At 61.9% G+C, this 57671-nt stretch carries 53 protein-coding genes (1 of these 53 only partly in view); 32 read left to right on the top strand and 21 right to left on the bottom strand.

Annotated features, from left to right (window positions below; all coding sequences use genetic code 11):
- On the bottom strand, positions 1-441 hold the full coding sequence (locus A477_RS0111495) for a PLD nuclease N-terminal domain-containing protein (protein ID WP_017199140.1): 441 nt from the start codon (positions 439-441) through the stop codon (positions 1-3).
- An 87-nt stretch (positions 442-528) separates the two neighbouring features.
- Here A477_RS0111495 and A477_RS0111490 point away from each other — a divergent pair, with 87 nt between their 5' ends.
- Positions 529-840, top strand: a complete 312-nt coding sequence (locus tag A477_RS0111490) for a DUF4229 domain-containing protein (protein ID WP_017199139.1) — start codon at positions 529-531, stop codon at positions 838-840.
- Between the two features lie 61 nt (positions 841-901).
- On the opposite strand, the gene A477_RS0111485 is transcribed toward A477_RS0111490, so the two are convergent.
- The 5 genes from A477_RS0111485 to A477_RS0111465 all read right to left on the bottom strand — a co-directional run bounded on the left by A477_RS0111485 (position 902) and on the right by A477_RS0111465 (position 5256).
- The gene (locus A477_RS0111485) at positions 902-1783 is read right to left on the bottom strand and encodes a 1,4-dihydroxy-2-naphthoate polyprenyltransferase (protein ID WP_017199138.1); all 882 of its coding nucleotides are present in this window, start codon (positions 1781-1783) and stop codon (positions 902-904) included.
- Positions 1784-1844: 61 nt separating this feature from the next.
- Positions 1845-2984: an AMP-binding protein gene (locus A477_RS0111480; RefSeq protein ID WP_017199137.1), complete on the bottom strand. Its 1140-nt coding sequence runs from the start codon at positions 2982-2984 to the stop codon at positions 1845-1847.
- A gap of 6 nt (positions 2985-2990) precedes the next feature.
- Positions 2991-3941 (bottom strand): 1,4-dihydroxy-2-naphthoyl-CoA synthase, encoded by a 951-nt coding sequence (locus A477_RS0111475; protein WP_017199136.1) that lies wholly within the window; start codon positions 3939-3941, stop codon positions 2991-2993.
- A gap of 21 nt (positions 3942-3962) precedes the next feature.
- Complete coding sequence (locus tag A477_RS0111470) at positions 3963-4400, bottom strand: VOC family protein (RefSeq protein WP_017199135.1); 438 nt, start codon at positions 4398-4400, stop codon at positions 3963-3965.
- 127 nt (positions 4401-4527) lie between these two features.
- Entirely contained in the window at positions 4528-5256 is a 729-nt protein-coding gene (locus A477_RS0111465) for a CPBP family intramembrane glutamic endopeptidase (protein ID WP_017199134.1), read from the bottom strand.
- A gap of 51 nt (positions 5257-5307) precedes the next feature.
- Here A477_RS0111465 and A477_RS0111460 point away from each other — a divergent pair, with 51 nt between their 5' ends.
- Genes A477_RS0111460 through A477_RS0111450 form a run of 3 tightly spaced genes read left to right on the top strand, consistent with a single transcriptional unit; the run spans position 5308 to position 7849 of the window.
- Positions 5308-6252: a metal ABC transporter substrate-binding protein gene (locus A477_RS0111460; protein ID WP_017199133.1), complete on the top strand. Its 945-nt coding sequence runs from the start codon at positions 5308-5310 to the stop codon at positions 6250-6252.
- Entirely contained in the window at positions 6249-6983 is a 735-nt protein-coding gene (locus A477_RS0111455) for a metal ABC transporter ATP-binding protein (protein ID WP_017199132.1), read from the top strand. The genes A477_RS0111460 and A477_RS0111455 overlap by 4 nt, the downstream gene beginning before the upstream one ends.
- A gap of 2 nt (positions 6984-6985) precedes the next feature.
- Positions 6986-7849: a metal ABC transporter permease gene (locus A477_RS0111450; RefSeq protein ID WP_017199131.1), complete on the top strand. Its 864-nt coding sequence runs from the start codon at positions 6986-6988 to the stop codon at positions 7847-7849.
- A gap of 6 nt (positions 7850-7855) precedes the next feature.
- On the opposite strand, the gene A477_RS0111445 is transcribed toward A477_RS0111450, so the two are convergent.
- Positions 7856-8731: a DUF4097 family beta strand repeat-containing protein gene (locus A477_RS0111445; RefSeq protein ID WP_044568740.1), complete on the bottom strand. Its 876-nt coding sequence runs from the start codon at positions 8729-8731 to the stop codon at positions 7856-7858.
- Positions 8719-9231, bottom strand: coding sequence for a hypothetical protein (locus A477_RS0111440; protein ID WP_017199129.1), 513 nt, complete (start codon positions 9229-9231; stop codon positions 8719-8721). The genes A477_RS0111445 and A477_RS0111440 overlap by 13 nt, the downstream gene beginning before the upstream one ends.
- A gap of 201 nt (positions 9232-9432) precedes the next feature.
- Here A477_RS0111440 and A477_RS0111435 point away from each other — a divergent pair, with 201 nt between their 5' ends.
- From A477_RS0111435 to A477_RS0111380, 12 genes are all read left to right on the top strand, one after another.
- Positions 9433-11115, top strand: coding sequence for an ABC-F family ATP-binding cassette domain-containing protein (locus A477_RS0111435; protein ID WP_017199128.1), 1683 nt, complete (start codon positions 9433-9435; stop codon positions 11113-11115).
- 149 nt (positions 11116-11264) lie between these two features.
- Positions 11265-11612 carry a hypothetical protein gene (locus A477_RS0111430; RefSeq protein WP_026005546.1) on the top strand — a complete coding sequence of 116 codons (348 nt, stop codon included), beginning with the start codon at positions 11265-11267 and terminating at the stop codon, positions 11610-11612.
- Positions 11612-14080 carry a nitrite reductase large subunit NirB gene (nirB, locus tag A477_RS0111425; protein WP_017199126.1) on the top strand — a complete coding sequence of 823 codons (2469 nt, stop codon included), beginning with the start codon at positions 11612-11614 and terminating at the stop codon, positions 14078-14080. Before A477_RS0111430 ends, nirB begins: the two co-directional genes overlap by 1 nt.
- Positions 14077-14418, top strand: coding sequence for a Rieske (2Fe-2S) protein (locus A477_RS0111420; RefSeq protein WP_017199125.1), 342 nt, complete (start codon positions 14077-14079; stop codon positions 14416-14418). The genes nirB and A477_RS0111420 overlap by 4 nt, the downstream gene beginning before the upstream one ends.
- Positions 14419-14633: 215 nt before the next feature.
- Complete coding sequence (locus A477_RS0111415) at positions 14634-16097, top strand: amino acid permease (RefSeq protein ID WP_017199124.1); 1464 nt, start codon at positions 14634-14636, stop codon at positions 16095-16097.
- Between the two features lie 395 nt (positions 16098-16492).
- Positions 16493-16951: an SRPBCC family protein gene (locus A477_RS0111410; RefSeq protein ID WP_017199123.1), complete on the top strand. Its 459-nt coding sequence runs from the start codon at positions 16493-16495 to the stop codon at positions 16949-16951.
- Positions 16951-17607, top strand: coding sequence for a pentapeptide repeat-containing protein (locus tag A477_RS0111405; protein ID WP_017199122.1), 657 nt, complete (start codon positions 16951-16953; stop codon positions 17605-17607). Before A477_RS0111410 ends, A477_RS0111405 begins: the two co-directional genes overlap by 1 nt.
- Positions 17608-17748: 141 nt before the next feature.
- Positions 17749-18975: a thiolase family protein gene (locus tag A477_RS0111400; protein ID WP_017199121.1), complete on the top strand. Its 1227-nt coding sequence runs from the start codon at positions 17749-17751 to the stop codon at positions 18973-18975.
- Positions 18975-19778 carry an enoyl-CoA hydratase/isomerase family protein gene (locus A477_RS0111395; protein ID WP_017199120.1) on the top strand — a complete coding sequence of 268 codons (804 nt, stop codon included), beginning with the start codon at positions 18975-18977 and terminating at the stop codon, positions 19776-19778. Before A477_RS0111400 ends, A477_RS0111395 begins: the two co-directional genes overlap by 1 nt.
- Positions 19775-20638: a 3-hydroxyacyl-CoA dehydrogenase family protein gene (locus A477_RS0111390; protein WP_017199119.1), complete on the top strand. Its 864-nt coding sequence runs from the start codon at positions 19775-19777 to the stop codon at positions 20636-20638. The genes A477_RS0111395 and A477_RS0111390 overlap by 4 nt, the downstream gene beginning before the upstream one ends.
- A 26-nt stretch (positions 20639-20664) precedes the next feature.
- Positions 20665-21261, top strand: coding sequence for a GNAT family N-acetyltransferase (locus A477_RS0111385; protein ID WP_017199118.1), 597 nt, complete (start codon positions 20665-20667; stop codon positions 21259-21261).
- 200 nt (positions 21262-21461) lie between these two features.
- Positions 21462-22346, top strand: coding sequence for an SGNH/GDSL hydrolase family protein (locus A477_RS0111380; RefSeq protein WP_026005545.1), 885 nt, complete (start codon positions 21462-21464; stop codon positions 22344-22346).
- Positions 22347-22437: 91 nt separating this feature from the next.
- On the opposite strand, the gene A477_RS0111375 is transcribed toward A477_RS0111380, so the two are convergent.
- The 6 genes from A477_RS0111375 to A477_RS0111350 form a co-directional block, all read right to left on the bottom strand.
- Positions 22438-23577, bottom strand: coding sequence for a Gfo/Idh/MocA family protein (locus tag A477_RS0111375; RefSeq protein ID WP_017199116.1), 1140 nt, complete (start codon positions 23575-23577; stop codon positions 22438-22440).
- Positions 23574-24347 carry a ThuA domain-containing protein gene (locus tag A477_RS0111370; protein ID WP_017199115.1) on the bottom strand — a complete coding sequence of 258 codons (774 nt, stop codon included), beginning with the start codon at positions 24345-24347 and terminating at the stop codon, positions 23574-23576. Before A477_RS0111370 ends, A477_RS0111375 begins: the two co-directional genes overlap by 4 nt.
- A gap of 31 nt (positions 24348-24378) precedes the next feature.
- A complete protein-coding gene (locus A477_RS0111365) occupies positions 24379-25236 on the bottom strand; it encodes a carbohydrate ABC transporter permease (RefSeq protein ID WP_017199114.1) in 858 nt (285 codons plus the stop codon).
- Positions 25237-25243: 7 nt separating this feature from the next.
- On the bottom strand, positions 25244-26233 hold the full coding sequence (locus A477_RS0111360; RefSeq protein ID WP_017199113.1) for a carbohydrate ABC transporter permease: 990 nt from the start codon (positions 26231-26233) through the stop codon (positions 25244-25246).
- Between the two features lie 10 nt (positions 26234-26243).
- Positions 26244-27479 carry a sugar ABC transporter substrate-binding protein gene (locus A477_RS0111355; protein WP_017199112.1) on the bottom strand — a complete coding sequence of 412 codons (1236 nt, stop codon included), beginning with the start codon at positions 27477-27479 and terminating at the stop codon, positions 26244-26246.
- Between the two features lie 100 nt (positions 27480-27579).
- Positions 27580-28602 carry a LacI family DNA-binding transcriptional regulator gene (locus A477_RS0111350; RefSeq protein ID WP_017199111.1) on the bottom strand — a complete coding sequence of 341 codons (1023 nt, stop codon included), beginning with the start codon at positions 28600-28602 and terminating at the stop codon, positions 27580-27582.
- Between the two features lie 143 nt (positions 28603-28745).
- On the opposite strand from A477_RS0111350, the gene A477_RS0111345 reads away from it, so the two are divergent.
- From A477_RS0111345 to paaZ, 5 genes are all read left to right on the top strand, one after another.
- The gene (locus A477_RS0111345; RefSeq protein WP_017199110.1) at positions 28746-29480 is read left to right on the top strand and encodes a tyrosine-protein phosphatase; all 735 of its coding nucleotides are present in this window, start codon (positions 28746-28748) and stop codon (positions 29478-29480) included.
- Between the two features lie 26 nt (positions 29481-29506).
- Entirely contained in the window at positions 29507-30490 is a 984-nt protein-coding gene (locus tag A477_RS0111340) for a glycosyltransferase family 2 protein (protein WP_017199109.1), read from the top strand.
- Between the two features lie 1114 nt (positions 30491-31604).
- Entirely contained in the window at positions 31605-32810 is a 1206-nt protein-coding gene (locus tag A477_RS23735; RefSeq protein WP_237715787.1) for an S-layer homology domain-containing protein, read from the top strand.
- Positions 32811-32976: 166 nt separating this feature from the next.
- Positions 32977-34890, top strand: a complete 1914-nt coding sequence (locus A477_RS0111330; protein ID WP_026005543.1) for an S-layer homology domain-containing protein — start codon at positions 32977-32979, stop codon at positions 34888-34890.
- Positions 34891-35106: 216 nt separating this feature from the next.
- Positions 35107-37206, top strand: coding sequence for a phenylacetic acid degradation bifunctional protein PaaZ (paaZ, locus tag A477_RS0111325; protein ID WP_017199106.1), 2100 nt, complete (start codon positions 35107-35109; stop codon positions 37204-37206).
- 336 nt (positions 37207-37542) lie between these two features.
- Here paaZ and A477_RS0111320 read toward each other — a convergent pair whose 3' ends face one another.
- Genes A477_RS0111320 through A477_RS0111310 form a run of 3 tightly spaced genes read right to left on the bottom strand, consistent with a single transcriptional unit; the run spans position 37543 to position 40016 of the window.
- Positions 37543-38145, bottom strand: a complete 603-nt coding sequence (locus A477_RS0111320) for a TetR/AcrR family transcriptional regulator (RefSeq protein ID WP_014922600.1) — start codon at positions 38143-38145, stop codon at positions 37543-37545.
- 37 nt (positions 38146-38182) lie between these two features.
- Positions 38183-39532, bottom strand: coding sequence for a phenylacetate--CoA ligase PaaK (gene paaK / locus A477_RS0111315; RefSeq protein ID WP_017199105.1), 1350 nt, complete (start codon positions 39530-39532; stop codon positions 38183-38185).
- Positions 39533-39539: 7 nt separating this feature from the next.
- Complete coding sequence (locus tag A477_RS0111310; protein ID WP_017199104.1) at positions 39540-40016, bottom strand: hotdog fold thioesterase; 477 nt, start codon at positions 40014-40016, stop codon at positions 39540-39542.
- Between the two features lie 108 nt (positions 40017-40124).
- Here A477_RS0111310 and A477_RS0111305 point away from each other — a divergent pair, with 108 nt between their 5' ends.
- Entirely contained in the window at positions 40125-40703 is a 579-nt protein-coding gene (locus A477_RS0111305) for a GNAT family N-acetyltransferase (protein WP_017199103.1), read from the top strand.
- Here A477_RS0111305 and A477_RS0111300 read toward each other — a convergent pair.
- Both A477_RS0111300 and A477_RS0111295 read right to left on the bottom strand, forming a co-directional pair.
- Entirely contained in the window at positions 40696-42249 is a 1554-nt protein-coding gene (locus tag A477_RS0111300) for a putative bifunctional diguanylate cyclase/phosphodiesterase (RefSeq protein ID WP_017199102.1), read from the bottom strand. The genes A477_RS0111305 and A477_RS0111300 overlap by 8 nt on opposite strands.
- 2 nt (positions 42250-42251) lie before the next feature.
- Entirely contained in the window at positions 42252-43298 is a 1047-nt protein-coding gene (locus A477_RS0111295) for a hypothetical protein (RefSeq protein WP_017199101.1), read from the bottom strand.
- Positions 43299-43405: 107 nt separating this feature from the next.
- On the opposite strand from A477_RS0111295, the gene A477_RS23505 reads away from it, so the two are divergent.
- A complete protein-coding gene (locus A477_RS23505; protein ID WP_017199100.1) occupies positions 43406-43576 on the top strand; it encodes a hypothetical protein in 171 nt (56 codons plus the stop codon).
- Positions 43577-43764: 188 nt separating this feature from the next.
- On the opposite strand, the gene A477_RS0111285 is transcribed toward A477_RS23505, so the two are convergent.
- Positions 43765-45408 (bottom strand): ATP-binding protein, encoded by a 1644-nt coding sequence (locus A477_RS0111285; RefSeq protein WP_017199099.1) that lies wholly within the window; start codon positions 45406-45408, stop codon positions 43765-43767.
- A gap of 220 nt (positions 45409-45628) precedes the next feature.
- On the opposite strand from A477_RS0111285, the gene A477_RS0111280 reads away from it, so the two are divergent.
- Positions 45629-46012, top strand: coding sequence for a DUF7793 family protein (locus A477_RS0111280; RefSeq protein ID WP_017199098.1), 384 nt, complete (start codon positions 45629-45631; stop codon positions 46010-46012).
- A 19-nt stretch (positions 46013-46031) separates the two neighbouring features.
- Positions 46032-46841 (top strand): class I SAM-dependent methyltransferase, encoded by an 810-nt coding sequence (locus A477_RS0111275; RefSeq protein ID WP_017199097.1) that lies wholly within the window; start codon positions 46032-46034, stop codon positions 46839-46841.
- Here A477_RS0111275 and A477_RS0111270 read toward each other — a convergent pair whose 3' ends face one another.
- A complete protein-coding gene (locus A477_RS0111270) occupies positions 46842-49061 on the bottom strand; it encodes a S9 family peptidase (RefSeq protein WP_017199096.1) in 2220 nt (739 codons plus the stop codon).
- A 192-nt stretch (positions 49062-49253) separates the two neighbouring features.
- Here A477_RS0111270 and A477_RS0111265 point away from each other — a divergent pair, with 192 nt between their 5' ends.
- The 7 genes from A477_RS0111265 to A477_RS0111235 all read left to right on the top strand — a co-directional run.
- Positions 49254-50051 (top strand): glycosyltransferase, encoded by a 798-nt coding sequence (locus A477_RS0111265; protein WP_017199095.1) that lies wholly within the window; start codon positions 49254-49256, stop codon positions 50049-50051.
- 17 nt (positions 50052-50068) lie between these two features.
- Positions 50069-51493, top strand: coding sequence for a glycosyltransferase family 4 protein (locus A477_RS0111260; protein WP_044568757.1), 1425 nt, complete (start codon positions 50069-50071; stop codon positions 51491-51493).
- A gap of 40 nt (positions 51494-51533) precedes the next feature.
- Complete coding sequence (locus A477_RS0111255) at positions 51534-53120, top strand: lipopolysaccharide biosynthesis protein (RefSeq protein ID WP_017199093.1); 1587 nt, start codon at positions 51534-51536, stop codon at positions 53118-53120.
- Positions 53121-53176: 56 nt separating this feature from the next.
- A complete protein-coding gene (locus A477_RS0111250; protein WP_237715785.1) occupies positions 53177-54262 on the top strand; it encodes a glycosyltransferase family 4 protein in 1086 nt (361 codons plus the stop codon).
- Positions 54263-55069 carry a PIG-L deacetylase family protein gene (locus A477_RS0111245; protein ID WP_157367081.1) on the top strand — a complete coding sequence of 269 codons (807 nt, stop codon included), beginning with the start codon at positions 54263-54265 and terminating at the stop codon, positions 55067-55069. It begins immediately after the preceding gene.
- A gap of 215 nt (positions 55070-55284) precedes the next feature.
- Positions 55285-56649 (top strand): ArnT family glycosyltransferase, encoded by a 1365-nt coding sequence (locus A477_RS0111240; RefSeq protein ID WP_237715784.1) that lies wholly within the window; start codon positions 55285-55287, stop codon positions 56647-56649.
- A gap of 35 nt (positions 56650-56684) precedes the next feature.
- Positions 56685-57671, top strand: partial view of a hypothetical protein gene (locus A477_RS0111235; RefSeq protein WP_020372817.1) — the 5' portion only. 309 nt of this gene lie beyond the right edge of the window; the window shows 987 of its 1296 coding nt (coding positions 1-987); the start codon lies at positions 56685-56687; the stop codon falls past the right edge of the window.

Here is a 57671-nt window from a genome sequence, read left to right as displayed (position 1 = left end):
CTACTTCAGCTCGTCCGTGTCATGGGGATCCGGCTCGCTGCGCTTGGCGTCGCCGGGGTTGAAACCGTTGTTTTTGGCGTCGCCGCTGCCATCCTCTGGCTTGTGGCTGGTATCTCGTTCCTTGGCATCATGGTCTGCCTTGAGCTTCTTCAGGCGATCCTCTTCAGCCTGGTTACGGCGGCGGGTTTCGAGGTTGCGCAGGAATTCGGGATCGTCGTCCGGGGCTGTGGGCTGTCGGCGTACGGGCTTGGCAGTGGGCTTGCCGTAGGGCCGGCCGAAGATGAACCAGAGGATTGCTCCCAACAGCGGCAGGAGGATCATCACAATGATCCACGCGGGTTTGGAGATCCCACGTGTTTGGTTGCCGTCCGTGCGGATGACATCCACCAGGGCATAGACGAAGATGACCAGAACTATAACGACGCCTACAACCCGGAGCATGCACCAAGTCTAGTCGCCTGAAGCCAATCACTGGACGCCCTGTTCCGGCTGTGATCAGAGTGCAACCATCCGGGCGGCTAAACTTGGATGGTGGCTTTCCTGAAGTATTCCCTCATCCGTCTGGTGCTGTTCGTGCCATTGTTCGTGCTGTTCGCCTTTTTGGGGGTGGGCTGGATCCTTGCCGTGGTCTTCGCCGGGCTGATTGCCTTCGCTATCAGCTACCTGTTCTTCCAGAAACAGCGCGACGCCGCCACGGCAGCCATGCGCGAGCGTTTCTCCGGGCGGGCGAAGCCCATCCGTACTGCCGGTGAGGTTGAAGACGCCGCCGTCGAGGACGGCTTGGTGGAGAAGAACCCGGACATCGCCGTGAACAACGACAAACGCCCGGGCACTGCCTAGAACTTTTGTGTAAAGCTAACGCCCCCAAGAAAACTTCTTAGGGGCGTTACTTGTATGGAACTTAGAAGCCGCGGCTCAGGATGAGTCCCAGCGAGAACAACAGGCTGTAGCCGAGGTTGATCATGCCGGTCTGCTTGAGAACCGGGATGAGGCTCTTGCGCTTCTTGCCGTTCACCATGAGCCAGGCCGGCATCAGGCAGGCCGGAATCAGCAGCAGCACGATCAGCATCCACGGCTTGGTGGGTGCCAGGACGATCACGAGCAGGATGGCCACAGCCAGCATCAGGACGTAGCTTTCGCGGGCATGCCGGTCACCCAGGCGGACTGCCAAGGTCCGCTTTCCAGCGGCCGCATCCGTGGGAATGTCCCTGACGTTGTTGGCCATTAGCAGTGCACAGGCGATGAGTCCGGTACCGATCGCCCCGATGACCGCGGCGAGGCTGACCTGCCCGGCCTGGGTGTAGGTGGTTCCAAGGGTGGCCACGAGTCCGAAGAATACGAAAACAAAGACGTCGCCCAAGCCCAGGTAGCCGTAAGGGTTCTTGCCGCCGGTGTAGCCCCAAGCCGCCAGGATGCACCCGATACCTACCAGGATCAGCCACCATGCCTGGGTCATGATCACCAGGATGAGGCCGCAAACCATCGCCGCCCCGAACAGGGCAAAGGCAGCCCACTTCACCTGCTCCGGCTTCGCGGCTCCTGAACCAACCAAACGGAGGGGGCCCACGCGGTCCTCATCCGTGCCGCGAATGCCATCGGAGTAGTCGTTGGCGTAGTTCACGCCAATTTGAAGCAGGAGAGCCACCAATGCTGCCAGGATCGCGTTCGGCAGCCGGAAAGCGTGGAGCTCGTACGCCGCTGCCGAACCGATGAGGACCGGCGCGATGGCCGCGGGCAGTGTGCGGAGCCGGGCTCCTTGAATCCATTGTGCAGCTGTCGCCACGTGTAGTACCTCGTGTATTTCGCGGTTGATCTTAGTCAGGGGGGCGGAGGGAAGAACTTGTCTATTGTCCCTGATGCAGCTCGGAAAGCCGGTCAATCATGGCCATACGGTCCGGCTTTCCGTTGGGAAGCATCGGCAATTCATTATCGGCAAACACTGTTTTGGGAGCCAGGACGCCTAGTACTTCCTCCCTGCGGGCTGTGAAGCCCTCAAGGCCAGCGGGCGACGGATCAGTCACGGCAACGTAAGCCGCCACAGCTTGGCCCCATTCCCGCGACGGGACTCCGGCCACGAAAGCCGCGGTGACGCCGTCGAGCTCTTCCAGCTTGCCTTGGATGTAAGCGGCGGAGGCCTTGACGCCTCCGGTGATGATCACGTCATCGGCGCGCCCCAGTACGGTGAGCTTGCCGTCGTTGGACAGCTCGCCAAGATCGCCGGTGATGTACCAGCGCACGCCGTCCTCCTCGAAGAATGCCGCCTTCGAGGCGCGGGCGGCGTCCAGGTAGCCCGCTGCCACTGTGTCGCCACCAAGCAGGATGCGGCCTTCCAGTTCGCCTTCACCGATGCGGACCTCGACGCCGTCCAACGGCTCGCCGTCGTAAACGCACCCGCCGCATGTCTCGGCCGAGCCGTAAGTGGTCACCACCTTAAGCCCCTCGGCGTGGGCGGCGGCGAGGAGTTCAGCGGATGCGGGAGCGCCGCCCAGCAGGATCGCGTTGAAGCGGCGCAGCACGGCCAGGGTTTCCGGCGCAGGGGAGTCGAGGAGCCGTTGCAGTTGCGTGGGCACCAGGGAAGTAAACCGGATCTTGTCGGTCAGTTCCTCGGCGGCGGCCGTGAAGGCCTCGGGCGTGAAGCCATTCGACTGGTCCATGACCCACGGGCGCGTGCCTGCGTAGAGCGAGCGGACCAGCACCTGCACTCCGGCCACATACTGCAGCGGGAGCGCCAGCAACCACTGACCTTCGCCGCGCAAGGCCACGGCAGTGGAAACAGAGGAAGCGGCCAGGGCGTCGATGGTCAGTACGGTTGCCTTGGGCGTGCCCGTGGAACCGGAGGTGCGGACCAGCACGGCTGCCTCTTCGACGCCGGTCTCCACCGGAACAGCCCGTGGCTCGCCGTTTTCATCCACCACTATTTCGACGGCGGGGCCCTCGCCATGGAGGGCGGCCATCAGGGCTTTCAAAATGGGATCGATGTTCACGAGGTCCTAGAAGTAGTAGGGGAAGCTGGACCAGTCGGGGTCGCGCTTTTGTAGGAACGCCTCTTTGCCCTCCACGGCTTCGTCTGTCATGTACGCGAGACGGGTGGCTTCACCGGCGAAGACCTGCTGGCCGGCCAAGCCGTCGTCGGCCAGGTTGAAAGCGAACTTGAGCATGCGGATGGCCTGCGGTGACTGGCGGGCGATGTCCGCCGCGTACTCCAAAGCAACTTCCTCGAGGCGGGAGTGGTCAACGGCCTCATTCACGGCGCCCATCCTGACCATGTCCTCCGCGGAATACTCGCGGGCCAGGAAGAAGATCTCCCGCGCGGCTTTCTGCCCGATCTGGCGGGCCAACAGCGCCGAGCCGTAACCGGCGTCGAAACTTCCCACGGTTGCGTCCGTCTGCTTGAACTTGCCGTGCTCGCGCGAGGCGATGGTGAGGTCGCTGACTACGTGCAGCGAGTGGCCGCCCCCGGCCGCCCAACCGTTGACGACCGCGATGACCACCTTGGGCATGGTCCGCATGAGCCGCTGGACTTCCAGGATATGGAGGCGTCCGGCGCGGGCGGGGTCGATGGTTTCCTGTGTATCCCCGTCGGCGTAGCGGTAGCCGTCCCTGCCACGAATCCGCTGGTCGCCGCCGGAGCAGAACGAGTGTCCGCCGTCCTTCTCTGAAGGTCCGTTACCTGTGAGGAGGACTGTGGCGACGTCCGGCGTCATGCGGGCGTGATCCATGGCCCGGTAGAGCTCGTCCACGGTACCCGGGCGGAACGCGTTGCGGACCTCGGGCCGGTTGAAGGCGATGCGGACCGTGGGGAGGTCCTTGACTGTGCCGTCCGTTGAACGCTCAACCTGCCGGTGGTAGGTCATGTCCTTGAAGTCGTCGAAGCCGGAAACTGTGCGCCAGCGTGAGGGGTCAAAGACGTCGGAAACCTTGGCAGGGAGTTGGTTGTTCACAGTCCGAGTCTAGTAATGGCCTTAGCTGATGCAGAACTCGTTGCCCTCGGGGTCGGCCATGGTGTGCCATTCGTGGGGTCCCTGGTTGGCGGTCCACAGGTGCTTGGCGCCGCGCGCTTCGAGCTGTTTCCGCACGTCATCCTTGTCCCGGTCGTCCAGACGGACGTCCCAGTGCACCCTGTTCTTGACAGACTTTTCGTTGGGATCCGTTTGGAACAGGATTCGCCGTCCGGTCTTGGGGTCCGTGTCTTCGGCGGGTACGATCGCGCAGCCCTCCGCCCACACCAGCTTGCCGTTGTGCGTAATGGTCTGGTCTTCGGTGGCGTAGCCCTGTTCGATCATGGACCGGATGAACGCCTCGTCCTGCGGCTCGACGTTCCACTCGAGGGTCTCAGCCCACCAATCGGCGAGGTCGTGCGGCTTCTTGCAATCGACTACTACCTGGATGTTCAGTGTCATGCTCTACAAGGTATTCCGACGGCGGGTGGCTGGGTAGGGAGTTGCGGTCAACTTCCGTCCGGGTTGCCCAATTGAGCCGCAGATCAGGCCGTTTTCCAGGGCGGCTGAGTACCACCGGAAGTGCGACCTAGCTGGGGAGCAGTTCGGGCGGTACCGCATAGATCAGGACCACGGCCATGAGGTTCTTGGCGGCGTGGACAAAGTAGGAGAACATCAGGTTCTTGCCCGTCCAGACGTAAACGGCCACCAGCACCACGGCCATCCCCAGATATGGAGCCAGCGCAGACAAGGCGAGCCCTTCGCGGCCCACTACATGGATGGACGAGAACACCACCACGGAAATCACGCAGCAAACCCAGATGTTCAGGTACTGCGACAACTTGCCGATCAGGAGGTGCCGAAAGAGATATTCCTCCACGAACGGGCCCAGGATGACCAGCAATGGCACCATCAGCCACGCCGGCACCTGTTGCAGCATGCCTTGGATGCCCAGTTGGTTCTCGGAGCTTTGGGCGGTCCCGAACGCCGCCACCAGAATGGCTGTAAGAATCAGCATTACCACCAAGGCCAAAGGGATCATGCCCAGCGTGAACCACGGTCGGGTCCCCAGGATTTTGAGATCGCGGCCCACGACGCGCCAAGCGGACGCCACTGCAAATATTCCGACGCCGGCATAGAAGATCGCGTTGACGGCATAGGACGCTGTGGCCGGGTCGGTGAACAGCTGAAGCATCAGCCGGTTGAGCGTCTGGCCAGCCAGCAGGAAGTAGGCGGTAAAGCCCACATAGGCTGTAACGGCGATGGCATCCAGGGCAGTGAATCTGTACAAAGGTGCCTTGGTGGAAAGAGTGCCCATGTGACCAGCCTAGCTTTGCTGCGAGGGCCATGCTTAGCTACACTTTTCGGTATGCCTAACTTTTCGTTTCGGCGCGCCAAAGATGTCCGCCGTTTCGCTGCTGTCCTGACCGCGATCGCCCTTGCCTTTGGAGCCTCCGCCTGTGGCGGGAACTCCTCTGCGGGAGAAGATGACAAGCCCGTGGTCCTCACCACTTTCACGGTTCTGGCCGACATCGCCAGGAATGTTGCCGGAGACAAGCTACGCGTCGAGTCCATCACCAAAGCCGGAGCTGAGATCCACGGCTATGAGCCAACCCCGGGTGACATTCGGAAAGCTGCCCAAGCCGATCTCATCCTGGACAACGGACTCAATCTCGAAGCCTGGTTTGCCCAGTTCGTGGAAGACCTCGATGTGCCGCACGCCGTCGTCAGTGATGGTGTGGACGTCATGCCCATCGCCGAGGATTCCTACCAAGGCAAGCCGAACCCGCACGCGTGGATGTCGCCCAAGAACGTCCAGATCTACGCCAACAACATGGCCAAGGCGTTCGCCAAGCTGGATCCTTCCCACGCTGCCGGGTTTGAGGCCAACGCGAAGGCTTATAACGCCCAGCTCCAAACTGTGCAGGATGAGATGGTGTCCAAGCTGTCCGTACTCTCGGAGAAGCAGAGGGCGTTGGTCACCTGTGAAGGCGCATTCTCCTATCTGGCCCGCGATGCCGGCCTCAAAGAGGTCTACATCTGGGCCGTGAACGCTGAACAGCAGGCCACGCCACAGCAGATTACGCGGGCCATCGAATTCGTCAAGGACAACCAGGTTCCGGCGGTGTTCTGTGAATCCACAGTTTCTGACGCCCCGATGCAACAGGTAGTGGGTGCCACCGATGCCAAGTTCGGCGGGACGCTCTACGTCGATTCCCTTTCCGAAGCGGATGGCCCCGTCCCCACCTACCTTGACCTCATGCGTCACGACGCCAAAGTCATCACCACTGCACTCACCGGAGGGACGCCATGAGCACTCCCGCGATCGCTGTTGAGAACGTCACCGTCCATTACGGCGAGGTCCTGGCCTTGGACTCTGCGTCCCTGAGCTTGGAACACTCGCGGATCTGCGGGCTGGTGGGCATGAACGGCTCGGGCAAGTCCACCTTGTTCAAGGTCATCATGGGCATGGTGAAGCCCGATTCCGGCAGGGTGCTCATCAACGGCGAACCCCCGGTAAAGATGCGCAAGGACGCCGGCATCGGTTACGTCCCCCAAAGCGAAGACGTTGATTGGGCCTTCCCCTTGTCCGTCCGGGACGTGGTGATGATGGGCCGCTACGGGCATTTGGGATTGACGCGCCGGCCCCGCAAAGCCGACCGGGACGCCGTCGAGCATGCCTTGGAACGCGTGGAGCTGAGCGAGTACGCCGACCGGCAAATCGGACAGTTGTCCGGGGGGCAAAAGAAGCGGGCCTTCGTGGCCCGGGGTATCGCCCAAGGGGCCACCATGATGCTGCTGGACGAGCCGTTCGCGGGCGTGGACAAGCGCTCGGAAGCCACCATCACCAGGCTCCTCCGTGAGCTGGCGGAGGACGGCGCCACCATCCTCATCTCCACCCATGACCTCCATGCCCTGCCCCAACTGTGCGATGAAGCAGTGTTGCTGATGCGGAAGGTGCTGATGCATGGAAGCCCGGACACCGTGCTCCAGCCGGAGAACCTGGCCATGGCTTTTGGCCTCGATGTCATGAACAGGGGTTAGCCATGGAATTCCTGCTGGAGCCCCTCAGCTACGACTTCATGGTCCGTGCCCTGGCAACGACTGCCATCGCTGCCGTCGTCTGTGCTGTTCTGAGCTGCTGGCTGGTCCTCATCGGCTGGTCCCTCATGGGCGATGCCGTTTCGCATGCGGTGCTTCCCGGCGTCGTCCTCGCGTACATTGTGGGTGCGCCGTTCGCGCTGGGCGCGTTGGTATTCGCGCTGATCGCGGTGACATTGATTGGGGTAGTCCGCAATACAAGCCGGGTGAAGGAAGACGCTGCGATCGGCATCGTGTTCACCTCGCTCTTTGCGCTGGGCTTGGTGCTGATCTCTGTGACTCCGAGCCAGACTGACCTCAACCACATCATTTTCGGAAACCTGCTGGGCGTCAGTGTCCCTGACCTTATCCAGGTGGTGGTTTTGGGCGTCGTGGCCTTTGCGATCCTGATCCTCAAGCGCCGCGACCTCACGCTCTACGCCTTTGACCCTACGCACGCCCACGCCATCGGCCTGTCACCCAAAAGGCTCGGGGCCCTGCTCCTTGGGCTTCTGGCGCTGACATCGGTGGTGGCCCTGCAGACCGTAGGTGTGGTGCTGGTGGTGGCCATGCTGATCATTCCAGGTGCCACGGCGTACCTGCTGACCGACCGCTTCTCCCGGATGATGGTCATTGCCCCTGTGATCTCTGTGGTGTGCTCCGTGGCCGGGATCTACCTCAGCTACTACCTGGACACGGCGTCGGGAGCCATGGTGGTCCTCACCCAAGGCGTGGTGTTCGGCGCCGTGTATCTGTTCAGTCCGAGGCAGGGACTGATCGGCACGCGACTCGCCAAGGCCCGACGGAAGCGGGCCGTCGCCACCGTGTAGCCATGGCTATTGGGCACTGACGGGCGACCGGGTCACTGCGATGTCGCCATAAGCGTTGCGGGCGCGGATCTCCACCTTGTCCGTAGTGTCGCCCGGTCCCGTGGTGGCTTGAAGGGCGTTGCGAACGCGCCCGTACTTCGTGCTGAGATCAAGCCAGGCGGCTGTGCCTTCACGCACGCCGACGGCCAGTGTGCCGGCAGCGGTTTGGACAGTAAGGCTGCCGGCGGCCACTTCGCCCACGGTAATGTCACCGCTGGACGTCTTGACTGTAGTGGAAAGGCCGGCATGCCCCAGCGAGATGTCGCCATTGGCTGCGCTGACGCTGAGTTCACCGGAAGCGTGCCCGATGTACGTACTGCCGTTGCCGTTCTTTACGGTGGCAAGTCCGTCGATGTCACGGATGCGGATTTTGCCTGAGCCGGTCTTTATCCTGGACCGGCCCGACGCGCGCTCCACCGTGATGTCGCCCATGTCGGTATGCGCCCGCAGCTCGCCGCAGTGATCGATGTTTATGTGGCCCAAGTCGGTCCGTAGGTCAGCACTGCCGAATTCGCCGTCGCAGCGGAGGTCTCCCATTGCGGACTTCAGCTCCAGGCTGCTGCCAATGGGAACCTCCAGTGTGATCTCCACCGCGCCGCCGTCGCTGAACCAGCTGTGGCGGAACCCGGGGTGAAGCCTGACCTGCAAGCGGCCGTCCGAATAGTCCACAGTGGTTTGCTCGGCCATCCTGACGTCCAGGCTTCGCTTTTCCTTGCGGGGCCGTACATTGACCACGGTGTCTTTGCCGTCACGGGCAGTTGCCCGGATGTCGGCACGTACGGAAACGTCAACGACGACGGCGATCGGCTGGGGTGTCTGGAAGGTTGCCACTAGCGTGCCCATCCCGTGAAGTTTTGCTCGCCCGGTTCACCGCGCGTACCACGGTTGCTTGAGGAGCGTCCGTTGAGGGCGTCGGCGACTACCCGGACCAACCAGGAGTTCACGGACAGGCCGTCGTGGCTTGCTGCTGCTTCGACCTGTTGCTTGAGCTGATCCGGAAGGCGGAGCGTGGTCCGTGAAGTACTGGCGCCGTCGAAGTCTTCCGACGCTATGTTGCCCCGTATTGACTGTTCGATCATTGCTTCGAAGTCGCTGTCGCCGTGCGGGTTGCTGACCACGAACTCGGGGTCGCGGCCTCGGAGCCTGACCTCCACGGAGCCGGGCGCCAACTCCAGGGTGATGTCGTTGGCGGCGTCGGAAAGGGCCTCGAGGAGGACCAGTCGCACTGTGGATTCGAGCGCCGCGGTGAGCCGCTCACTGATGGCCCGCGCTTCCGGGCCGCCAGCCTCGGCTACGGTTTCCAGCTGCTGCTTGAGGGTGGCGACGTACGGGTTTAACTGCATGACACCATTGTGACGCCACTGTGGTGTCATATCAAGGGTTTAGGGGCATTATTGGTGTCAGCTTTGGTGTCACGCCTTGACGGAACTTCTGTTGCCGGGCACTCTGGAGCGATGAAGTCTTGAGCGCAGCCCCTCTTCCCGGCTGCATCCCCAGTACCCACACGGCTTTCTGCCACCCATTGCGGACCTGCGAGGATTCTCTTGACTGACCACCTTCACCTTTCCGGCGTTTCCCACGGCTACGGGGACCGCGAACTTCTCCACGCCGTTGACCTCGCCATCCACCACGGCGAACACGTGGCAATCGTCGGCGAAAACGGAGCCGGCAAATCCACCCTGCTCCGGCTTATGGCCGGCGTTGAAACGCCTGACGACGGCACAGCAGGTTTATCCGGCAACCCCGGCTACCGTGTGGGATACCTCGCGCAAACGCATGGTTTCTCCGAGTCCCTGACCGTGGGAGATGCCATAGACACTTCCTTGTCTTCCCTGCGTTCCTTGGAGGCGCGCATCCTGGAACTGGAATCCGGCCTTGCCGACGCTGATTCTGAGGAACTCGAGCTCTACGGAAGCCTGCAAACCGAATACCAACTCCGTGAGGGCTACGCCGCCGAGTCCCGGGTGGAAGCAGCGCTGGACAAGTTGGGGCTGGGAGGCTTGGACCGCCGTCGAACGCTTGGATCTTTGTCCGGAGGCGAGCAGGAGCGGGTAGCGCTCGCCTGCCTGCTGGCCGATCCAGCCGAAGCGTTGCTCCTGGATGAGCCCACCAACCATCTGGATGCGAGTGGTACTGCTTGGCTCGAGTCGCGGTTGGCTGCGCACCGTGGAACGGTGGTGGTGGTTTCACATGACCGTGTCCTGCTGCGGAAGGTCGCCACCACCATTCTTGAGGTGGACGCTGACCGGCGGTCCGTGAACCGCTACGGGAATGGTTACGAAGGCTACCTCCGGGAGAAGGCCGCCGAACGCGCGCGGTGGATCCAGCAGTACGAAGAATGGCTGGACGCCATGGCCGCCGAACGACTCCAAGCCGCCACAGTGGCTGATGGCATGGGCTACGCCCGCAAACGCGACAACGACAAAATGGGTTTCGACTTCAAAGCGGGGACGTGGCAGCGGGCGGCGGCCAGCAAGGTCCGCAATGCCCAGGAAAGGCTCCGCAGGCTAGAGGACAATCCGGTGGACCGGCCGCCCGTGCCGCTCAAACTTGCAGCACCGCTGGGCGTTACAGCCTTGGCGGCGTCCGAACCTGCGCTTGAAGCTCACGGCATCAGCGCCCCCGGCCGACTCCGGCCCACCCACCTCAGGGTGGAAGCCGGACAAAAACTGCTCATCACCGGTCCAAACGGTGCGGGCAAATCCACGCTGTTGTCGATCCTTGCCGGGACGCTGGAGCCAACCACCGGGTCTGTCACGGTGAACGGCAGGGTGGGTTATCTGCAACAGGAACTGGAAGTGCCCGTGCGGCCAGGGCTGCGCTTGCTTCCTGCGTTCGCTGCGGGGCTGGGTGGGAACATCGACGAACATGCGGAGGGCTTGCTGCGGCTGGGGCTGTTCCGGCCTGCTGAGTTCCATGTCCCCGTCGGGAGTCTTTCAGCCGGCCAGCAGCGTAGGCTCGCCCTTGCCCGGCTTCTTCTGGGCCGCTACGACACCATGGTCGTGGACGAGCCCACCAACCACTTGGCGCCGGTGCTGGTGGAGCAGTTGGAGGCAGCGCTCGCCTCATTCGAGGGGACCTTGGTGATCGTGAGCCACGACCGTGCAGTGGGCGATTGGTTTGACCGCTGCGCACGCGCCGATGTCGCCGTCGAACACCGCCGCGGTCCGGTCGGCACGGGCGGGCATTGGGTCAGGTACGGGATGCAGGGCGGCGAATTGCTGTAGCTCGGGCCGCTACCCTGCCGGATAAGGCGCCCTGGTGAGGCGCCTGCAAAGCGATCGTTACTGCCTGTCATGCAGGCCGAAACACGGCGGCAGGCGTATTGAAACACGGGCGGAGCACCATGGAAGGAAGCCGGCCGAAAGGAACTTCCGTGATCTCCAAGAACCTCTTCCTCCAAGGCATCTACGCGTTCGAAGGCATCGGCATGGAAAAGCCGGTCCCCTTGCACAGCGAGCTGGCCCACTTTGTCCCGGACGGCGTCGTAAACCAGACGCTGTACTTCCGCGGCGGGAATTCCTGTCCTGAGCTCATCACCGTGGTCCTCATGCGCGACGGCGTTCCCATGCGCTACTTCCCCATCGGAGCCAAAAGCGACGTCCACGTTCCGCTGAGGGTAGTGGAGGACATTGAAGGGGGCTCCATGATTGAACTGTTCATCGTGGCACCTGCCGGCGTCAGGGGTTCCGTTGTGGTGGACCTTGGGATGGTGGAGCACTGATGCGCCGGCGGCTGGTGGTCATCGGCAACGGAATGGCTGGAGCCCGGGCCGTGGAGGAAATCCTGGCCAGAGGCGGCTCTGAGCTCTTCGACATCACCATGTTTGGCGACGAACCCTATGGGAATTACAACCGGATCATGCTTAGCCATGTCCTGTCCGGTGAGGAGAGCGATGCGGACATCTTCCTCAACGCTCTTCCTTGGTACCAGCAGAACAACATCACCCTGCATGCGGGTGCCCGGGTGGACCGCATCGACAAGTTCAGCAAGCACGTCTTTGCCGCGGACGGACGCGTGGAGCCCTATGACGACCTAATCATCGCAACCGGCAGCCGCTCGCACTTGCCGCCCATGGAAGGTGCCTATGCCCCCAGTGGTGCTATCAGGCACGGTGTCTTCACGTTCAGGACGTTGGACGATACCCGGAAGATGATTCAGTTCGCCCGCAACGAGCACCATAGCCGGGCAGTGGTGATCGGCGGCGGCCTGCTCGGGCTGGAAGCCGCCCACGGCTTGCAGGCCAACGGAATGGACGTTGCGGTGGTCCACTCCGGCGGGCATCTGATGAACTCGCAATTGGGGCCCGACGGCGGTGCAATACTGCGCCGGAGCGTCGAGGCGCTGGGCATCGAGGTGCACACCGGAAGCCGGACCACGGCCATCCTTGGTACGGAGCGAATCACCGGAGTGAGCCTTCGCGATCAACGCGAGCTCGACTGCGACATGGTGGTGGTTACCGCAGGCATCAGACCCAACGTGGATGTCGCCGTCGTGAGTGGCCTGGCCGTGGAGCGGGGCATCGTGGTGGACGACCACCTGCGCGTCATGGATGAAGACCATATCTTCGCCGTAGGGGAGTGCGTACAGCACCGCGGCGAGGTGTACGGACTTGTGGCGCCATTGTGGGAGCAGGCCGCCGTGCTGGCTGATCAGGTCACGGGGGTGGATCGTTCATCAGTGTATCTGGGCTCCCGGACCGCCACCAAACTGAAGGTGGCCGGCGTCGATGTTGCGTCCATGGGGCTTGCCGGTCCGGAGCGGGAGACGGATGAACATATCGTGTTCTCGGAACCCGGCCGGGGCGTGTTCAAGTCGATTGTCATCCGCGACAACAAAATGGTGGGCGCCACGTTGTTGGGGGACAGCCGGAAGGTGGCCTACCTGACCCAGGCTTTTGATGAGGGCTTGCCCCTCCCGGAGGAGCGGCTCTCGCTGATGTTCGATCTCGGCTCACCGGGTGAAGAGGAGAGCGTGGCCGAACTGGCTGACAACGCGCAGGTCTGCAACTGCAACGGGGTTTCCAAAGGGGCCCTTGTCGCTGCGGTGCATAGTGGCTGCACTTCCGTATCGGCGGCCATGGACGCCACACGGGCCGGAAAAGGCTGCGGTTCGTGCAAGCTCATGGTCAGCCAGGTGGTGGAATGGGCCGCGGGTGGGACTGTGGAGGAAGATCCGGCAGCGAGCTATTACGTACCCGGAATTCCGCTGGATAAGGCCGCTTTGATGGCTGAGATCCGGGCGCGGGGTTTACGTTCCGTTTCCCAGGTGTTCGCGGCGCTCGCGCCTGGCGGCCTCGAGGACGCTAAATCCAAGATGGCCCTTGCGTCCCTCCTGAAAATGATGCTGGCGGATCAGTACGTTGACGAACGCGACGCCCGTTTCATCAACGACCGCGTGCACGCCAACATCCAGCGAGACGGCACGTTCTCCGTAGTCCCGCAGATGAAAGGCGGAGTGACGTCGGTCCAACAGCTCCGGAGGATTGCCGACGTCGCCGAGAAACACAGTATTCCCATGATCAAGCTGACGGGCGGGCAACGCATCGACCTGCTGGGGGTGCCCAAGGAGAACCTTCCCCAGGTCTGGGCTGATCTGGACATGCCGTCCGGATACGCCTACGGCAAGAGCTTTAGGACCGTCAAGACCTGTGTTGGCAAGGACTACTGCCGGTTTGGAACTGGTGACTCAACCGGCCTGGGCATTGGATTGGAGTCCCGTTTCCAGGGAATTGAGGCACCGGCCAAGCTGAAACTCGCGGTCTCGGGCTGTCCGCGCAACTGTGCGGAGTCGCTGGTCAAGGATGTCGGCGTAGTTGCGGTGGAAGGTGGCCGATGGGAGATCTATGTGGGCGGAGCGGCCGGTGCCCACATCCGCAAGGGAGATCTGTTAGTCACGGTGGATACACCCGAAGAGGTTACCCTCCTGGCAGGCCGGTTTATGCAGTACTACCGGGAGAACGCCAACTGGTTGGAACGAACCTACGCTTTTGTGCCCCGGGTAGGCATCGAACACCTTCGGAGGGTCATTTTGGACGACTCAGAGGGTATCGCCGACCGGTTGGACGCAGCCATGCAAGCTTCGGTGGATGCCTATGCCGATCCTTGGAGCGAACGCCATGATCCACTCACGCCCGGGCAGTTCCGGACCTCCCTGCCGTTGACCGTGCTGCCGCAGGTGCCTGTCCGATGAGCACGCTGTCCGCGCCCGCCGTCGAATCGAACGTTCAACGCGTCTTGGGACCAATTGACCAAATTCCGTTCGGGGAGGGCAGGGCCTTTGGAGTGGACGGCGAGCAGGTGGCGGTGTTCAGGTTACGGGACGGATCGTTGCGGGCAGTCTCGGGTGTCTGCCCGCATAAGGGCGGTCCGATCGCCGACGGCACCATCGACAACGACATGGTCATCTGTCCCCTTCACCAGCACGCCTTCGAGCTGGACAGCGGATGTTCCACTACAGGCACCAAGCCCTTGAGCTCTTACGAGGTCTTCGCAGATGAGGCCGGGAACATCGTGCTGAAACGGCCGTGAGAGGCGCTTTTCCACGGCCCCTTGTTGCCTGCGTCACGGGCATTGGCGTTAATCCCGTAAGATAGACGGGTTGCGCGAAGCTTCGGCGTTCTGCGTTCTTTGTCACACTTCGGGCCCTCTAACGGGGAAAAGCTCGAATTATGTGTGCCAAAGTCGCCCATGTTCCGGCATGGGTGTAACACCTACAGCAACACCCCAACCCACAAGGAACAGCTGTGCCGCAAAGTACTCCCACAGATCTCCAGAGCTCCAAGGCCTCATCCGTAGCCTCGGACTCCAACCTCAGCGCCGAGGGATATCAGAAGACCCTGAGCCGCCGCCACGTCACCATGATCGCCATGGGTGGCGCAATCGGCGTCGGCCTGTTCATGGGCGCCGGTGGCCGTCTGGCCTCCACCGGCCCTGTCCTGATCTTCTCCTACGCCATTGCCGGCGTCATCGCTTACCTGCTGATGCGCGCCCTCGGCGAACTCATCATGTACCGCCAGACCTCCGGCTCCTTCGTGAGCTACGCCGGTGAAATGTTCGGCAAGAAGGGCGCCTTCCTTTCCGGGTGGATGTACTTCATCAACTGGGCCATGACAGGCATCGCTGAGCTCATCGCGATCGGCCTGTACTTCCAGTTCTTCTTCCCCAACGTGCCCATTGAACTCTCCGCCATCGCAGCGTTGGTGCTGCTGGTGGCCGTGAACCTGTTCAGCGTCAAAGCGTTCGGTGAGTTCGAATTCTGGGCATCCTGCCTCAAGGTCGCGGCCATCGTGATCTTCCTGGCCGTTGGCACGTTCATGGTTGTCACCAACGCCAAGGTGGGCGACGGCAACGCGTCCGTCGCAAACCTGTTCCACGAAGACGGCGGCATGTTCCCCAAGGGCGGCCTGGTGATGATCCTGGTCCTCAACGCCGTGATCTTCGCCTACAACGCAATTGAGCTTGTCGGTATCACTGCTGGTGAGATGGAGAACCCGGAACGCGAAGTTCCCAAGGCGATCCGCGCCGTCGTGGTCCGTATTGTGGTCTTCTACGTCGGTTCGGTGACCCTGCTCGCGATGCTGCTGCCGTCCGACCAGTACGTGGCCGGCACCTCGCCGTTCGTTACCGTGTTCGGCCAGATGGGGCTCGGCTGGATGGGCGACGTCATGAACATGATCGTCATCACCGCCGCACTGTCCTCCTGCAACTCGGGCCTGTACTCGATCGGCCGAATCTTCCGCACCATGGCCAACAACGGCCACGCCCCGCAGTGGCTCACCAAGATGTCCACACGCCACGTGCCGTACGCGGCCATCCTGGCGATCGGTGGCGTCTACCTCGTGGGTATCCTGCTCAACATCTGGCTGGGTGGCTCGCACGCGTTCGACCTCGCGCTGAACACTGCATCCATCGGCGTGATCTTCACGTGGGGCTCAATCTTCGCAAGCCAGATCGCCCTTCGGAAGAAGCGCGGAAACGTCTCCAGCCTGCCGATGCCCGGTTCGCCGTGGACCAGCTGGGTGGGTCTCATCGCCCTGCTGGCCATCACCGTGTTGATCGGCTTCGACTCCATAACCGACAAGGAAACAGGCGAGGTCTTCCTGCTTGGCCTGTGGACCCTCGCGACCATTCCGTTCTTCGCCCTGGTGCTGTGGCTCGGATGGCAGAAGGTCAAGAACAACGAGCCCAAGAGCGAGCTGTTCAGCTAAGGCTCACGCTTCAACGCTTCAACGTCCGACGGCGCGTGCCTCCTTTTGGGGGCGCGCGCCGTTCACGTTGTGGGGCCTGCTTTGCGCGTTATGTTGGGGGTGAGTCGTGCTGAGTGGGCCTCGCAACGAGTGCCCCTCCCGTTGTGGGGCCTGGTTTGCGCGTTATGTTGGGGGTGAGTCGTGCTGAGTGGGCCTCGCAACGAGTGCCCCTCCCGTTGTGGGGCCTGCTTTGCGCGTTAAGTTGGGGGTGAGTCGTGCAGAGTGGGCCTCGCAACGAGTGCCCCTCCCGTTGTGGGGCCTGGTTTGCGCGTTATGTGGGGGGTGAGTCGAGCAGAGTGGGCCTCGCAACGACCAGCCCGGTTGGGAGTGTCGGGGGTCGGGTCTAGGCTCGATGTATGGAACACACCACCACCCTGACGCAGCACGTCAACGCAAGCCCGGAGAAGGTTTGGGCCGTTATCTCGGACATTCCCGGCTCGGCCGGCACGCTCTCCGGCATCGACTCAATCCAGATGCTCAGCGAGGGTCCTTATGGTGAAGGTACCCGCTGGAAGGAAACCCGGACCATGATGGGTAAGCAGGAGACTGTTGAGATGTGGGTTTCCGAGACCGACCCTCCGCAGAGCACCACGGTCAAGGCGCACCAGGGCGGCGCGGACTACACCACCCGCTTCACCTTGAACGAGCGCGACGGCGGCACAGATCTGACGCTGAACTTCGGCGCCGAGATGGTCAAACCCTCGCTCATCAGCAAGGTGGGCATGGCCCTGTTCGGGAAGATCGGGATGAACATGACCCGCAAGGCCCTCAGCAAGGACCTGGCTGAGATCGCCGCCAAAGCGGAATCGCTCTGATGGGGGCAGCGAAGGTTGCGGCACCTAAGATTTCGCCTGTGCGGTTGGACGAGTTGCGTGACGACGACGCCCCGGACTTCCAGCGTGGCGAACGGTACGACGGCGTCAGGCTCACCCGGGTTTCTGCCGACGGAGAGGAACTGAGCGGCGCGGATTTCATGGAATGTGAGCTGAATGGTGTCTCCTTCAATGAAACGCAACTGCGGGGTGCAACCTTCCGCGAGTGCATCTTTTCCGAGCCCTATGCCCCGGTCTTCATGGCGGCCAGGACTTCCTGGCAGGACGTGGAGATTACCAATCCAAGGTGGGGGTCTGCCGAACTTTATGAGGGCAACTGGCGCTCCGTCCGTATCGACGGCGGCAAGCTGGACTATGTGAACCTGCGCGGCTCCAAGCTCATGGACATCCAGATCTCCGACTGCATCATCAACGAGCTCGACCTCGGGGCCTGCACCGGAACGCGGTTGGCACTGAAGAACTGCACTATCGGCACGTTGGATGTCACAGGTGCCAAGCTGAAGGACGTGGATCTGCGCACCTCGGATTTCCGCGGAATCAATGGTCTGGCAGGGCTCGCAGGAGTGGTGATCGACGACTATCAGCTGAGCCTCATGGCGCCGCTGCTGGCCGGCCACTTGGGGATCCGGGTGGTCTGATCCGGGCTGGGGCCGGTCTCCGCTGGTCCGTAACTGAGGACTCAGCTGTTGACCGGCCCGCTGGGCCGTGTAATCTTTATAGAACGAACGGTCGGTATATTATTCCGAGCCGGTCCCTTTCACTTCGCGAAGGATGTTCTCATGGTCGAGGCTTTTCTTGTTGGCGGCGCGCGCACGCCTGTAGGTCGCTACGGTGGGGCATTGTCCTCCGTCCGCCCGGACGATCTCGCAGCATTGGTGGTCCGGGAAGCGGTGGCACGTGCCGGCGTCGACCCTGACTCCATAGATGAGGTAATTCTCGGCAATGCCAACGGCGCGGGCGAGGAAAACCGGAACGTGGCCCGCATGGCCACCCTTCTGGCCGGACTTCCCCTCCACATCCCCGGCATCACAGTGAACCGCCTGTGCGCCTCGGGCCTCAGCGCGATCATCATGGCCAGCCAGATGATCAAGTCCGGAGCCGCCGACATCGTGGTCGCTGGTGGCGTTGAGTCCATGAGCCGGGCACCTTGGGTGCAGGAGAAGCCGACTACGGCGTTCGCCAAGCCCGGCCAAATCTTCGATACGTCCATCGGCTGGCGCTTCGCCAATCCGCTTTTCACCAAGGGCGAGCTTTCCCGCGACGGCAAAATGACCTACTCCATGCCCGAAACGGCGGAAGAAGTGGGCCGCGTGGACAACATCTCCCGCGAGGATGCTGACGCCTTTGCTGTCCGCTCCCACGAGCTTGCGCTGGCTGCCATCGCCGGTGGCCGGTTCAAGGACGAGATTGTCCCCGTCACCGTGAAGACCCGAAAGTCGGAGACCGTGGTGGACACTGATGAGGGCCCCCGAGAAGGCACCACCATGGACGTTTTGGCCGGTTTGCGGCCCGTCGTCCCTGGAGGTTCCGTGGTCACCGCCGGCAACTCATCAACGCTCAACGACGGCGCCTCGGCCATCATCGTCGCTTCTGAGGCCGCCATCAAAAAGTTTGGCCTGACGCCCCGCGCCCGTATCATCGACGGCGCTTCGGCTGGATGCGAACCGGAAATCATGGGCATCGGCCCGGTCCCCGCCACCCAAAAGGTTCTGGCACGTTCCGGCCTCACAGTGGATCAACTGGGCGCAGTAGAACTCAACGAAGCCTTCGCTACCCAATCGTTGGCAAGCATGCGACGCCTCGGACTAAACCCGGACATAGTGAATAACGACGGCGGCGCCATCAGTTTGGGGCACCCGCTGGGTTCCAGCGGTTCGCGTATTGCGATCACGCTGCTGGGCCGCATGGAGCGCGAACTCGCCTCCACCACTGGACCGAAGCTTGGCCTGGCAACCATGTGCATCGGCGTTGGGCAAGGTACCGCGATGCTGCTGGAAGGCGTGTAATGGCCCTGAACCCGGACGACTTCACCACTCTCCTCCTGGAAGAACGCGAAGACCGCCTCACGGTTCTTTTGAATAGACCCGAGGTCCGCAACGCGATCGACCAGAAGATGGTGGAAGAACTTCACCAGGTGTGCGCCGAGCTGGAACGCAACCCGAAGGTACTGATCATTGCCGGTACCGAAGGCGTTTTCGCCTCCGGTGCCGACATTGGACAGCTGCGCGAACGGCGCAGGGACGACGCGTTGCAGGGGATCAACTCAACGATCTTTGTCCGCATTGCCAAGCTGCCCATGCCGGTCATCGCGGCTTTGGATGGGTACTGCCTGGGCGGCGGCGCCGAGCTTGCTTACGCTGCCGACTTCCGCATTGGGACGCCGAGTGTCCGCATCGGCAACCCTGAGACGGGGCTTGGGATCCTTGCTGCCGCCGGTGCTAGCTGGCGGCTCAAGGAGTTGGTGGGAGAGCCGAAGGCCAAGGAGATCCTCCTGGCCGGAGCCGTCCTGCGCGCAGAGGAAGCACTGCGGATCAGCCTCATCACCGAGATCCACGAGGCCCCCGAACTCATGGATGCAGCACACAAGCTGGCCGACCGCATTGGACGACAGGATCCCTTGGCCGTGCGCATCACAAAATCGGTGTTCCATGCCCCCGCCGAGGCCCACCCGCTGATCGATACCCTTGCCCAGGGGATCCTCTTTGAATCTCAGGCCAAGTTCGACCGCATGCAGGCCTTCCTCGACAAGAAGTCGGCCAAAGGTTCGCAAGACTCCGCCGCCCCGACGCAAGACAGGACCCAGAAATGACCGAAGTTCCCGCCATCCCGCACGTTGTTGGAGTCCTTGGCGGTGGCCGTATGGGTGCTGGTATCGCTCACGCGTTCCTTACCAAGGGCGCCACCGTGATCGTGGTTGAACGCGATCACGAGGCAGCGGCTGGAGCGCAGGGTCGCGTGGCTGATGCCGTAGCCAAGTCCGCCGCCCGCGGCACCCTAAGCGAAACCCCCGAAGAAGCAATGTCCCGCTTCAGTACCTCCACGGACTACGAATCCTTCATCCACTGCGGCCTCGTTGTGGAGGCAGTGCCTGAGGACTACGACCTCAAAGTCACAGCACTGAAGGCCGTGGAGGACCACTTGTCTGCCGATGCCTACCTGGCGTCGAACACGTCCTCGCTGTCGGTCACGGGGCTAGCCAACGAGCTTCGCCGCCCCGCGAACTTCGTCGGTCTGCACTTCTTCAACCCTGTGCCCGCGTCAACCCTCATTGAGGTGGTGTTGGCCAAGGAAACGTCTCCCGAACTGGCTGAGGCCGCGAAAAGCTGGACTGAGGCACTCGGCAAGACCGCCGTCGTCGTCAATGACGCTCCGGGTTTTGCGTCCTCAAGGCTCGGCGTCGCCATTGCCCTTGAGGCGATGCGCATGGTGGAAGAGGGCGTGGCGTCGGCGGAAGACATCGATGCTGCCATGGTCCTCGGTTACAAGCACCCCACTGGTCCGCTCAAGACCACGGACATCGTTGGTTTGGACGTCCGGTTGGGCATTGCCGAGTACCTTCACTCCACGCTGGGCGACCGTTTCGCTCCGCCGCAGATCCTCCGCGACAAAGTGGCGCGCGGCGAGCTGGGACGTAAGACGGGCAAAGGCTTCTTCGACTGGAACGACTGAAACCCCGGGCCGGTTAGGCTAACCGGGTGACTTCCATCGAACCCATCACCCTGACCGGAAAATTCGTGACGCTGGAACCGTTGAGCCAGGAACACCATGACGGCCTGGCAGATGCAGCCCGAGACGGCGATCTCTGGAAGCTTTGGTACACCTCCGTCCCGACGCCGGAGGGCATGGTCGCGGAAATAGATCGCCGCCTGGACCTACAAGCAAAAGGGTCCATGGTGCCTTTTGCCACGCGCTCCAACGCGACGGGCAAGCTGATCGGTATGACAACGTACATGAACATCGACGCCGAGACGCCTCGCTTGGAGATCGGATCCACGTGGAACGCCGCGTCGGCGCACGGCACGGGGACCAACCCCGATTCGAAGTTGCTGCTCCTGCGGCACGCTTTCGAAACGCTGGGCTGCCCGGCCGTGGAGTTCCGCACACACTGGATGAACCAGCAGTCCCGTGAGGCAATTGCCCGGCTCGGCGCCAAACAGGATGGCGTCCTTCGAAGCCACTCCCGCAGCAAGGACGGCGCCCTCCGCGACACCGTGGTGTTCTCCATCCTCGAACACGAATGGCCCGCTGTGCGCAACGGCCTGGAGTTCCGGCTGACGAAGTACGGAGCGTAGTCGGCTCCCCCTGGAATATCAGGTACCGCCGAAAAGTGCGGTCCCCAAAATAGGGTAGCCGCAGGTCTTTTCCCCTCGCAGCCGCAGGCGTAATCTAGCCAACACATTGCCCCGGGTGCGCGGCCGACTGGTGGGCGAGCCGCCCCGTCCGCTTAACGCGGGCGCCGGAGCCCCATCGAACGGTAAAAAGGGGATTCACAATGGCAACTCATCAAGTACGACGGCGGCACACGGCTTTTGTGGGCGGGCTCGCCATAGTGGCACTTTGTTTAGGATTCACGGCCAGTCCGGCGACCGCCGCGCCGCCGGCTCCAGTTGATTACGTGGCGCTCGGGGATTCGTACACCGCGGGGACTGGAGCGGGCGGGTTGTATGCAGACGCAGTTTGTTGGAGGAGCGTGGGCGGCTACGTGAATGTGGTTGCCGAGACAGGCCGCGTGGACCTTTTGGCGAACGGGGCGTGCCATGGGGCCCTCCTGTTCCCTGTCCTTGGAGTGCCCATTCCATCGGTTTCGGAGCAAATAGGCAGCCTGGGAAGTAACCTGGCTGCGGCGGAGCTCGTCAGCATTACGGCTGGCGCCAATGACATTGGGAGCGGGGATGCCCTGGTTGCTTGCCTCACTCAGACACTCGTCGTCTGCCAGGCTGCTGTGAATAATGCCATGTCACTCTTGCCGGCCCTGGAGTTGTCGCTTGCAGCGATTTATGACGACATCGCTGATGCAGCGCCCAATGCAACCATCGCGGTGATGGGTTACCCCCGGCTCTTTGATCCCGTCAACGGCGTGCCCATTATTTCCGTGGAACACCAGAACGAGGTCAACCGGGCCGTCGATGCCCTCAACAGGACCATTGAAGCGGCGGTGAAAGCCAGTGATGCCAATGCGGTGTTCGTTGACGTGACCAAGCGATTCCGCGGGCATGCAGTCAACTCAGCGGAACCGTGGATTGTGCTGGTCCCGGCTCCCGTGCCTCCGTTCGATCGGCTGCCGGATGCTAACTTCCACCCGAATCCGGCCGGGCATCAGGCATACGCCGCAGCCCTCCTTTCCACCATCAAGCCCGCCCAATTGGCCAAGCAATGACCCGGCCCGCCAAGCGGTGACCCATTCGCCGAGGGGCGGCTTTCGGAAGTAAGAGCCCGCGATAACCCCGAAAGCCAGCCCCTCGGCGAGCTCACATAGACGTGCCCGTCACAACGCCGGCCAAGGCACTCCGCACCGAGGTCCAGGACTTCAGCACTTCCAGCACAGCGGGGTCCCGCTCAGCCAGAACAGCCTGTTGGTAGGAGTCTTCAAGCAGGGAATCCACGGAAACCCGGGCGCCGGTGGAAGCGCTGAGGATCGCGGCCTCCACCATGGCCAGGCTCATGATGTTCTGGTGAACCCGTCCCATCGGTGTGCTTCCCGTGCGCAAAGCGGCCACGAAGTCCCGCAAGGACCCGGCAATTTCCTGGCCGGGATCCTCACAACCCCCGGCATCGCCGGAAACGGGAACAGAGGAGAGCGGTTCATTGTCGCCGTCCCACAGGACGGTGCCATGCTCCCCACTGATCCGCCATGAGGCGTTCCATGAGGTCTCCTGGCCAGGGCTGCACCAGCTGCCCGTGAAAACAAAGCGCTCGCCGCCGGTCATCTCGAAGATTGCCGTGGAACCTGCATCTCCGCGATACCAGCTCCAAGGCGGGTTGTACTCCTCGCAGAATACGGAGACGGGATCGGCGTCGAGCAGGAAGCGGGCCATGTCGAACTGGTGGATGGCCATATCCAGCAGGAGCGGGTGATCCATGGCATCGCGGAAACCGCCGAAGTGGGGGGCCTTGAAGAACTCGGCTGACACGATTCCAACGGATCCCAGGGCGGAAGACAGGCGTTTGGCCGAAAACAGCTGGCGGTTGTAGCGCCGGGACTGGCTGACCATGAACAGCTGGTCGTGAAGCTCGGCCGCGGCCGCCAGGGAAAGCCCTTGGGCCACGGTCGAAGCCACTGGTTTCTCGCCGAGGACCGGCAAGCCCGCAGCCAGCGCTTCGGTGGTTACCGGATGATGGGCGGCAGGGACGGTGACGTTGATGACCGCCTGAGCGCCGACGTCGGACGCCAGCGCCGCTGTACCGGCACCTACCGGGAGATCGTCACGGCCCAAGGACGCCGCCGCCTCAGCGGCAACCGCAAGGTCAAGGTCAACGATGCCCACGAGCTCAACCAATGGCGACTCTTCCACTGTCCGGAGCCAGGCGCGTCCCATGCCTCCCGCACCGACTACGACGACGCGAAGGGGAGTGCCGTCGTCGGGAATGGTAGCGAAGGGCGTGCTCACGCGTTGGCTCCCTGGTAGCTCTTGCCGTTGAAGAAGTCGTTGGTTTCGTAGCGAAGCAGCTCCGGTACCGCGCGTTCCGGGCGGTCGGTGACGGCCCATTCCACGGCGTTGGCGATCACGCGTCGGACGTCCTTGTGGTGATAGACGGGGTAGTCCTGGTCGCCCGGGCTGAAGAAGAAGATTTTGCCGTGACCGCGCCGGAACGTGCAGCCCGAACGGAAGACTTCGCCGCCGCTGAACGAGCTGATGAAGACCAGTTCCTCGGGCGTGGGGATGTCGAAGAACTCGCCGTACATTTCCTGCTGCGGAATATCGATGGGGTGCGGGATGCCCTTGGCGATGGGGTGGGTGGGATCCACGGTCCACACGAGTTCGCGGTCCTGCTCGGAGCGCCAACGCAGCGTGCATGACGTTCCCATGAGTTTGGTGAAGATCTTGGACCAGTGCCCGGAGTGCAATACGATCAGGCCCATTCCGGCCAGGACGTGCCGGTGGACACGTTCCACGATCTCGTCCTCAACATCTGCATGGGACATGTGCCCCCACCATGTAAGGACGTCGGTGTTGGCGAGGACTTCCTCGGTGAGTCCGTGCTCGGGTTCGTCCAGTGTTGCGGTCCGGACCTCGACGGCGGTACCCAGGTTCTCTTCGATGCCCGCCTTGACGGCGCCGTGCATGCCGTCCGGATAGAGGCGGGCCACCAGTTCGTCGCGCTTTTCGTGGCGATTCTCGGACCATACGGTGACGCGGGTGGGCTTGCTCTCAGGCATTGTTTTCTCCTTGAAGGGTTTGGGTAGCGGTCTACTTGACCGCACCGCCGGTGGTGCCGGCGGCGATGTATTTCTGGGCCGCGACCAGCAGGACGATGGCCGGGATGGAGGCGAGTACCGCCGTCGCCATGACTGAACTCCAGTCATTCACGTAGGCGCCGATGTACTGGAAGATGCCCAGGGTGACGGGTCGGACTGCTTCAGTGGTGGTCAAGGTCAGCGCGAAGAGGAAGTCGCTCCAAGCGAACAGGAACGTGAACAGCCCTGCCGTGATCAGTGAGTTACGGCTGAGCGGGAGCACAATCGACCAGAACGCCCGGAGGTGCCCGGCGCCGTCCACCCGCGCGGCCTCGATCACCGACGCTGGCATACCGTTCATGAAGGCCCGGATGATGAGGATCGCGAACGGGATGCCGTGGGCAGAGTCGGCGAGGATCAGGCCCGGAATGGAGTTGAGCAGGCCGAGATCGTTGTACGCGGTGTACAGGGCGTTGGCCACAACAATCCCCGGAATCATCTGGCTGATGAGGATCGCGAACAGGACCACACCGGCGCCGCGGACCTTGAAGTAGGCCAAGGCATAGGCGGCCGGGGCTGCAATGGCCAGGCTCAGCGCCACGCTACCCAGCGAAATGATGAGGCTGGTTCCCAGGTTCCCTGCTTGCTCGTTGATGGCCGTGGCGTAGCCGGTGAAGTCGGGCTTCAGCGGGAACCACGAGGTTTCCAAGGTGGTGCCGTTGGGTTGCAGGGAGGCGTTGACCATCCAATAGACCGGGAACAGCATGATGGCCAGGAAGAAGATAGCCAGTGCCGTGTAGCCCCAGTTCTTGCGTCCCGTCGGTTTTGGGACGGTACGCCGGAGTGTGCGGGCTTTCAGTACGGTTGTCATGCTGTCCTCACTCGTCCACTGCGCGTCGGCTGGCCCGCAAGTACAGGACTGCGAAGACCAGGGAGATGATCACCAGCACGTTGCCCAGAGCCGCACCTTCACCGAATCTGAATTCGTGGAAGGACAGGTTGTAGGACTGCGTCGCGATGGTTTGGGTGGAATTGGCGGGCCCGCCGTTGGTGAGGCCCAGAATGATGTCCAGCACCTTGAGCGTGTACACGACGCCGAGCACTAGGACCACGCTCACCACTGGCCTCAGCATGGGCCAGGTGATGTGCCGGAACGCCTTCCAGCCGGTGGCACCGTCCAGCGATCCGGCCTCGTACAGTTCGTCCGGGATTTCCTGCAGGCCGCCGTAGAGGATGGTCAGGTTGAACGGGATGCCAATCCAAATGTTCACGCCCACCACGGCAATGAGGGCCAGCGAAGTACTGGTGAGCCACGGAATGCCGGTATCGATGATGCCGAGGTCACCCAGGAAACGGTTCAGCGCGCCGCTGTCCTTATCCAGGATCCATCGCCACACAGCACTGGAGACGATCAAGGGAAGGAGCCAAGGGAGCAGGAGCAGGGACCGCAATATTCCGTTGAGCGGGAACTTCCGCTGGAAGAAGATAGCCAGTGCCAGCCCGATCACGAACTGGCCGACAATGGAGCCGATGGTGAACAGGACGGTGTTCAGCAGTGAGGTTGAGAACAACGACGACGACAATACAGTCACGTAGTTGGTAAACCCCACCCAGGGGGCTTCGCCAGTGAAGAACGTGGAGGTGGTGTACTCCTGGAAGCTCATGACCACGTTCTTGACTACGGGATACCCGAAGAACAGCGTCATGTAGACCACCGCGGGGACCAGGAAGAGCCACTGGAAGACGCGCTCGCGGCGCTGGCGGGGACTGCGCCTGGGCACGGGTTTTTCGGTCCCGGGGCCGTGAGTCTTCATGGCCCCGCCGACAGCCTGCCCCTCTGAATGAGGTAGATCAGTTGCTAGTGACATGGCAGGCTGCCTACTGACCCTGTGCTTGCTTGAGGGCGTCAGCCGGTGAAGCGTTACCCGTCAGTGAACTCTGGATTGCGGTGTAGATCTTGGTGGCCTGGGCGGGCCATTCCTCGCCGAGTTGGCCGGTGCGTGCACGGGCTGTCTTGATCAGCTCGGTGAACGTGGCGAGCTTGGGGTTGTCGCTGGCAAACTTGTCCGAAAGGGTGGTTTTGGATGGGATGGTGTTGCGGGCGGTAGCCATGGCCAGTTGGTTCTCGTCGCTGTTCAAGCAGGCAACCATCTCTGCTGCCTTCACTTGCCGGGCCTTGTTGCCGGTCTGCGGGACGGTCCATACCTCCCCGCCGAGCGGAGCCACGGATGTCTGCCCGGCTTCGCGCACAGGGATCTTCACTACGCCGTACTGAAGAGTGGGCTGCTTGTCCAGGGCCGGGATCTGCCACGGTCCGTTGACCATCATGGCGGCCTTGCCGGCCAGGAACTGGTCTTTGACATCAGCCTGGGTCCAGTTGAGGGCCGAGGAAGAAACTGAACCGCTCTTCACCAGGTCGGTCCACAGCTGCAGGGCCTGCTCGGTCTCCTTGGTGTCGATCTTCTTCTCATCGCCGCCGTTGGACCACATGACAGGAAGGAACTGCCACGCGCCCTCGTAGGTGGGGTTGGCGTTGAAGGCCAGTCCGTACTGGTCACCTGACGTGAGTTTGGCGGAAGCGTCCTTGAGTTCATCCCAGGTTGTGGGCGGGGTGACACCGGCCTTGGCAAGGATGTCCTTGTTGTAGAACAGGGCGATGGTGTTCACGGTTGGAGCCAGGCCGTACACCTTGTCCTTGTACGTGCCCGCGCTCAGCACACCTTCAGCGAAGTTCTCAGTGCTGACCTTGAAATCGGCAAGGGGAGCCAGAGCGCCGGTGGCAGCGATCTGTTGGAGGTCCGGGTTGTCCAACATGAGGACGTCGGGGAGTGTCTTGGAGGAAGACTGCTGGAGGACCTTGGAAATGAGTGATTTTCCGGGAACAGTTTCCCGTTTGACGGTAACGCCCAGCTGCGTGCCGCACTTGGTCAGGGCATCGCCGATGAACGACTTGTCCGGCTCGTTGTTGTAGTAGTCCATCACGGAGAGTTCCGTTACCGCCTCGGAGGACGACGCAGCGGTGGAGGTGCCGCAGCCGGAGACGACCAGCGGCAAGCCGACCAGTGCGGCCACTGCCACTGCGAGCGGACGGGATGTCCTTTGTGCTGACTTCATTGTCTGTTCCTTCTTCTTGGATCGATTTATCGATGCGTATCGACGATGCGTATCGATGAGTACGGAAAGGGATGTGGATCAGGTGGATACAGAGCGGGACTTAGCTTCCGTGGGGTGGGCGGAGCGTGCTTGAACGGTGCGTAATGACCGTGGGTACCAGTTCCAGGGATTCGTGTGGTCCGTGGTTCTCGGCTTCGAGGAGGTCGCAAATAATCTTCACTGCCCGGCGGGAAACTTCCTTCGGGCGCAGATCGATGGTGGAGAGAGGGACGGGCTGTAGTTCAGCCAGGGTGGGAGAGGCGCTGCCTATAACGGAGACGTCCACCCCCGGGGTTAGGCCTCGCGCGGCCAGGGCGCGGCGGAGAATGTCCTGGATAGTGCGGTCAGGTGCAATGAAGGCCGGTATGCCTTGTGTTGCGGCCAGTGCTTTGTCCACGGATTCAGAGATGATGGCAACGTCTGCGCCTCCGGGGAAGTGCTGTACTGCTACTCCCAGTGTTTCGGCGGCCCCGTCGGCTCCACGCATGAACCGGTCAACATAATTGACGTGCCGATTCACGACCGCGGGTTGCCATTCGATAATCGAGATGACGCTATGGCCGGCCGCTGCCAGATCGCGGACGCATTGGTCACCCGCCACTTCAAAGTCCGCATCAATGCAGACAAGGCCGGAAGGGTCCCGGGGGATGCCAATCAGCAGTACGGGGACGTTGAGTGTCCGGGCAACGGGGAGCCGTTCATCCTCATCTTCCACTTGCATGAGGATCAATCCGTCGCAGATCTGTTGACCGACAACCCGACGCAGCCCGGCAGCTCCTTCGTCTTCGGTGACCAGCAGGATGTCGTGATCGAACTGCCTTGCGGTCGATGCGATCACCGACACGAACTCCATAAGTGATGCCATTTCGAGTTCCGGAATGAACGGTATGACCAGCCCGATCACACGCGTCCTTCGCCCAGCCAAGGCGCGGGCGCCGGCGTTCGGCTGGTAGGTCAGTTCCTCGATGGCCGCCTCTACCTTTTTCCGCGTCTTCTCGGAGATTGGCCGCTTGCCACTCAAGACGTAGGAGACGGTGCTTTGAGCTACTCCGGCGGCTTGGGCAACGTCCTTGCTGGTGGGCATTGCCTGACCTCCTTGTGCTCTCTGCTGATCGGTTCCCGGGGCGTGTCGATACGTATCGTCGATGCGCATCGAGAACGAGTATGACATGGGTCACTCAGCCTCCGCAAGACTTCATTCCCAAAGTTTGTGCTTAGCTGGCTCCTATGGATGGGACGACTTCAGCTCACCAGGGCGTCCACTGGGACGGCGCGGTCAACGCGTGGCGGATCGCCGGGGACGTGTACCGGATGGGGCGCCACGAATGGGTCACGGAAGCCGGGTGGCAGCAGATGTACGACGACGGCGTTCGCACCGTGATCGATCTCCGCGCCTCGCGCGAGCGGCGGCACCGCGACACCGACCCCGAGGTGCCGAACGAGGTTAAGGCCCGTATCGACGTCGTGCATTGCCCAACGGAAGATCCGGATCATCGGGACTTCAGCGAGCTTTTCGGCCCGTACCTGAAGGACCCCGCGCAGTACGGTAACTATCTTGAGCTGTTCGCTGACAAGATCGCGGCGGTCTTTAAAGCCATTGCAGCGTCGCCCGGCAAGGTGGTGGTCCACTGCTCGGCGGGAAGGGACCGTAGTGGCGTGATCGCTTTGATCCTTCAGCGATTGGCGGGTGTTGGTGACGAGGAGATCGTCCGCGGATACGAGCTCGCGGCGCGCGGGATCAACGAGCGCCACCGTACGCACGGGGCGCCGCATGCCCACGATCCCTACCTGTCCGAGGCCGCTCTTGAGGCGATGCTGACCGAGCGGCGGGCGAGTCTGAGGGCCTTCCTTGCGTCGCTGGATGCGGCCGGGTTCCTGGCAGACAACGGTGTTTCCGGGACGGAGCTGGCCGCCGTCAGGGCAAAACTCGGAGTGGCCGGCGCTGCTAAGATGCAGAGTTGACTGCTCTCTGACATGGATGGATCCGCATGACTTCCGGCGCCCGCGTCACTATCGTGACCCGAACCAAGAACCGACCTATCTTCCTGGCACGGGCTTTGGATGACATCTTCGCCCAGACCTTCCAGGACTTTGAGCTGGTGATAGTCAACGACGGCGGGAATCCGGCCGACGTCGAACACCTCACCTCCCAACGGTCGGAAGCGGAACGGTCTCGCATCACCACCATTCACCATGCTGAGTCAGCTGGCATGGAGGGAGCATCGAATGCCGGTCTCAAGGCCGGTTCCGGCGAGTTCGTGGTGATCCATGACGACGACGACTTCTGGTCCCCCGAGTTCCTTGCCCGCACAGTGGCCTACCTTGACGATCCCGCGAATGCTGCAGAAAGCGGTGTGATGGTGCGGACCGAGATCGTCATCGAGGAGCTTGTGGAGGACAAGATCGAGCCCATCCGGCGTGAAATCTTCTGGGCCGACATGCGGCAGATAACACTGGCCGACATGCTCAAGATCAACCGTGCGGTCCCTATTTCTTTCCTGTACCGACGCAATCTCCACGACCATGTGGGCTACTACAACGAGAACCTGCCGGTGGTGGGCGACTGGGAATTCCACCTTCGCGTCCTGAGCCACTCGCGTGTTGGCTTCCTCGACGGCGAACCTCTCGCCTTCTGGTCGCAGCGGCCGGAATCCGCAGGTCACCACAGCAACAGCATCTTCGCGAAAGTTGCCGAGCACGCCCAGTACGACGCCCTGGTCCGTGATGATTACCTCCGCGACCAGGCAGCGCAGGGTGGACTCGGCACCATGCTTTACCTGACGCGCGTGCTTTCTGAGCAAGAGGAACTCATCGTTGCCCAGCAGCGACGCCTGGATGAGTCTGCGGCCAAGCTGGACCACATCCTGGAACGTCTGGAGGCGCTGAACCAGACCGTGGTTGTGCGGACCAGCGTGGGGGAGTTCTTGAAGAAGCCCATGCTTTTGGTGCGGAAGTTGCTCAGTCGGGGCTAGGCGGGTCGCGGAGTGTTCTCTCACTCTCATGCGTCATGTGAGCCTCGACTATCGACTGTGCGCCGGTTGAGGCCATAAGATCACGAGCGGGCCGCTGACCAAGCGGCCTTTTCGTTCGCATGAACATGGGGGACCCATGAGGGGTAATTCGCGCGGCCGCATTCGGCTCGCACTCGCACTTTTAGCCGCATTGATTTTGGGTACATTGCCCGCGGGGCTCGCATCCCCGGCCTCGGCTGTATCCACAGGAAATATTTCGGGAACAGTTGCGGTGCCTGCGGGGGTGGACGTTACCTCCGTTTACATTTATGCCGAGGGAGGCCCGACCCCGGCGAGCGCCCGGCCGAATGCCGCTGGCCAGTTCACTCTCACAGGCCTCGGAGCAGGCGAATATCGGCTGCTCTTCGTGAATTATGCCTACGATCATCTGGTCATTCATTCCTATTACGGTGGATTCAAAGCTGCAGATGCGAAGCTGATCCCGGTGGCACTCGGGGCAACGGTTACGGGAATAAATCACACGATGACCTCCGGAGGCCGGATCAAGGGAAAAGCTGCCCTTCCTGCAGGTACCAACTCCGGAAATGTTTTTGTGCACGCCCGAGTTCACGGAGACTATCAAGCGGATAGTGATTGGTCCTACCCCCTTGATGATGGAAGCTTCGAGCTCGGACCGCTGGCCCCGGGTGAGTACGTTGTCTCTTTTACACAAGCTTTTGGCTCCGAACCTTTTATCGACGCGTACTATCCGGGAGTCCCCAGCGGAGACTTAGCGACAAGAGTTACGGTTGTCGACGGGCAAACCACAACCGGCATAAATCAAGTGTTGAAGCAGTCTGTATTGATCTCAGGTACCCTTTCGAGCCCGGTCCCCTTCAGTTGCAGCGTCCTGGCGAGGCCCGTTAATGATCTCGGAAAGATCGCCGGTGCTACTTACGTCAAGGCGGGGTCTTATAAGATCGGGGGACTAGAGCCAGGTACCTACAAACTTGAATTCCGCTCCGACGATGGCTCTTTCGCGTCCATCTGGCATGGCGGAGTTGCTCATCCATCTGCATCGCCGTCCTTGACTCTGACGGGTACACAGCACCTCCAAGGGCTGACGGACTCTGCCGTGAGAGGTGCAACGATTAGGGGCTTCACGGACGGTGACGTCAACTATCAGAGCGTGGACGTCCTGAACCTTGATGGAACCCTTGCCGACAACGTCAACACAGTACGTTTGCTTGAGCCCAACGAGTACGCGGTCAGTGGGTTGTTTCCCGGGACCTACAAAGTCCAATTCAATCGCTATGACCACGACAGCTACCGGACTGCCCAGGAAGGGCAGTATTACAATGCCGTGCCCGAAAGCGCCGGTCTGGGAAGTGCCGCCGCCATTACTGTTGCTTCGGGCCAAACTGTATCGAACATCAACCAGGTGAGACGTATCGGCGGAACCCTAACGGGCAAACTCTTGGGCGCCAGTGGCGCACCTTTGGCAGATGCGGCTGTTCGGGTTTACACCAAGGATGGGGCTCTGGTTACCCGTCGCGCGACAACGGCGGCCGACGGAACGTTCAAAGTGACGGGTTTGAGTACTGGCCCCTACTTTGTTGCCGCTGAGTCAGAGGGTGAGTCCGGTCCGATTTACTCGGGCAATGTGCTCACGGAGGCCAATGCGCGGTCCGTTTCCACATTCGCCGGCCGGAACATTGATCTTGGCACACTGAGCTATGCCACGGTCTCGCAGGGCATTCGGGGTTTCGATGACGTTCCGATGGGCGCGCAGTTCGAGGATGAGATCCAGTGGTTGGCTGAGAAGCAGATTTCCACGGGGTGGGAGTCGAATGGGGTCAGACTCTACAAGCCGCTAACTCCTGTCAATCGGGACGCTATGGCTGCGTTCATGTACCGGTTGTCGGGCAAACCTGACTTCACTGCCCCAACCGGTTCCCCTTTCAAAGACCTGCCCGTGGGAGCGCAGTTCTACAAAGAAATCACGTGGCTAGTGGACAAGGGCATTTCCACAGGATGGGAAGAGGGCGACCAGGCCAAGACCTACCGTCCCTTGCAGCCTGTGAACCGCGACGCGATGGCAGCGTTTATGTACCGATTGGCCGGCGAGCCTGAGTTCACTCCACCCACGGAATCGCCGTTCATCGATGTGCCCGTCGAAGCCGAGTTCTACGAGGAGATCACGTGGCTTGCAGCTCAAGGCATCTCCACGGGGTGGACCGAGGCTGATGGGTCCAAAACGTATCGGCCGTTGCAGCCGGTGAATCGTGATGCGATGGCGGCGTTCATGTTCCGCTACAACACAAAGTTCGGCTCCATCTAGCCTACGAATCAACCGGAAAGGGTTGGTTCCATTTCGATGGAAGCCAACCCTTTCTGGCTAGGCGGGTTCAAATAACATCGGCGTTTAGAATAATTGGTTTTCTCCATTAGGATCGCGAGGGGCCGCCATTTGCGGCCCCTTCGTTCGCATGAAACATGGGGGACCCATGAGGGGTTATTCTCGCGGCCGTTTTCGGCTCGCTCTCACTCTATTAGCAGCACTCATCTTGGGTGCATTGCCTGCCGGGATCGCATCCCCGGCGTTTGCAGCAGCCACGGGAAGTATTTCAGGAACGGTCACCGTGCCTGCGGGCGTGGACGTCACCAAGGTAACCGTCTTTGCCGGCCCCGAAATAGGTGGCTATCAAACGGCCAACGTGGCCTCGGACGGAACGTTCACGGTCAGTGGACTTCCCGCAGTTAACCACTGGGTACGTTTCTCCTACCACGAATCCCCGTCTCCGGTAGTCGAGGCCTATTACTCAACCTCTCCGGATGGTTCAAAAACACTCGTCAGCGTTTCAGAGGGTGCCACCACTACGGGAATCAACCAGACCCTGAAGCCAGCAGCCGTCATTTCCGGAAAGATCTCCGTTCCGGCTGGCTCTGCAGCCTTTGCCGGTCAGGTCAATGCCATCAAGGGCCCCGATTACGCGAACAGCGGTTATGCGGGAACCGCCTTTCTCCAAAGCTCGAACACCGGAAATTACGTCATCGGTGGCCTCGCGCCGGGCACTTACAAGATTCAGTTCCAAGCCCAGAACGGGTGGGCGAACATGTGGCATGGCGGTGTCTCAGGAATCGACGCCTCGCCGTCGGTGACGGTGACTGAAGGGCAGCAACTCGCTGGCATTCAGGACTCTGCCGTTGCGGCCGCCACTATCGCGGGTTCCATCGCGGGCGCACCTGCCCCGGGCCCCACGATGAGTGGTCCGGGCATGAGCATCACTGCCATTGCCCAGGACGGCACTGTCGCTGCGTCTACGGTCATGGAAACTTCGCAGACCACCTACGCGCTGAAGAACTTGTTGCCGGGTACGTACAAGGTTCAGTTCAACCGGACCAAGGGGTTCGTCTCCAATTACGAGGCGCAGTTGTATAAGAACCTCCCGGAGTCCGGGGGCGCGGCTAACGCGACTCCCGTGACTGTAGCCGCCGGCCAGACCGTTTCCAGCGTCAACGCAACCGTTCGCCAGGGCGGGACGCTGACCGGGAAGGTTCTGGGCTCTACTGGTACTCCCCTGAGCGGTGTGCGGGTCAACGTTTACACCAAGGACGAGTCTCTTGTTACCCGATTCTCATACACCGCGGCGGACGGGACCTTCAAGGTCACCGGCCTGACCACGGGACTTTACTTTGTCTCAGCGGAACCTGCGGGTGAGTCCGGTCCGATCTTCTCCGGCAACGTCCTTGCAGAGGCCAACGCCCGGTCCGTTTCCTCTTTCGTAGGCCAGAATACGGACCTTGGCACGCTGAGCTACGCGACTGCGACGCAGGGTACCCGAGGCTTTGACGATGTTCCCCTCGGCGCCCAGTTCCAGAATGAAATCCTCTGGTTGGCCAACGAAGGAATCTCCACCGGCTGGGAAGCCAATGGGTCCAGGACTTACCAGCCCCTGACCCCGGTGAATCGTGACGCCATGGCTGCGTTCATGTACCGGTTGTCGGGTGAGCCTGAGTTCACGCCGCCTGCTGTTTCACCCTTCGCTGACCTCCCCATGGACGCTAAGTTCTACAAGGAGATCACTTGGCTTGCTGACAAGGGCATCTCCACGGGCTGGGAAGAGGCTGACAACACCAAGACATACCGGCCTCTGCAGCCTGTGAACCGTGATGCGATGGCTGCCTTCATGTACCGCTTGGCTGAGCAGCCCGAGTTCACGGCGCCGGCAACTTCGCCATTCTTTGATGTCCCCGTCGGAGCTCAGTTCTACAAGGAGATCACCTGGCTCGCAGCTCAGGGCATCTCTACTGGCTGGACCGAATCAGCTGGCAAGTCCTTCAAGCCTCTGCTGCCTGTGAACCGCGATGCGATGGCCGCATTTATGTTCCGCTTTGACGCTAAGTTCGGCGCCGTCTAGGCAATTTGCCCGCCACAAGCTTGAACAAGTGAAGGGTCGGTCTCCCTACAGGGAGCCCGGCCCTTCGTCGCGTCTCGACCCAGCAGCAAAATTCCTGCTGTACTCCACCGGGCATTCATGTACCCTGTATATATTACCGAACGGCCGGTCAGTAATGTTGGCTCCAGTCAGCAGGGACCGTGCCGATTTCACGTGCCTTGGAAGGACCCGTCGACGATGACCACTACCGCAGTCGCCCCGGAAACCACAGCCGTTGCAACCGTCCCCAGCTACGTCCAGGATGCTTGGTGGACGCCGGCAGCCGACGCCAGGAAAGTCCCGGTCCGTGATGCCAGCACCGGAGAAGTGCTGGCCAACGTCAGCACCGACGGGCTGGACCTCGCCGCCGTCGTAAATTACGGCCGCACCACCGGGCAAACTGAACTTGGGAAGCTGACTTTCCACCAGCGCGCGCTCAAGCTCAAAGAGCTTGCCATGTACCTCAACGGGCGCCGCGAAGAGCTGTACGAATCCTCTTCGCAGAGCGGTGCCACCAAGATCGACAACATGATCGATATCGATGGCGGCATCGGTGTGCTCTTCACGTTCGGCTCCAAGGGCCGCCGCGAGCTGCCCAACTCACAGGTTGTGGTGGACGGTCCCATGGAGACGTTGTCCAAGGACGGATCGTTCGTCGCCGAGCACATCTACACCAGGATTCCAGGCGTCGCAGTCCAGATCAACGCGTTCAACTTCCCGGTCTGGGGCATGCTGGAAAAGTTCGCTCCGGCGTTCCTCGCGGGCGTCCCCACCATCGTGAAGCCGGCTACGCCCACGGGTTATGTTGCCGCCGCGGCTGTTAGGGCAATCGTTGAGTCGGGAATTCTCCCGGCAGGATCCCTTCAACTGATCTCCGGTTCTGCCCGCACCATCCTCGATGAGCTGGACTACCGCGACCTCGTTTCGTTCACCGGCTCGGCATCCACTGCCAACTCTCTCAAGGGCCACAAGAACGTGGTGCAGGGCGGCATCCGCTTCACCTCCGAGACCGACTCCCTCAACGCCGCCATCCTCGGGCCCGACGCCGTCCCCGGCACCCCGGAGTTCGACGCTTTCATCAAGGCGGTGGTTACGGAGATGACAGTCAAGGCCGGCCAAAAGTGCACCGCGATCCGCCGCGTTATCGTCCCGCAGGAGCTGACGGCCGACGTCGCTGCTGCCGTCGGTGCGCGAATCAACGAACGCGTCGTGGTTGGCGACCCGCGCGCCGATGGTGTCACCATGGGCGCCTTGGCGTCGCTGGAACAGCTCGCCGACGTCCGTGCGGCAGTTCAGTCAATGCTCGACGCCGGCGGTGAGCTTGCGTACGGATCTCTCGATTCGCCGTCGGTCACCTCCGTTGGTGGCGGCGTGGGCGTCGTGGAGGACGGCGCCTTCATGTCCCCGGTCCTCCTGAGCTGGGCAGACTCTGAAGCCGAAGAAGTCCACTCACTCGAAGCTTTCGGGCCGGTGTCCTCGGTAATCGGGTACTCGGATCTTGCCGATGCCATCCGCCTGGCAGCCCGCGGCTCCGGCTCCTTGGTGGCATCGGTGTGCACCAATGATCCATCTGTTGCGCAGGAGCTGGTGCTCGGCATCGCTGCCCACCACGGCCGCGTTCACATGCTTAACCGTGAAGACGCACGCTCGTCCACCGGCCACGGTTCCCCGGTCCCGCACCTGGTTCACGGCGGTCCCGGTCGCGCAGGTGGCGGCGAGGAGCTTGGCGGCATCCGATCCGTCCTGCACCACATGCAGCGCACGGCCATTCAGGGTTCCCCCAACATGCTGACCGCCGTTACGGGCCTCTGGCACACGGGCGCTGACCGGAACTTCACCGTAGAAACCGAGGGGGAGCACCCGTTCCGGAAGCACCTCTCCACCCTCCGCATCGGTGACGCTGTTCGCTCGGACCTTCGCGAGGTCAAGCTTGAGGACATCACCGCCTTCGCGAACTCGACGGGTGACACCTTCTACGCACACACCAACCAGGAAGCCGCCGAGGCCAACCCGTTCTTCCCCGGCATTGTGGCCCACGGTTACTTGCTTTTGAGCTGGGCTGCCGGGCTCTTTGTTGAGCCAGCTCCGGGTCCGGTACTGGCCAACTATGGCTTGGAGAACCTGCGCTTCATCACCCCTGTTGCAGCCGGCGACTCCATCCGGGTCACGCTGACGGCCAAGAAGATCACCCCACGCGAGACCGACGAATACGGTGAGGTGGCCTGGGACGCCGTCCTGACCAATCAGAACGACGAAATCGTGGCCACCTACGACGTCCTCACCCTCGTGGAGAAGTAACCCTCTCTCACCTCCCTCGGGTTTGAACGGGTCCCTCTCTCACGTCCCTCGGGTTTGAACGGGTCCCTCTCTCACGTCCCTCGGGTTTGAACGGGTCCCTCTCTCACCTACGACGAAACGCCTTTCCGCATTACGCGGGAAGGCGTATCGTGTTCGGGGCCATTGGTCAGGAGGGGAAAGTGGCCGACGGCGGTATCCGGCGCCTGACGCAGGCCGGAAGCGCTCGGGGGTGAGAGAGGGTTGGCCGGAAGCGCTCGGGGGGTGAGAGAGGGTTGGCCGGAAGCGCTCGGGGGGTGAGAGAGGGTTGGCCGGAAGCGCTCGGGGGGTGAGAGAGGGTCAGGCGGCCGTGTGGAGGCCGTCGAAGGCCATGGTGATGACGTCGTCGGCGAGCTTCTCCGGGGACAGCGAGCCGCCCGGCTTGTACCACTCCACGATCGAGTTGATGGTACCGAACAGGAGGCGTGTGACGGTGCGGGGATCGATGTCCTGGCGCAGCGAGCCATCTTCCCGGGCAGCGGCAATCAGCTCGGCAACCTTGTGGTCGAAGGCGCGACGACGTTCCAGTGCATCACGCTCGATCTCCGTGTTGCCCCGCAATCGCAGCAGCAGGGTCACGAACGGGAGCCTGTCCACCAGCACGGCGATGGTCTGCCGCAGCACGAACTCCAGCCGCGCATCTGCGGGACCGGACGTAGCGGACGGCTCCTCCAAGATGGCTTCCAGCCCGCCCAGGGCGTGGTCCAAGGCGAGCTTAAGCAGATCGCCCTTGGACGGCACGTGGTGGTAGATGGCTGACTTCGAGATCCCGAGGTTTTCGGCCAGGATGCCCATGGACGTTGCGTCGTAGCCGTGGCGGTTGAAAACGTCGACAGCGATGCGGAGCACCGACTGCTGGTCATAACCGGGCCGTCCGCGCTTGGTGGTGGTCTCAGTAGGCATGCTGGCATTTTCTCACGATCTCTACGGGTGAAGGCGCTCAGCCCTTGGGACGCATGTCGTAAATCCGGCGGAGCTTACCGTTGGACCGCTCAAGGGAGCCTGGCTCTACAACGTCAACCACGCAAGATGACCCAACGTGAATCTTGATCTGCTCACGCAAGGTGTGGGCCGCCGTCGTACCTGCCTCGGACGGAACGTTCTCGCGGCGCTCGATCTTCACGGTCAGCGAATCCATGCGCTTGCCTTCGGGGCGGGTGATTTCGAGCTGGAAGTGCGGGCTGAGTTCTGGGATGCGAAGTGCGATTTCCTCGATCTGCGACGGGAACAGGTTCACTCCGCGCAGGATGATCATGTCGTCGCTGCGGCCGGTGATACGGCCCATCCGGCGGTGCGCGGGCCGTGCAGTGCCCGGCAGCAGGCGGGTGAGGTCCTTGGTTCGGTAGCGGATGATCGGCAACGCTTCTTTGGTGAGGGAAGTGAAGACGAGTTCGCCGGGTTCGCCGTCGGCCAGCACGGTCGAGTGGTCGAACGGATCGATGATCTCGGGGCGGAAATGGTCTTCCCAGATGTGGCAGCCGTCCTGTGTTTCAACAGCTTCGCCGGCGACGCCCGGGCCCATGACTTCGGAGAGCCCGTAGATGTCCGAGGCCTTGATGTTCATGGTGGTTTCAAGCTCGTGGCGCATCTCTTCGGTCCAGGGCTCGGCGCCGAGGACGGCGTACTTGAGTGAGGTGGAGCTGGGGTCGATCCCTTGGTGTTGCATGGCATCGGCGATGGTGAGCAGGTAGGTGGGCGTGGCCAGGATGGCGTCCGGTTTGAAGTCCTGGATGAGCTGGATCTGCCGTTCGGTTTGACCGCCGGAGATGGGGATGACGGTGCACCCGAGCGCTTCAGCGCCTGCATGCGCGCCGAGGCCGCCGGTAAAGAGGCCGTAGCCGTAGGCGTTGTGGACCTTCATTCCTGGCCGGACGCCGGAGGCGCGGAAGGAGCGCGCCACCAGCGTTGCCCAGTTGGCGAGGTCGTTCTTGGTGTAGCCAACTACGGTGGGGCGGCCGGTGGTGCCGGAGCTCGCGTGAATCCGCGCCACCTGATCCTGCGGGACGGCGAACATGCCAAAGGGGTATTCCAGCCGGAGGTCTTCCTTGGTTGTGTAGGGGAACTTGCCGAGGTCGCTCAGCTCGCGGAGGTCCGTCGGGTGCACGCCGGCTTCGTCGAACTTGCGCTTGTACAGCGGCACGCGATCGTAGGCGTACGCCACCGTGTGCTGGAGGCGGGTGAGCTGCAATGCCTCGAGTTCGTCGCGGGAGATGGTTTCTTCACGGTCAAGCACTGGGGCGGTTTCCTTGGAGGAGGAAGCTGCGGGTGCGGCCACGGTGTTCTGCGTCATGGGTTTCCTACTTCTTGGAGATGGTGCGACTGCGGCCACGGAACTCAGCGATGAGCTCCCGGCTGGCGGGATCGGAGGCGGTGGGGTCGGAGGCGTCGTCGTCGGGGGACGCCGCATAAATCTGGATGTCGTAAAGGCCGCTTCGGCCGGTGCTTGCGCGGCGGTTTGCGACGGCGGTGATCACCTGGCCCTGGAACGCCGGCTTGATGAAATTGATGTCGACGCCGGACGCCACCGTGATGTGGGCGGCTTGCTTTGGCGTGGGGTTGGCCGGGTTGCAGGCCAGTGCGAAGGCAGTGTCCCCGAAGGCGAAGATCATTCCGCCGTGTGCCATGCCGAACCCATTGAGCATTTCCTGGCGGAGATGCATGCGGATGGTGGCGTGGCCGTCGTCGAGCTTGAGGACCTCGATGCCCATCCATTCGGACGCGTAGTCGTTCGTCAGGATGTGGTGCTGTGCACCGGAGAGGGTTGTTTCAACCATGCGTCATTGCCTCCAGCTTTATTTACCGAATGTTCATTAGGTAATCCCAGATCGCGCCACGTGTCAAGACTGGACCATGTTTCGCCCGTACCTAGTAGCCTCGGAGTCATGCCCGAAATTGAGCTTCCCATCATCACCGATCGACTCATCCTGCGGCGCTTCGAGGCTGAGGACCTTGAACGGTTCCACGGCTATCAGTCGCTTCCCGAAACTGCCCGCTACCTCCTGCGTAACGAGCTGACCAAGACCAAGTCCATGGAAGTGCTCGGCAAATACGCGAACTTCGAGTTCAACCAAGAAGGCGACTGGGTTTGCCTGGCCATCGAGCGCAAGGATCACCCCGGCCTGATGGGCGAGGTCGTGCTGAAGTGGTTGGAGGGCACCGGGCAGGGTGAGCTGGGCTGGATACTGCATCCTGAGGCGCGTGGCCACGGCATTGCCACGGAAGCAGCGGAGGCCGTCATGAAGCTGGCATTCGAGAAACTGGCCTTCCACCGCATCGATGCCAAGCTGGATGCACTCAACGCGGGTTCTGCCGGTATCTGTCAGCGCCTGGGCATGCGGCTGGAGGCCACCCTGGTGGACAATTGGCATTACAAGGGCCAGTGGGCCACCGAGAACATTTACGCGATTCTGGACTCGGAGTGGCGCACGCGGCACCATCCATGGACCCGGAAAATCAGCTGACGGGCCAGGTCTTGTGGTGCTTCAGCTGTTCGGTCAACTGCGCTTCAGGCAAAGGCCGGCTGAAGTAGTAACCTTGGCCGCTGGTGCACCCGATGCTCAGTAGGTAATCAGCCTGCTCAGCGGTTTCCACGCCCTCCCATACAGCAGCCAGGCCACAGGCGCGGATGAGCTGCAACACGGCCGCGAGAAGGGCGGGCTGTGACGGGTCACTGCCCAAGGCGGACAGCAGCGTCCGGTCCACTTTGACGGTATCCACGGGCAATTGGCGAAGATAGCTGATAGAGGAATAGCCCGTACCGAAATCGTCAATCTCCAGTCCCACGCCAAGGCGGCGCAGGCTGTTGAGCGTGTAACGGTCCAGGTCGTTCCCTTGGATCACTGCGCTCTCGGTCAATTCCAGGACCAGCAGCGAGGGGTCCAGGTCGGCTGAAACCAGCGCCTCACGGACGTCTTCAATGAATTCCAGGCGCTGCAGGTCCGCGGCTGAAACGTTGATGCGCATGCTGAAGTTGTGGCCCGCCGTCAGGGGGTCTGAACGCCATTGTTTTAACTGCTCGACGGCGGTGCGGAGCACCCAGCCGCCCAGATCGGAGATCATTCCCGTTTCCTCGGCGATGGGAATGAACTCGTCCGGCATGATGATTCCACGGGTGGGGTGGTTCCAGCGGACCAGGGCTTCCACCCCTTCAATCTCGCGGGTGTCCAGCCTGATGATGGGCTGGTAATAAAGCACCAGCTGCGATCCTGTGATCGCCTCTTTGAGCTCGCCCACCAGCTGGTTCCGCATTTGCCGGGCAAGCAGCATGTCAGATGCGAACACCTTGAGCTTGCCGCGCCCGTCCGCCTTGGACTCGTACATGGCGATGTCCGCTTCCATCATGAGCTCCTCGGCCCGCTGGCCTGGATCGGCCATCCGGAGCCCCATGCTGACCCCGCAGCGGAGGTGTTGGCCCTCAATCTCCATCACCCCCACCACAGCGGCGAGGATTCGGCTGCCAATGGCGCTGGCTTCCGCAGGGGTCACTTCCGAAAGCAGGACAGCGAACTCGTCACCGCCCATGCGGGCAACCATGTCCTGTTCGCGGACCGCACCACTGATACGGTTCGCCACCGTTTCCAGGACTTTGTCACCGATGGTGTGGCCGAGGGAATCATTGATGGCTTTGAAACCATCCATATCAAGCAAGAGGATTGCCGGCCGTTTGTTGCCTTGCACGCCGTTCGCTTGGGCCTTGCTCAGGGCTGCGGCGAAGGCGGAGCGGTTGTTCAGGCCGGTCAGGGGATCGGTCATGGCCATGCGCTGCATCGCAAGGTGCGCTTCATTGAGCTGCTTTGTCCGGGCTTGCACCCTTTGCTCCAGCTCTTCATAGACAATCTGGAGATCTTCGGCCAAGAGGTTGGTGCCCATGATCACTGCGTCGATCTCGTCGCGCGCATCGGAGACTTGGATCCGGGTGTTCAGGTCGCCGGCCGCCAACCTGACGATGCCTTCAAGGAGCAGCCCCAAACGGGGGTCATTCGCGGAGTACATTTCTGAGTCAGACATGCTCACTCCCCGTGCGGCCCGCCCCGGACGCTTTGCCGAAGATGCTCGCGAACCGCCGCACTGCGATCGGGCAGGGCCCCTTGGTCGAAGAGCTTGGCTGCTTCTTCGAAAGCAGCAAGGCCTTCTTCTCGTCGATCGGATGCCAGCAGAGTCCGCCCGAACAGAAAATGAGCTTCGGCTGACGTCTGGGTAGCAAGGATGGAGGAACGTGAGCAAAGGGGTTCGAGGATCGCCAGGGCTTCTTCCATATCTCCGGCGAGGTAATTCCAATGGGCGCGGACCAAGGACATTTCCAGATGGTCCCGCTCGGAACCGCCCACAATGTCTGTAGCGAGCTCTGCCCTTTCAATGCAGCGGAGGGTGGCGGCGTCACCAAGTTTTGCCTGCAGCCGCATTTCCGCCGAGGCGCGGTTGAAGCGGGCCCACAAATCGACGTCCTTTGAAGGTGACAGCCTTTCGGCGGCCAGGTCATGGTAACGGCCCCCGTCTGTAACGCGGTCAGCCAGGAAAGCAACGTTTCCGATCACCCAGTAACCCTTGCCGGCGGTGTCTTCATCAATGTCATCAGAAATCAACGTCTCCAGAACAAGGCATTCCCGCCACGCATCGTCCAGCAGTCGGCTCTCAGCCAAGGCCGCGATAAGGGCGCGCTGGGCCAGGACCTGGACGTAGAGGAGATCCGGATCCGTGGCGGCAAGTTTTGCGGCATCGGCAGCCATGGTTGCGGCTTCGGCAAGCCGGCCGAGCCCTTGCAACCCGATGGCCACCATCGTTCCTGCCTTGGCACCGAGCTCGGCCGAGGAAGCTGTAAGGCTGTGATCATTGAGGGAGGTGGCCAGTGCCAGGTATTCCTCGATGCGTCCTTGATCACGGAGGCACTCCGCCTGCAGGTAGCGCATGTTCCACCAGGCCAGTTCGTCGCCGGCCGCCCGGGCGAGTTCCGCGGCCTCTGCAGCCATCCTGAAGGCCTCGTCAAAGTCCCGCGCCTTCCATTTGGCGCGTGCATTGAGTCCGGCAACAAGGTGGGTGGCCAGGTGAGGACTTTGCATGTGCCCATTATCCATGTCATTGCGGAAGAAAAGCTCGTATAGTTTGCCCCGTGACTTTATTCAAGTCACAGTCAATAAATTCGCATCAGTACGAAAGGGCATAGCGGATGAAAAAATTTGCGGCAACCCTGCTCATGGCGGCGGTTCTGGCAGTAACGGGATTCGCTGCTCCGGCTAATGCCGAGCCTACGCAGGACAGCACGGCAATCGGCTGGTGGCCGAACAGCACCACCACGGGTAAGACAAACACCACCAGCATCGGTTGGTGGCCGAACTAAACATTGGGGGAGCGCCTCTCAAGGCCTCATGAGCTAAATTGATGCCCCGGGCTGCTGCCCGGGGCATCAGTTTTGTTTCTCTGCATGTCGAACATTAGTGACCACGGATCACATCTTCCGGACCCGGCAATGACACTGCTGTCACAGTGGCGGAGGACGCGGCCGAAACCAGTCACTCGGAAGCCAGCCTAGGGTCCTCCCACCGGCAACTCCACGGACACCTTGGTCCCGGACCCCAAGATGGAGTCGAAGGCCATGCGGCCCATGTGGCGGCTGATGATGTCGTTGGCGATCGCCAGGCCCAATCCGCTGCCCGGTACAGCCGCAGAGGTGGCATTCGATGCGCGGTAGAAGCGCGTCAGGATGTGGGGGAGGTCGTGTTCCGGGATGCCCAAGCCATTGTCTTCGATCTGAACAAGGGCTGCCCGTCCGCCATTCTCGGAAGCTGCCATGGCGCTGGTGATGCCAACACGGCCGCCCTCGGGAGTGAATTTGATGGCATTGGCCACGATGTTCGTGAACACCTGTTCCAGCTTTGCTTCATCGGCAGTGACCTCAATGTCCTCGGTAGCCTCCGTAAAGGACACGGAAACATGGCGCGACTCTGCCAGTGGCCGGAGGGTAGCGACCACCACCTGCAGGAGCTTGTCGATATCAACCGGCTTAAGGTCCAGGTTGCTGCCGTCCTGCATGGAGACCGTGAGCATGTCCTCAATCAGCCTGCGCAGGCGGTCCGAGTTCCGGGCAATAACGTCCAGCATTTTCCTGATGCCCTCGGGAACCGGGCCGCCGGAGCCATCCTGGATCATATCCAGGTAGGCGGTGATGGAGGTAAGGGGTGTCCGTAGCTCATGGTTTACGGTGGCCAGGAAATCGGTCTTGGCCTTGTCCAGTTGCCTCAACTGGTGCAGGACACGCTGCTGGGCGCTGATGAGGTGGCCTTGGATGAGCCCGTGGGCTACGTTCCCGGCGACGTGCTGCATCAAGGCGATCTCGGCACGCGTCCAATCATGACGCTCCCGCACAGTGGACAACAGGATGATGCCCATGGCGGAAGCGCCTTCGCCAACAGGGAGCAGCGCAGTGGATATGGGTTTGAGTTCGCCGGACCACTCGCGAAGTGCCTTGGCGATCTTCGAGCCAGGGTCTTCCCGGTGGTCCGCTACAGCAAGGACGTCCGCCTCGGCCCATAGGCGGTTGGCCGTCTCGGTGATGATGTTTTCGCTCTCGCCCAGCCTTGCCGGCAGCAGCGGAAGTCCCGGACGGTTCCATTGTGCACGGATGCTGGGGACCCGTTCATCGCGGAAGGTGGCGAACCAAACATGGTCCGCGCCCAAGGCTTCGCCAAAACCGCGAACCACGTGCTCCGCGATCAGCTGCGGATCATTGGTTTGCCGGATTGCCGATGAGACGTTCCGGAGGCTTTCCCGCAGTGCCTCGATTTCGCCACGCGAGCGTGCACGCTCCGTGGCGCGACCGATCAAGGTTTCAACCCGGTGGACGAGTTCCCCTGGTCGCACCGGGTTTATAACGTAGTCTGCTACGCGCCAGGACTCCACTTGCTCCAGGTCCACAGACTCCTGAGCATCAAGAAGCAGCAGCACGGGAACCCCTGGGCTGCGAAGTCCGTGGGCCAGGGCGTTCTCTGCCACCACAATTGAGGGGTGGTGTTGCTGGAGATGCAAGGCCATGGAAGCGGCGTTACTGGCAGGGAAAACCTGGAAGCCCGCTCCATCAAGCACGGACGTGGTGGCGGCCAGACGGTCATGGTCTGAGTCCGCCACGACAGCCGAGCGGGAAGCATGCTGTTCACCGGCAACGGTCTCGCCCACTGAGCCCCTTCCGTTCAACCATCGGTCCACAATATTTCAGGATTTGGCAACACCCTATCAGCGGCATAGCGGCCAGTGGCTGCCCGACTGTAAACAGGCCTTTTGAGTCGTGGGACACACCTTTACTTTGACTTCCGGATTCGACAGCCTTGAGGGAGGGAATGCGGGAGATCCATTCGGATTTCCTCTGCAGCTGTTGTGAAAAAGTGCGAGGAGAATTGTGGACCAGCCAGCGACACCGCAAGACCACCAACAGGTGACATTCGATCTGGAACTCGAAGAGCCTGGGATCCTGCGCCTGACATGGCCGCGTGGCGCCCGGATCAAGGAACCGGATGCCCAAAGGGCCATGGACAGGGTCAACGAACTTTGCGGCCCGGACCGGCATCCCATGATTGTCGACATGGCAACCACGGACGACGTCACCAGGGGTGCCCGATCAGTGTTTGCCAAACCTTGCCAGGCTTCCCGGATCGCCCTTTGGGGTTCGTCCCCGGTAGACAGGGTCATCGCCAACTTCTTCCTCGGAATCATGAAGCCGCCGTGCCCCACCAAGTTCTTCACCTCCGAAACAGAAGCGTTGGAGTGGCTGGTGGAGGCATAGCGCCCCATATATTTGGAGCATGTTCTCCGCGCTCAGGAAATACCTGCTTATACCTCGCCTTATCAGGCTGTCCTCTGCAGCCCCCAAGGACCCGCTCACGGCCTGGGACCAGTACTGGGGAAACGTTCGTTCAACCGGTGCAACGGGCGATGTCCTGTGGGATTCGGGAAGTGCCCATGAACTCAACGGCTATCTCCCCACGCTGAAGCAGCTGGACCCCACCCTCCCCATAGTTGACGTAGGGTGCGGCAACGGCAGCTTCACCCGGTTATTGGCACAGCATTTCCCCCATGCGCTGGGGCTCGACTACTCCGCTAACGCTGTGGCCCGTGCGCGCCAGGAGGCAGCAGGGATCACGACGGCGTCATTCGCCGTGTGCGACATGACGGCGCCTGACGCTGCCCGGACGGTAGCGACGGCCTTGGCAGCTGCCGGGTGGGCCGGGGACGCGAACGTGTTCATCCGAGGTGTCCTGCACGTACTCGATCGCAGCGGCCAGTCCGCTTTGGCCGGAAACCTACTGCCCGTCGTCGGGAACCGAGGTGGCGTTTTCCTGGCCGAGACCAACTTCCCCGGCACGCCTGTGGACTACGTTAGTCACCTCGGTGCCACCCGAAACTCCATTCCAGCGCCACTTGAGGGGGCAATCCGGGGGCTGCCCATGCCTGGCCGCTTCGGTGCCGCGCAACGGGCCAAGGCCTTCCCGACGGCGGACTGGAACCTTGTGGAGGAGGGCTCAGCGAGCATAGAGACGCGCCCGCTGAGCAATCCGTCGTCCCCGGACCTCATCCCTGGCTACTACGCACTGCTCCGGGCACGCCGGACGTAGCTACTTGAGGCCGGCGCCCGGAAGCAGTTCCGTGGCACCAAGGGAGTCGGCTACGAAAGCGTAGTCCCAAGCACGCTCGCGCCACTGCACGTACCGGCCCGATGCGCCTCCATGGCCGCCGTCCATTTCGATCTTCATGACGATCGGCTCGGTCCCCGTAGAGGCGGAGCGCAGCGCCTGGACCCACTTCGCGGGCTCCACATAGAGCACTCGCGTGTCGTTGAAGGAGGTTACTGCGGCGATCTTCGGGTAGGCCACGGCCCCCACATTCTCGTACGGAGTGTAGGACTTCATGTACGCGTAGGCCTCGGGGTCCGTGATGGGGTTGCCCCATTCCTCCCACTCCAGGGCGGATAGCGGAAGCTCAGGATCCAGGATGGTGGTCAAGGCGTCCACGAACGGCACCTGCGCCACTATGGCGGCATACTTTTCCGGGGCCATGTTGGCGACCGCGCCCATGAGCAGGCCGCCAGCGGAGCCACCCATGGCAGCAATACGCGTGGGGTGGACCCAGCCGGACTCCGCCAGCCAGTCCGTGGCTGCGATGAAGTCCGTGAAAGTGTTTTTCTTGGTGAGTTTCTTGCCGTCCTCGTACCATTTGCGTCCCAGTTCACCGCCGCCACGAATATGGGCGATCACCATAACGATTCCGCGGTCCAGGAGGGACAAGCGGGCCACTCCAAAGCCCGGATCCATGCTCATTTCGTAGGAGCCATAACCGTAAACCAACCCGGCGGCCGTGCCATCCTGCTGGACCGATGCGTGACGCAGCACTGACAGCGGAACCTGTGTGCCGTCGTCGGCGGTGGCCCATTCACGGGTGGCAACGTAATCGGACGCCGAGTAGCCGCCCAAAACCGGGCTTTCCTTGCGGAGCAGCAACTCGCCGCCGGGTTGTCCTGCAGTCGGCAGGACGAAGTCGTAGACGCGCGATGGCGTGAAGTAGGAGGTATAGCCCATGCGGATCACCGGAGCTTCGTAGTCGGAGCCGGATACACCCGCGGTGTAAAGCTCCTCATCGAAGGCTGGCTCCACGGGAGCCCCTTGAGCAGCTGTGCCCAGGCCCGCCAGCGGGAGCACCTGCACGCGCTCGATGGTGTCCTTGCGGACGGACAACACCAAGTGCGTGGAGGTCACGCCCGCTCCGTTGACGCGAACGTCGTCGGAATGCTCGACGACGGTCCGCCAGTCCTGCTCGGCGAGCGGCTTGGAGAGCTCTGCCGGGTCCACCAGGCTCACCATCGAATTGATGGCACCCTTGTTGTGGGTCAGAAGCAGTGTTTCCTTGCCGTCAAGGAGGAACGGCTCGGCCTCGTAGAGGACGCGGTGGTCGCGGGAAATGACAGTGCTGAGGCCGGCGTCGTAATCGTCGAAGCGGAGCAGCCGCGTTTCACTGAACTCGGAACAGCCGATACTGAGCACCAAGTGGCGGCGGTCGGAGGAGAGGTCGAAGCCGAGCCACATGGCGACGTCGTCCTCCTGGTAGAGGACCTCATCCTCAGCCACAGGCGTGCCCAGGACGTGGGCCTTGACTTGGTAGGGACGCCACGAATCATCAACCACGGTGTAGAAGAGCCTGGTGCCGTCGGGGGAGAAAGCAACCCCGTAGAAGATGTCTTCTATAACGTCCGGGAGAAGCTCGCCGGTCCGCAGATCCTTGATGCGCAAGGTGAAGCGTTCGTCTCCGGAGTTGTCCACCGCGTAGGCGTAAAGGTTGCCGTCGACAGTAACGGCGGCACCGCCCACGCTGAAGAACGGCTGGCCCTCCGCTTCAATGTTGCCGTCCAGGAGCACCTGCTCGCCGGGAAGCCCAACGCCTGCTTCAACCGCCGGGGGAGTCCAGTCCGCCACAGGATCGCCCGTGTTGGCGGCCAGGACGCGGCACTGGATGCTGTACTCCTTGCCCTCCACCGAACGGCTGTAGTACCACCAGCCATCCTTGCGGCTGGGTACCGACAGATCCGTTTCCTGGGTGCGGCCCTTGATTTCCCGGAACATCGCTTCGCGGAGCGGTTCCTGGTGGGCCGTCACTGCTTCCTGGTACGCGTTCTCTGCCTTGAGATGGTCAACAACCTCGGCGGATTCCTTGTCCCTGAGCCACTCGTAGTTGTCCACGAACACATCGCCGTGGTGTTCGCGGCGGGTGGGGACCTGCTTGGCGACAGGAGGCTGGAGCGTGGGTTCCGTGGCAGCGGCAGGCGCGGAAGAAGTGTGGCTCATGTGGCCACTCTATAGACGGGCTCTGACACAGAACCAGCAATTTCGCTCAGAGCGCCCGGGATCGGCCGTGGTAGCGAGAGTGATCCATGACTTGGACCACAACGTCCGGATTGGCGTCATGACTTGCGTGGTGGGCCCACTCCATATATTGCGAGCACGATTTCGTACCGTTCCCGGATATTGGAGGTTCAGATGGTTCCGCTTCACGCGCACAGTGTTCATGTCGGCATCAGGGGTCGTCTTCAAGCACGGCGACATCCAGACTCGTTGCGTCGCTCCCACGTAGACCTCGAAGTCATTATTCCTGCCTACAACGAGGCAGGAAGAATCGCCAGCACACTGACGCAAACAGTGGACTTCCTGGCCGTTCAGCCGTGGTCTTCGCGCATTGTGGTGGTGGATAACGGCAGCGTGGATGAGACTGCTGCGGTTGTCCACCGGATCTCCCGGGAAAAGGGAGATGCAGTGCCGATCTCAGTGTTGGGGTGTTCCCGTCGCGGAAAAGGGGCAGCTGTACGCCGTGGCCTCCTCAGCGGGACGTCCAGATACACGGGCTTCTTTGACGCCGATCTCGCCACGCCGCTGGCAACGCTCACCGAAGCCATGGCGCAACTCGCGGGTGGCGCTGCAGCGGTTATCGCCTCCCGTCATGCCCCGGGATCCACCTTTGTTGTGCCCCAGCACATCGGGCGCCGAATGGGCGGGACGGCCTTCCGGGCTCTGACCAAATCGAAGGTCAAAGGCATCCAGGACACCCAATGCGGCTTCAAGTTTTTCGAACGTGATGCCCTCACCGCTGCAATGGTGCAGTGCCGCAGCACGGGCTTCGCCTTCGATGTGGAACTGCTTCTTAGGCTCCAGGACAACGACGCCAGCATTGTGGAACTCCCCGTGGCCTGGACCGATGGAGCCGAGTCCACGTTCCGTCCCTTCCAGGACGGAGTGGCCAGCTTTGCCTCAGTGATTCAACTTCAGAAAGCAACATCGTGACGGACGGCTCAACTGACATGAACTCCCCAACCCAACTTGCTGGGAAGCACGTACTGGTGCTCAACTGGCGCGACGTCAAGCACTCGCAGGCCGGCGGCGCCGAACAGTACATGCATGAGATCTCCCGCAGATGGGTGAGCAGCGGAGTTCGTGTCACGTGGTTTACCGGCCGCGACACCGGCCAGTCAGCCGAGGAGACCATTGACGGCATCCGTATATTGCGAGGTGGCGGAGCACTCTCCATCTATGGGCAGGCCGCACTCAGGCTCCTGCGCACCAACGGCCAGTTCGACGCCGTGGTGGATTGCCAAAACGGAATTCCGTTCTTTTCCCCGTTGTTCCTGCGGGGGGACATTCCGATCGTCCAACTGGTCCATCACGTCCACCAAGAGCAGTTCCGCACCCGGTTCTCCCCTCCCATGGCCGCCGTAGGCCGATTCCTCGAAAGCCGTGGCGCCAAGACGGTGTATGGGCAGCGGGCCATCGTGGCGGTATCGCCGTCAACGCGCATGGAACTGCGAAAGCTTGGATTCAGGGGCCCCATCCACGTGGTGCCGAACGGTACCATCGACATTCCGCCCACGGTCGCCGCGCGGGCTGCTGAGCCGACCATCGCCGTCGTGAGCCGGCTGGTGCCCCACAAGCGATTGGACCTGCTGCTGGGCCAGTTCGCCGTAGCGGCGCGGAGACTTCCCAACTTGCGGATGGACATCGTCGGGGACGGTCCCGAACGGGCGCGTTTGCAGCAACTGGCCATGGACCTCGGCCTGGATCACGCAATCACTTTCCACGGATACCAACCCAACGAGGTCCGTGACAACTTGTTGAGCCGTGCTTGGATGACCGCCACCACGTCGGCGTCAGAAGGTTGGGGTTGTTCAGTAATCGAGGCCGCGGCTTGGGGCGTGCCGTGCTTGGCGCTGCGGGTTCCGGGAATCAGGGACTCGGTAGTGGACGGCCGTACGGGATGGCTGGTGGACCATCCCACGGACTTCGGATCTGCCATGGTTGATGCGATCACTGAGTTGACCGAACCGGAGGCAGCCATCATCGTCTCCGGCGAGTGCCGTGAATGGGCCCGCTGCTTTACCTGGGACCGCAGCACCATGCTGCTCACAGGGGTGCTCTTGGAGGAAGCGAAGATGCGCCGCGACGGCGGAGATCCACGGGCCTTCCACTCGGACTTGTCCACCCTGGTTCAGTTCCAAGTGCCTGACAGCATTGATTTCACAGCCGCCTTGAGGCCGACCGACGAGTATGCCCTGGCCGACGGTTACGTATCCATCATCATGAAGGGCCGGGACGAGTTCGAGGCTTTCGCCGCGATGAAGAAGATCGGCGTGGCCACTGCGGAAATCCGATCGGCAGGCCGAAACACACTGCTGGCCGGACCGGGAAATGTCTTCGTCCCGGCCGAAGCCAACGATGGCCAGTATCGGTAGCTGATCAGTGGATTTATCCGAACAGGCTGTAATAACCGCAGTGAGCTTGAGGCCCAGGGCTGAAAGCAAGGAAAGGACGCCGGATCAAGACGTCAACATAGCTCAAAACAGTGGCTTCCTCGCTGTGTCCGCAGGACTGGTGGGCGTGGTGAGCTACGCGTGCACGCTGCTTATGGCCAACATGCTGGGGACAGCGGATTACACACAGTTCGCGGCTGCCGCAATGATCCTCGGAGTTGTGGGGATCGTGGCCAACGCGATGGTTCCGCTTCCGCTGTCGCATGTGGTTGCAGTGCATCCGGAAGGCTCCGAAGAGCGACGGAACGGCGTGGCCTTCTCGGTATTCGTGTCCTGCCTGGCGGGTATTGCCGCAGCAGCCATCACTGGCGGTGTGACTCTCGCGCTCGCCACCCCGGCCCTGGCAGCAGCGGTGGCACTGGCAGCCTTCGTCATTTTTGTTGTGAATGCCCCTGCCGGGTGGCTTCAGGGCGAACTCCGCTTCACGTGGTACGCAGTGTCAACCATCGGGGAGGTTGTCTTGCGGTTGATCTTCAGCCTGCTGGTGATCTTGATGGCATGGGGTGCCGGGGGAGCGGTGCTCGGTTTTGTCGCGGGGTGCCTGGCGCCGCTGGTGGTGCCGTGGTCGTTCTATCGGGACCTCCGCTGGCGTCCGCGCGTGTTGCTCGAGAAGTGGCGATGGGCCGAAACCAGCGATATCGCGTCGGTTCTGTGCATTGTGTCCGTGCTGGTGGGGATCGACGTCGTAGTGGTCGGCTTTCTGGACAATGGCTCGGTTGAGGCGGCGGGTTTCCAAGCGCTCGCCACCATTGCCAAGGGGCCCGTTTACGTGGCTGCAGGAACCGCGCTGGTTGCATTTCCCTTGCTTCGCACCCCTGGAGTCAAGGTCGGCGAGGTGCTGGGCGCTTCTTTCGCCTCGTTCGGACAGCTTGTGGTGGTGGCCTTCGCCATCATCGCCACGGCACCGCCCCTGATGTCCGGCGTCATTGTTCCGCAGAAGTATCACGGCTCCCTTGGACTCCTGCCATGGCTGGCGGCTTCCGGTCTCGGCTATGCCGTCCTGATGGTGCTCGCCACCATACTCCTAGCCATGCGTGCCTACCGCCGCTGCCAAATCGGCCTCGCTTGTGCGTGTCTTCTGGTTATTGGCGGGCTTTGGATCGGCTGGCAACTGAACGCCGTCTCGGGAATGGCCGTGGGATCTGCCATCGGGGCCGTGACCGCCGGCCTGGTCCTGACACTATTGGCGCGTCCCGTGTTGGCGTCTGCCAACCCGGGAAAGCGGGCAGGCAGGTTCGCCAGCCTGGCGTTCGCCTTGATCGTGGTCCTTGCCGTCGCCGCCCACCTGCAGCCCTTGCTCTGGTTGCTTCTCGCCGGCATCAGCGGTGCCACCGTTCTTGCTCACCAGCGCGGCATGCTGCCGCGCAGGAATGACTTCAAGATTTCCCGACGGCGCCAGGTCGGCAAACGCAGCAAAACGACCGGCCGCCGGTCGCATAGGGCGCTACACCGACGTGCTTCCCAAAGCCGATGCCACTGCTCCGGATTCAGCGGAGTTGTAGCGGGCAGGGTGCCCTCCAGAAATGTAGAGACGGGAAGACAGCTATGAGAGTTTTGCATTTGGGCTTTGAAGATCCACGCATGCCCGGGGCAGGCGGAGGGTCCGTGCGAACCCACGAAATCAATCGCCGCCTGACGGCAAAAGGCTTCCACGTCACAGTGCTGACCACCCGCTATCCGGGCTGGCAGGAACGCGTGGAGGACGGTGTGCACTATGTGCCCATCGGCTTCGGCGCCGGTGGGAACCGATTGACCAGGCTGGTGGCCTATGTGGCCCGGCTACCGTTTGAGGTATGCAAGCGCCGGTCAGCTACCGAGCTAGTGGTGGAGGATTTCTTCGCCCCGTTTTCCACCATGGCCGCACCGCTCTGGACCAAGCGCCCCACCATTGGTGTTGTCCAGTGGCTGCACGCCAAAGACAAGGCGCGGCAGTACAAGCTACCCCTGCACTGGATAGAGCGGCTGGGCGTGCGGAAGCACCGCAGGCTCATTTCGGTCTCACAGGGCATCGGAGATCGGTTACAGGACCTGAACCCGGAGCTGCATGTGGACGTCATCGGCAACGGCGTAGATCCTGGAGTCTGGAACAACCAACCCCGGCTGGGGAAGGATGTCCTCTTCATCGGACGACTGGAGTACGGGCACAAGGGCTTGGATCTCCTTCTGGAAGCCTGGGCTCACGCCTGCGAAAGGGTAGAAGGCGACCTGCTGATCGCCGGTACGGGCCCGGACGAAGAACGGTTGCGCATGTCCGTTCGGGACAAGGGTCTCTCCAAGCGCGTACAGATGCTCGGGTGGCTGTCCGGGGATAGGAAGTTCCAGGCTCTCAGCAATGCCCGGCTGCTGGTAGTGCCTTCGCGGCACGAGACGTTCGGGCTAGTGGCCATCGACGCGCTCGCGGCCGGCACTCCGGTTATCGCCTTCGACATTCCTTGCCTGAGAGAGATCATTCCTCCGGGCACGGGCTGGATAGTCGAGGCCTTCGATGTTCTTGCCCTGGCTGATGAAATTGCCACCCGATACTCCCAAACGGGGCTGGAGGACGTGGCTGAGCAAGGGCGGAAGTTTGCCGCCGGTTACAACTGGGATGCGCTCGCCGACCAGCAGGCGCAGGCCTACCGCACGGCTCTCACTGAACTGAAAAATCCTCAAACCCGGCGGCCCCAAGCCGTCGACGCTGAAAGGGCTTGAATGCCGCTCCAATCACGAATTGAACGTTCCATGGGGGGCGACGCCCCCTGGTTGTTCCTGTCACCCCATCTTGATGATGCAGTCCTGTCATGCGGCGCGCTTATTGAAGCCCAGGCCCAAGGGCGGCAGATCATCGTGGCCACGCTGTTCACTGAGGCAATGCCATCACCCCACACACGGGCGGCTCGGTCCTTCATGCGCCAATGCACCGTTCCGGATGCTGGGGACCTGTTCCGGGCCAGGCAGTCGGAGGACCGCGCCGTGCTGCAGGACATGGGAGTTGAGTCCATCCACCTCGGTGAAGTGGACGCGCTGTTTCGACGACGCAAGCCACCGATGCTGGGGAGCGGCGCGTGGGAGAGGCTGCTCCCGGAGCTCACCCACCGCTACCCCACGTACCGGTTCGACATCGCGTTGGGAAGGATCGCCAAGGGTGATCGAGCCCTCATCCGCCAGCTTCGCTCCGGCGTCGCCGGACTCATGGCACAAACCAAAGCCGAGCTGTTGTTTTGCCCGGCAGGGGTGGGGAAGCATGTGGACCACCTCATTACCCGCGAGCTGGGCCAGGGACACCCGGCCAACGTCGTGATGTACTCAGACTTCCCCTATGATCTGGCTGTCGGCCCGGACGAAACGCATATGTCTAAGTTGGGCTTTGTGCCATGGACCTGGGATACCGGACTCGACGCAAAACCCGGGCGAATCAGGCAGTATTCCACGCAGGTAGATGCCCTATTCCCCAGCGGAGTAATCCCACTGAAACCGGAAACGTACTTTGTACCCGGACTTATTAACGGCAGTGCCTGATGACTTCTATTGCACTCAAGGTATCTCGGCCGAGGAATCGAGCGCGGAGGTCTGCCCGTGCCTCGCAGAGGGCATTGCGGGGACACTTGTGGGTTGCAGTCCTTGTAGGTTTGTTGGCCACGGTCTTCCGGGTGTTCGGTGTTCAACGGGCCAATGACGTCTTCATTGACGAAGTAACCTATGCAGATATTGCAAGGCAAATAGCGGATGGGCACATGCCATCAATCTTTGGCACCCCGTTTTTCCTGCACCCCCCAGGCTCATACGCCCTTAATGCTGTGGTCATCCGCGTGTTGGGCCTGGAAGGCCACTCCACGGATTTGGTGCTGCAGTTGCGCTGGGTCAATAGTGTCCTCGGAGCAGTTGCGGTGGTTGTCTGTTTCCTGTTGGTTCGCCGTCTGGTGGGTGTTGGACCTGCTGTTGTGGCTGGCGTCATCCTGGCCAGCGACCCGTTTGTCCTTCGCATGGATGGGCGGTTGATGATGGAGACTCCAGCTGGCCTGACGGTCCTATCGGGATGGTTATTGGTCCTGTTGCTGCTCGACCGTAAGTCGGGGCGAACCCGTCTGTGGCTTGAAATCAGCGCCGGATTGGTCTTCGGACTGGCCATTGCAATGAAAGACATGACTGCCGTGTTCACCGTTGTTCCGTTACTTGCCGCGGTGGTCTGGCGCAGAACGGTGCCCCTCCAAACAGCCTTGCGAATCCTCGCATGCTCCACAGTTCCCTACCTGATTTATCTGGGTTTGATCGCTGCCAGCGGGCTGTTTCCGCAGTTCATTGAACAAAAATCCGTGGGTGTCCTTCGAATGATGGGCGTCGTTCAGATGACAGGCTTCAATTCAGTCCACAGCGTGAGCCTTACAGACCGGCTCATTGACCTGGCCGGACGCTTCGGCACCAGCTATCTGCTACTGGGCCTTTCCATCGTGGCGGGGGCAGTGACTGCCATGTCTCCGCTGGTGGGACGGCGGGCTATTGGTTTGTTCTCGCTTTTTACCGGCTTGGTGGGTATCTACTCCGTCTTCTTCGGGGCGGCAGAGGAACAGTTTGGCTACTGTGTGGTGCTGGCTGCCCTGGTCTCGGTGCCCGTAACCGCTGTGATGGTGGTGAAATGGCGGCCCAGCCTCCGGGGGGTCGTCATAGTTGCCACAGCAATCATGACCATGCTCAGTCTTTTTCTGGGTGTTCAGGCAAGGTCAGTAGTCGATGACGGACTTGTCCGTGCCCGGGACTGGATGAACGCCGAGCTGCCCCCGTCCTCCAAAGTGGGTTTGACATCAGTAACCGGTGAGTTCGCGCTCATGCCGCATGAGGGGTGGGAGGTCCTGCCATCCTTGCAGTCCCTGCATGACCGCGATGCGCAGTATGTCCTAACACAGGGGAGGCAACTGAGCGAGGGCTACGGTTTCGCTTCGCCTGAGTTCCTGGTTTGGCTGCAGGAGAACGCCCAACCGGTTTTCACTTTCACTGGACCAACCTCCGGTGACACAGTTGTTTGGCAGCTGGACCGAACAAAGCTCGAGGCTGCTATCGCCGGAGGGATGATACTGCCTCCGGTCACGGGCGGCTACCGGTGAGACGCCCTGTCACTTCTATCTTGCTGCCTATAGTCATGGCAACTGTGATCGTTGGTTGCAGTGTGGAGACCCAGCCAACGCCGGAGCCCTTGTCCTTCGGGGTCCTGGGCGCCATGTGCACTCCTGAACGCCTCGCAGCACTTCACGACGCAGGCGTGTCCGTAGTCGAATTACCGTTGGCTTGGGATCGGTATCAGCCGGGAGCCGGACGGGTGGACCGTCACTACGTGGCGGAGGTTCGGGAACGCCTGAACCGTTGCCGTGAGGCCGGCCTGGCTGTGGTTCTGTCCCCTGGCCTGCATTACCCGCCTGATTGGGTAAGGCGTCTGCCCGGAGGTGTGCTGAAGGGAAGCGCAGGGGGTGTGCCAAAGGACGAGGGGGCCGAGCTCGTATTCAGTGCCAATGTGCGGGATGCGGCGCAAAAGTACTTGGCCCTGGTCACATCGGACCTGGGGTTTGTGGGCATAGCAGCGATACGAGTCGGCACGAATGCCAGCGGGGAGCTGGGGTACCCAGGGCCCGGTGACGGTGGAAATGAACGCGAGTACTGGGCTTTTGGTGACGCCCCCCAGCACGGCATCGGTTTGGCTGAGGGCGTTGCGCCTTCCCCCATGCCGGGGTGGATTCCGGGCACCCGTTCATGGCATGGGCGGTCCGTAACTGACGAGCAGGTCCAACGGTGGTGGGACTGGTATTCCGGATCCACGGTGGACGCAGCCGTATGGCAGATAAGCGAGCTACGGAAACTTGGGTATCAAGGGCGAGTGCATGTTCCGGTAGCGGGCCGCGGAGTCTTGCCGAATGACAAAGCAAAAGCCATAGAAGGAGGCTTGGACGGGCGGGCCAATCCGGATGGCGCCCAGGAACGCGGCTTGGACTATTCTGTTCAGTTCGCTGTGCTCGCAACGTTGCCGGGCGTGGACGTGGACTTCACCGGCTTGGATGACGTGTCGGCCGTGAGAGCGGCCGCTGCCGTGCCGCGCCAAGACCACTGCCTTCCCACTGACACCGAGAACGTGCTG

It is taken from the genome of Arthrobacter sp. M2012083, from assembly GCF_000281065.1.
Taxonomy (GTDB): Bacteria; Actinomycetota; Actinomycetes; order Actinomycetales; family Micrococcaceae; genus Arthrobacter.
Note: the sequence above shows the minus strand (reverse complement) of the source record. Positions and strands in the feature narration are given on the sequence as shown.

Bases quoted from the DNA above. Each gene is read 5' to 3' on its own strand.
- A477_RS0111495 (WP_017199140.1), bottom strand. From the start codon at position 441: ATGCTCCGGGTTGTAGGCGTCGTTATAGTTCTGGTCATCTTCGTCTAT.
- A477_RS0111490 (WP_017199139.1), top strand. From the start codon at position 529: ATGGTGGCTTTCCTGAAGTATTCCCTCATCCGTCTGGTGCTGTTCGTG.
- A477_RS0111470 (WP_017199135.1), bottom strand. From the start codon at position 4,400: ATGACACTGAACATCCAGGTAGTAGTCGATTGCAAGAAGCCGCACGAC.
- A477_RS0111465 (WP_017199134.1), bottom strand. From the start codon at position 5,256: ATGGGCACTCTTTCCACCAAGGCACCTTTGTACAGATTCACTGCCCTG.
- A477_RS0111460 (WP_017199133.1), top strand. From the start codon at position 5,308: ATGCCTAACTTTTCGTTTCGGCGCGCCAAAGATGTCCGCCGTTTCGCT.
- A477_RS0111455 (WP_017199132.1), top strand. From the start codon at position 6,249: ATGAGCACTCCCGCGATCGCTGTTGAGAACGTCACCGTCCATTACGGC.
- A477_RS0111450 (WP_017199131.1), top strand. From the start codon at position 6,986: ATGGAATTCCTGCTGGAGCCCCTCAGCTACGACTTCATGGTCCGTGCC.
- A477_RS0111445 (WP_044568740.1), bottom strand. From the start codon at position 8,731: ATGGGCACGCTAGTGGCAACCTTCCAGACACCCCAGCCGATCGCCGTC.
- A477_RS0111440 (WP_017199129.1), bottom strand. From the start codon at position 9,231: ATGCAGTTAAACCCGTACGTCGCCACCCTCAAGCAGCAGCTGGAAACC.
- nirB (WP_017199126.1), top strand. From the start codon at position 11,612: ATGCGCCGGCGGCTGGTGGTCATCGGCAACGGAATGGCTGGAGCCCGG.
- A477_RS0111420 (WP_017199125.1), top strand. From the start codon at position 14,077: ATGAGCACGCTGTCCGCGCCCGCCGTCGAATCGAACGTTCAACGCGTC.
- A477_RS0111410 (WP_017199123.1), top strand. From the start codon at position 16,493: ATGGAACACACCACCACCCTGACGCAGCACGTCAACGCAAGCCCGGAG.
- A477_RS0111405 (WP_017199122.1), top strand. From the start codon at position 16,951: ATGGGGGCAGCGAAGGTTGCGGCACCTAAGATTTCGCCTGTGCGGTTG.
- A477_RS0111400 (WP_017199121.1), top strand. From the start codon at position 17,749: ATGGTCGAGGCTTTTCTTGTTGGCGGCGCGCGCACGCCTGTAGGTCGC.
- A477_RS0111395 (WP_017199120.1), top strand. From the start codon at position 18,975: ATGGCCCTGAACCCGGACGACTTCACCACTCTCCTCCTGGAAGAACGC.
- A477_RS0111390 (WP_017199119.1), top strand. From the start codon at position 19,775: ATGACCGAAGTTCCCGCCATCCCGCACGTTGTTGGAGTCCTTGGCGGT.
- A477_RS0111380 (WP_026005545.1), top strand. From the start codon at position 21,462: ATGGCAACTCATCAAGTACGACGGCGGCACACGGCTTTTGTGGGCGGG.
- A477_RS0111370 (WP_017199115.1), bottom strand. From the start codon at position 24,347: ATGCCTGAGAGCAAGCCCACCCGCGTCACCGTATGGTCCGAGAATCGC.
- A477_RS0111365 (WP_017199114.1), bottom strand. From the start codon at position 25,236: ATGACAACCGTACTGAAAGCCCGCACACTCCGGCGTACCGTCCCAAAA.
- A477_RS0111360 (WP_017199113.1), bottom strand. From the start codon at position 26,233: ATGTCACTAGCAACTGATCTACCTCATTCAGAGGGGCAGGCTGTCGGC.
- A477_RS0111355 (WP_017199112.1), bottom strand. From the start codon at position 27,479: ATGAAGTCAGCACAAAGGACATCCCGTCCGCTCGCAGTGGCAGTGGCC.
- A477_RS0111350 (WP_017199111.1), bottom strand. From the start codon at position 28,602: ATGCCCACCAGCAAGGACGTTGCCCAAGCCGCCGGAGTAGCTCAAAGC.
- A477_RS0111345 (WP_017199110.1), top strand. From the start codon at position 28,746: ATGGATGGGACGACTTCAGCTCACCAGGGCGTCCACTGGGACGGCGCG.
- A477_RS0111340 (WP_017199109.1), top strand. From the start codon at position 29,507: ATGACTTCCGGCGCCCGCGTCACTATCGTGACCCGAACCAAGAACCGA.
- A477_RS0111330 (WP_026005543.1), top strand. From the start codon at position 32,977: ATGAGGGGTTATTCTCGCGGCCGTTTTCGGCTCGCTCTCACTCTATTA.
- paaZ (WP_017199106.1), top strand. From the start codon at position 35,107: ATGACCACTACCGCAGTCGCCCCGGAAACCACAGCCGTTGCAACCGTC.
- A477_RS0111320 (WP_014922600.1), bottom strand. From the start codon at position 38,145: ATGCCTACTGAGACCACCACCAAGCGCGGACGGCCCGGTTATGACCAG.
- paaK (WP_017199105.1), bottom strand. From the start codon at position 39,532: ATGACGCAGAACACCGTGGCCGCACCCGCAGCTTCCTCCTCCAAGGAA.
- A477_RS0111310 (WP_017199104.1), bottom strand. From the start codon at position 40,016: ATGGTTGAAACAACCCTCTCCGGTGCACAGCACCACATCCTGACGAAC.
- A477_RS0111305 (WP_017199103.1), top strand. From the start codon at position 40,125: ATGCCCGAAATTGAGCTTCCCATCATCACCGATCGACTCATCCTGCGG.
- A477_RS0111300 (WP_017199102.1), bottom strand. From the start codon at position 42,249: ATGTCTGACTCAGAAATGTACTCCGCGAATGACCCCCGTTTGGGGCTG.
- A477_RS0111295 (WP_017199101.1), bottom strand. From the start codon at position 43,298: ATGCAAAGTCCTCACCTGGCCACCCACCTTGTTGCCGGACTCAATGCA.
- A477_RS23505 (WP_017199100.1), top strand. From the start codon at position 43,406: ATGAAAAAATTTGCGGCAACCCTGCTCATGGCGGCGGTTCTGGCAGTA.
- A477_RS0111275 (WP_017199097.1), top strand. From the start codon at position 46,032: ATGTTCTCCGCGCTCAGGAAATACCTGCTTATACCTCGCCTTATCAGG.
- A477_RS0111270 (WP_017199096.1), bottom strand. From the start codon at position 49,061: ATGAGCCACACTTCTTCCGCGCCTGCCGCTGCCACGGAACCCACGCTC.
- A477_RS0111265 (WP_017199095.1), top strand. From the start codon at position 49,254: ATGGTTCCGCTTCACGCGCACAGTGTTCATGTCGGCATCAGGGGTCGT.
- A477_RS0111260 (WP_044568757.1), top strand. From the start codon at position 50,069: ATGAACTCCCCAACCCAACTTGCTGGGAAGCACGTACTGGTGCTCAAC.
- A477_RS0111245 (WP_157367081.1), top strand. From the start codon at position 54,263: ATGCCGCTCCAATCACGAATTGAACGTTCCATGGGGGGCGACGCCCCC.
- A477_RS0111240 (WP_237715784.1), top strand. From the start codon at position 55,285: ATGCCATCAATCTTTGGCACCCCGTTTTTCCTGCACCCCCCAGGCTCA.